This window comes from Burkholderia sp. MSMB1498, from assembly GCF_001526245.1.
Classification (GTDB): domain Bacteria; phylum Pseudomonadota; class Gammaproteobacteria; order Burkholderiales; family Burkholderiaceae; genus Burkholderia; species Burkholderia savannae.
In genome coordinates, this window is sequence record NZ_LOYJ01000066.1 from 115,343 (window position 1) to 170,687 (window position 55,345).

General features: G+C 68.0%; 55 protein-coding genes, 4 tRNA genes and 1 pseudogene (2 of these 60 cut by a window edge). 38 read left to right on the plus strand and 22 right to left on the minus strand.

The genetic code is table 11. The annotated features are described in order from the left end of the window. Positions 1–48, plus strand: partial view of a cell division protein ZapE gene (zapE, locus tag WS91_RS12735; protein ID WP_038743349.1) — the 3' end only. The gene continues 1,050 nt to the left of window position 1, outside the view; only the last 48 of its 1,098 coding nucleotides appear in the window; its start codon lies beyond the left edge, outside the window; it ends in the stop codon at positions 46–48. A 195-nt stretch (positions 49–243) separates the two neighbouring features. Beyond that, positions 244–651 carry a transposase gene (locus WS91_RS12740; RefSeq protein ID WP_038743244.1) on the plus strand — a complete coding sequence of 136 codons (408 nt, stop codon included), beginning with the start codon at positions 244–246 and terminating at the stop codon, positions 649–651. A gap of 148 nt (positions 652–799) precedes the next feature. Here the strand turns inward: WS91_RS12740 and WS91_RS12745 are convergent, their stop codons facing one another. From WS91_RS12745 to WS91_RS12760, 4 genes are all read right to left on the minus strand, one after another. Further along, positions 800–1,261: a DUF2147 domain-containing protein gene (locus tag WS91_RS12745; RefSeq protein ID WP_038743347.1), complete on the minus strand. Its 462-nt coding sequence runs from the start codon at positions 1,259–1,261 to the stop codon at positions 800–802. 223 nt (positions 1,262–1,484) lie between these two features. Beyond that, the gene (locus tag WS91_RS12750; RefSeq protein ID WP_186448587.1) at positions 1,485–3,140 is read right to left on the minus strand and encodes a ShlB/FhaC/HecB family hemolysin secretion/activation protein; all 1,656 of its coding nucleotides are present in this window, start codon (positions 3,138–3,140) and stop codon (positions 1,485–1,487) included. A 174-nt stretch (positions 3,141–3,314) separates the two neighbouring features. Further along, on the minus strand, positions 3,315–4,580 hold the full coding sequence (locus WS91_RS12755; protein WP_038743240.1) for a collagen-like triple helix repeat-containing protein: 1,266 nt from the start codon (positions 4,578–4,580) through the stop codon (positions 3,315–3,317). 73 nt (positions 4,581–4,653) lie between these two features. Beyond that, positions 4,654–6,279 carry a collagen-like triple helix repeat-containing protein gene (locus tag WS91_RS12760; protein ID WP_059670422.1) on the minus strand — a complete coding sequence of 542 codons (1,626 nt, stop codon included), beginning with the start codon at positions 6,277–6,279 and terminating at the stop codon, positions 4,654–4,656. Between WS91_RS12760 and WS91_RS36805 the strand changes: the two genes are divergently transcribed. The 15 genes from WS91_RS36805 to WS91_RS12830 all read left to right on the plus strand — a co-directional run bounded on the left by WS91_RS36805 (position 6,256) and on the right by WS91_RS12830 (position 20,673). Further along, a complete protein-coding gene (locus WS91_RS36805; protein WP_161788621.1) occupies positions 6,256–6,447 on the plus strand; it encodes a hypothetical protein in 192 nt (63 codons plus the stop codon). The two genes, WS91_RS12760 and WS91_RS36805, sit on opposite strands and share 24 nt — an antisense overlap. A 468-nt stretch (positions 6,448–6,915) precedes the next feature. After that, a complete protein-coding gene (locus tag WS91_RS12765) occupies positions 6,916–7,113 on the plus strand; it encodes a Flp family type IVb pilin (protein WP_161788620.1) in 198 nt (65 codons plus the stop codon). Between the two features lie 81 nt (positions 7,114–7,194). Then, a complete protein-coding gene (locus WS91_RS12770; RefSeq protein ID WP_059575131.1) occupies positions 7,195–7,695 on the plus strand; it encodes an A24 family peptidase in 501 nt (166 codons plus the stop codon). Next, positions 7,692–8,159: a TadE/TadG family type IV pilus assembly protein gene (locus WS91_RS12775; protein ID WP_038743235.1), complete on the plus strand. Its 468-nt coding sequence runs from the start codon at positions 7,692–7,694 to the stop codon at positions 8,157–8,159. Before WS91_RS12770 ends, WS91_RS12775 begins: the two co-directional genes overlap by 4 nt. 88 nt (positions 8,160–8,247) lie before the next feature. Next, complete coding sequence (cpaB, locus tag WS91_RS12780; RefSeq protein ID WP_059575129.1) at positions 8,248–9,159, plus strand: Flp pilus assembly protein CpaB; 912 nt, start codon at positions 8,248–8,250, stop codon at positions 9,157–9,159. 63 nt (positions 9,160–9,222) lie between these two features. Then, the gene (locus tag WS91_RS12785; protein ID WP_038743231.1) at positions 9,223–10,548 is read left to right on the plus strand and encodes a type II and III secretion system protein family protein; all 1,326 of its coding nucleotides are present in this window, start codon (positions 9,223–9,225) and stop codon (positions 10,546–10,548) included. Positions 10,549–10,608: 60 nt separating this feature from the next. After that, positions 10,609–11,847, plus strand: coding sequence for a fimbrial protein (locus WS91_RS12790; protein WP_059575127.1), 1,239 nt, complete (start codon positions 10,609–10,611; stop codon positions 11,845–11,847). Positions 11,848–11,850: 3 nt separating this feature from the next. Then, on the plus strand, positions 11,851–13,191 hold the full coding sequence (locus WS91_RS12795) for a CpaF family protein (protein ID WP_038743227.1): 1,341 nt from the start codon (positions 11,851–11,853) through the stop codon (positions 13,189–13,191). Beyond that, positions 13,184–14,173 carry a type II secretion system F family protein gene (locus tag WS91_RS12800; protein ID WP_038743225.1) on the plus strand — a complete coding sequence of 330 codons (990 nt, stop codon included), beginning with the start codon at positions 13,184–13,186 and terminating at the stop codon, positions 14,171–14,173. The genes WS91_RS12795 and WS91_RS12800 overlap by 8 nt, the downstream gene beginning before the upstream one ends. A 5-nt stretch (positions 14,174–14,178) precedes the next feature. Next, positions 14,179–15,201: a type II secretion system F family protein gene (locus WS91_RS12805; protein ID WP_038743223.1), complete on the plus strand. Its 1,023-nt coding sequence runs from the start codon at positions 14,179–14,181 to the stop codon at positions 15,199–15,201. Between the two features lie 36 nt (positions 15,202–15,237). Then, the gene (locus WS91_RS12810) at positions 15,238–16,230 is read left to right on the plus strand and encodes a tetratricopeptide repeat protein (RefSeq protein WP_038743221.1); all 993 of its coding nucleotides are present in this window, start codon (positions 15,238–15,240) and stop codon (positions 16,228–16,230) included. A gap of 21 nt (positions 16,231–16,251) precedes the next feature. Beyond that, on the plus strand, positions 16,252–16,644 hold the full coding sequence (locus WS91_RS12815) for a DUF3613 domain-containing protein (protein WP_059575125.1): 393 nt from the start codon (positions 16,252–16,254) through the stop codon (positions 16,642–16,644). Between the two features lie 7 nt (positions 16,645–16,651). Continuing rightward, entirely contained in the window at positions 16,652–18,460 is a 1,809-nt protein-coding gene (locus WS91_RS12820) for a TadG family pilus assembly protein (RefSeq protein WP_059670368.1), read from the plus strand. 16 nt (positions 18,461–18,476) lie between these two features. After that, the gene (locus WS91_RS12825; protein WP_059575121.1) at positions 18,477–19,868 is read left to right on the plus strand and encodes a sigma 54-interacting transcriptional regulator; all 1,392 of its coding nucleotides are present in this window, start codon (positions 18,477–18,479) and stop codon (positions 19,866–19,868) included. Between the two features lie 88 nt (positions 19,869–19,956). Continuing rightward, entirely contained in the window at positions 19,957–20,673 is a 717-nt protein-coding gene (locus WS91_RS12830; RefSeq protein WP_059575119.1) for a DUF2968 domain-containing protein, read from the plus strand. Between the two features lie 158 nt (positions 20,674–20,831). Here WS91_RS12830 and hfq read toward each other — a convergent pair whose 3' ends face one another. Continuing rightward, a complete protein-coding gene (hfq, locus tag WS91_RS12835) occupies positions 20,832–21,500 on the minus strand; it encodes an RNA chaperone Hfq (protein ID WP_038743212.1) in 669 nt (222 codons plus the stop codon). A 305-nt stretch (positions 21,501–21,805) separates the two neighbouring features. Here hfq and WS91_RS12840 point away from each other — a divergent pair, with 305 nt between their 5' ends. Further along, positions 21,806–22,075, plus strand: coding sequence for a PXPV repeat protein (locus WS91_RS12840; RefSeq protein WP_059575158.1), 270 nt, complete (start codon positions 21,806–21,808; stop codon positions 22,073–22,075). Between the two features lie 130 nt (positions 22,076–22,205). On the opposite strand, the gene WS91_RS12845 is transcribed toward WS91_RS12840, so the two are convergent. From WS91_RS12845 to WS91_RS12860, 4 genes are all read right to left on the minus strand, one after another. Then, complete coding sequence (locus tag WS91_RS12845; RefSeq protein ID WP_038743210.1) at positions 22,206–23,189, minus strand: DUF1571 domain-containing protein; 984 nt, start codon at positions 23,187–23,189, stop codon at positions 22,206–22,208. Between the two features lie 56 nt (positions 23,190–23,245). Continuing rightward, complete coding sequence (locus tag WS91_RS12850; protein WP_059575117.1) at positions 23,246–25,024, minus strand: AMP-binding protein; 1,779 nt, start codon at positions 25,022–25,024, stop codon at positions 23,246–23,248. A gap of 182 nt (positions 25,025–25,206) precedes the next feature. After that, entirely contained in the window at positions 25,207–26,184 is a 978-nt protein-coding gene (locus WS91_RS12855) for a TetR/AcrR family transcriptional regulator (RefSeq protein WP_059670369.1), read from the minus strand. A 217-nt stretch (positions 26,185–26,401) separates the two neighbouring features. Continuing rightward, entirely contained in the window at positions 26,402–27,628 is a 1,227-nt protein-coding gene (locus tag WS91_RS12860; RefSeq protein WP_038743205.1) for an MFS transporter, read from the minus strand. A gap of 340 nt (positions 27,629–27,968) precedes the next feature. Here WS91_RS12860 and WS91_RS12865 point away from each other — a divergent pair, with 340 nt between their 5' ends. The 3 genes from WS91_RS12865 (at position 27,969) to WS91_RS12875 (ending at position 31,058) form a co-directional block, all read left to right on the plus strand. Next, complete coding sequence (locus WS91_RS12865; protein ID WP_038743203.1) at positions 27,969–28,541, plus strand: GNAT family N-acetyltransferase; 573 nt, start codon at positions 27,969–27,971, stop codon at positions 28,539–28,541. A gap of 131 nt (positions 28,542–28,672) precedes the next feature. Continuing rightward, complete coding sequence (locus WS91_RS12870; protein ID WP_059575113.1) at positions 28,673–29,299, plus strand: ParB-like protein; 627 nt, start codon at positions 28,673–28,675, stop codon at positions 29,297–29,299. Between the two features lie 46 nt (positions 29,300–29,345). Further along, entirely contained in the window at positions 29,346–31,058 is a 1,713-nt protein-coding gene (locus tag WS91_RS12875) for a SulP family inorganic anion transporter (protein ID WP_059670370.1), read from the plus strand. Positions 31,059–31,290: 232 nt separating this feature from the next. On the opposite strand, the pseudogene WS91_RS12885 reads toward WS91_RS12875, so the two are convergent. From WS91_RS12885 to WS91_RS12895, 3 genes and pseudogenes are all read right to left on the minus strand, one after another. Beyond that, positions 31,291–32,335 (minus strand): annotated as a pseudogene (locus WS91_RS12885) (PA domain protein); the annotation flags it as partial. 540 nt (positions 32,336–32,875) lie between these two features. Continuing rightward, positions 32,876–32,962: transfer RNA gene (locus WS91_RS12890), tRNA-Leu, on the minus strand. A 157-nt stretch (positions 32,963–33,119) separates the two neighbouring features. After that, positions 33,120–33,204, minus strand: a tRNA-Leu gene (locus tag WS91_RS12895). 226 nt (positions 33,205–33,430) lie between these two features. On the opposite strand from WS91_RS12895, the gene rnr reads away from it, so the two are divergent. The 6 genes from rnr to WS91_RS12925 all read left to right on the plus strand — a co-directional run bounded on the left by rnr (position 33,431) and on the right by WS91_RS12925 (position 41,046). Continuing rightward, positions 33,431–35,866 (plus strand): ribonuclease R, encoded by a 2,436-nt coding sequence (rnr, locus tag WS91_RS12900; protein ID WP_059575156.1) that lies wholly within the window; start codon positions 33,431–33,433, stop codon positions 35,864–35,866. A 135-nt stretch (positions 35,867–36,001) separates the two neighbouring features. After that, positions 36,002–36,745 carry a 23S rRNA (guanosine(2251)-2'-O)-methyltransferase RlmB gene (gene rlmB, locus WS91_RS12905; protein WP_038743197.1) on the plus strand — a complete coding sequence of 248 codons (744 nt, stop codon included), beginning with the start codon at positions 36,002–36,004 and terminating at the stop codon, positions 36,743–36,745. A gap of 349 nt (positions 36,746–37,094) precedes the next feature. Next, the gene (locus WS91_RS12910; RefSeq protein WP_059670372.1) at positions 37,095–37,997 is read left to right on the plus strand and encodes an N-acetylmuramoyl-L-alanine amidase; all 903 of its coding nucleotides are present in this window, start codon (positions 37,095–37,097) and stop codon (positions 37,995–37,997) included. A gap of 213 nt (positions 37,998–38,210) precedes the next feature. After that, positions 38,211–38,906 carry a ribose-5-phosphate isomerase RpiA gene (gene rpiA, locus WS91_RS12915; protein ID WP_059670423.1) on the plus strand — a complete coding sequence of 232 codons (696 nt, stop codon included), beginning with the start codon at positions 38,211–38,213 and terminating at the stop codon, positions 38,904–38,906. Between the two features lie 340 nt (positions 38,907–39,246). After that, on the plus strand, positions 39,247–39,960 hold the full coding sequence (locus tag WS91_RS12920; protein ID WP_038743194.1) for a FadR/GntR family transcriptional regulator: 714 nt from the start codon (positions 39,247–39,249) through the stop codon (positions 39,958–39,960). Positions 39,961–40,062: 102 nt separating this feature from the next. Next, positions 40,063–41,046 carry a Gfo/Idh/MocA family protein gene (locus tag WS91_RS12925; protein WP_059670373.1) on the plus strand — a complete coding sequence of 328 codons (984 nt, stop codon included), beginning with the start codon at positions 40,063–40,065 and terminating at the stop codon, positions 41,044–41,046. A 67-nt stretch (positions 41,047–41,113) separates the two neighbouring features. On the opposite strand, the gene WS91_RS12930 is transcribed toward WS91_RS12925, so the two are convergent. From WS91_RS12930 to WS91_RS12955, 6 genes are all read right to left on the minus strand, one after another. Next, entirely contained in the window at positions 41,114–41,773 is a 660-nt protein-coding gene (locus tag WS91_RS12930) for an amino acid ABC transporter permease (protein WP_038743190.1), read from the minus strand. Positions 41,774–41,903: 130 nt separating this feature from the next. Beyond that, the gene (locus WS91_RS12935) at positions 41,904–42,698 is read right to left on the minus strand and encodes a cystine ABC transporter substrate-binding protein (RefSeq protein ID WP_038743188.1); all 795 of its coding nucleotides are present in this window, start codon (positions 42,696–42,698) and stop codon (positions 41,904–41,906) included. A gap of 109 nt (positions 42,699–42,807) precedes the next feature. Beyond that, the gene (locus WS91_RS12940) at positions 42,808–43,845 is read right to left on the minus strand and encodes a quinone-dependent dihydroorotate dehydrogenase (RefSeq protein ID WP_059670374.1); all 1,038 of its coding nucleotides are present in this window, start codon (positions 43,843–43,845) and stop codon (positions 42,808–42,810) included. A gap of 102 nt (positions 43,846–43,947) precedes the next feature. Next, the gene (locus WS91_RS12945; protein WP_059670375.1) at positions 43,948–44,778 is read right to left on the minus strand and encodes an arginyltransferase; all 831 of its coding nucleotides are present in this window, start codon (positions 44,776–44,778) and stop codon (positions 43,948–43,950) included. A 33-nt stretch (positions 44,779–44,811) separates the two neighbouring features. Beyond that, positions 44,812–45,579: a leucyl/phenylalanyl-tRNA--protein transferase gene (aat, locus tag WS91_RS12950; protein ID WP_059670376.1), complete on the minus strand. Its 768-nt coding sequence runs from the start codon at positions 45,577–45,579 to the stop codon at positions 44,812–44,814. A gap of 8 nt (positions 45,580–45,587) precedes the next feature. Beyond that, positions 45,588–46,133 (minus strand): NUDIX hydrolase, encoded by a 546-nt coding sequence (locus WS91_RS12955; RefSeq protein ID WP_038743180.1) that lies wholly within the window; start codon positions 46,131–46,133, stop codon positions 45,588–45,590. Here WS91_RS12955 and WS91_RS36810 point away from each other — a divergent pair. Next, a complete protein-coding gene (locus WS91_RS36810; RefSeq protein ID WP_186448592.1) occupies positions 46,050–46,391 on the plus strand; it encodes a hypothetical protein in 342 nt (113 codons plus the stop codon). The two genes, WS91_RS12955 and WS91_RS36810, sit on opposite strands and share 84 nt — an antisense overlap. A gap of 85 nt (positions 46,392–46,476) precedes the next feature. Here the strand turns inward: WS91_RS36810 and WS91_RS12965 are convergent. Further along, positions 46,477–46,553, minus strand: a tRNA-Met gene (locus WS91_RS12965). A 244-nt stretch (positions 46,554–46,797) separates the two neighbouring features. Between WS91_RS12965 and WS91_RS12970 the strand changes: the two genes are divergently transcribed. From WS91_RS12970 to WS91_RS12980, 3 genes are read left to right on the plus strand one after another with little or no spacing between them, the layout of a single operon-like run. Beyond that, the gene (locus WS91_RS12970) at positions 46,798–47,295 is read left to right on the plus strand and encodes a heme-degrading domain-containing protein (RefSeq protein WP_038743176.1); all 498 of its coding nucleotides are present in this window, start codon (positions 46,798–46,800) and stop codon (positions 47,293–47,295) included. 10 nt (positions 47,296–47,305) lie between these two features. After that, positions 47,306–47,638, plus strand: a complete 333-nt coding sequence (locus WS91_RS12975) for a DMT family transporter (protein ID WP_063889416.1) — start codon at positions 47,306–47,308, stop codon at positions 47,636–47,638. 28 nt (positions 47,639–47,666) lie between these two features. After that, a complete protein-coding gene (locus WS91_RS12980; protein ID WP_038743172.1) occupies positions 47,667–48,809 on the plus strand; it encodes an enoyl-CoA hydratase/isomerase family protein in 1,143 nt (380 codons plus the stop codon). 462 nt (positions 48,810–49,271) lie between these two features. On the opposite strand, the gene WS91_RS12985 is transcribed toward WS91_RS12980, so the two are convergent. Continuing rightward, on the minus strand, positions 49,272–49,700 hold the full coding sequence (locus tag WS91_RS12985; RefSeq protein WP_059645209.1) for a hypothetical protein: 429 nt from the start codon (positions 49,698–49,700) through the stop codon (positions 49,272–49,274). 318 nt (positions 49,701–50,018) lie between these two features. On the opposite strand from WS91_RS12985, the gene ssuD reads away from it, so the two are divergent. The 7 genes from ssuD (at position 50,019) to WS91_RS36815 (ending at position 54,737) form a co-directional block, all read left to right on the plus strand. Continuing rightward, the gene (gene ssuD, locus WS91_RS12990; protein WP_059645141.1) at positions 50,019–51,176 is read left to right on the plus strand and encodes an FMNH2-dependent alkanesulfonate monooxygenase; all 1,158 of its coding nucleotides are present in this window, start codon (positions 50,019–50,021) and stop codon (positions 51,174–51,176) included. Positions 51,177–51,193: 17 nt separating this feature from the next. Then, positions 51,194–52,012 carry an aliphatic sulfonate ABC transporter permease SsuC gene (gene ssuC, locus WS91_RS12995; RefSeq protein ID WP_038743168.1) on the plus strand — a complete coding sequence of 273 codons (819 nt, stop codon included), beginning with the start codon at positions 51,194–51,196 and terminating at the stop codon, positions 52,010–52,012. After that, positions 52,009–52,995 carry an ATP-binding cassette domain-containing protein gene (locus WS91_RS13000; RefSeq protein WP_038743167.1) on the plus strand — a complete coding sequence of 329 codons (987 nt, stop codon included), beginning with the start codon at positions 52,009–52,011 and terminating at the stop codon, positions 52,993–52,995. Before ssuC ends, WS91_RS13000 begins: the two co-directional genes overlap by 4 nt. Positions 52,996–53,080: 85 nt before the next feature. Beyond that, complete coding sequence (locus WS91_RS13005; protein WP_006026606.1) at positions 53,081–53,296, plus strand: TOBE domain-containing protein; 216 nt, start codon at positions 53,081–53,083, stop codon at positions 53,294–53,296. Between the two features lie 132 nt (positions 53,297–53,428). Then, positions 53,429–53,626: a hypothetical protein gene (locus WS91_RS13010; RefSeq protein WP_038743165.1), complete on the plus strand. Its 198-nt coding sequence runs from the start codon at positions 53,429–53,431 to the stop codon at positions 53,624–53,626. Positions 53,627–53,702: 76 nt separating this feature from the next. Next, entirely contained in the window at positions 53,703–53,957 is a 255-nt protein-coding gene (locus tag WS91_RS13015; RefSeq protein ID WP_038743163.1) for a hypothetical protein, read from the plus strand. Between the two features lie 432 nt (positions 53,958–54,389). Further along, a complete protein-coding gene (locus tag WS91_RS36815) occupies positions 54,390–54,737 on the plus strand; it encodes a hypothetical protein (RefSeq protein ID WP_145986773.1) in 348 nt (115 codons plus the stop codon). A gap of 5 nt (positions 54,738–54,742) precedes the next feature. Here WS91_RS36815 and WS91_RS13020 read toward each other — a convergent pair. After that, positions 54,743–54,818: transfer RNA gene (locus tag WS91_RS13020), tRNA-His, on the minus strand. A gap of 69 nt (positions 54,819–54,887) precedes the next feature. Beyond that, positions 54,888–55,345: the 3' end of a tRNA dihydrouridine(20/20a) synthase DusA gene (gene dusA, locus WS91_RS13025; protein WP_059670377.1), read on the minus strand. It continues 562 nt past the right edge of the window; the window shows 458 of its 1,020 coding nt (coding positions 563–1,020); its start codon lies off the right edge, out of view — the gene reads right to left on this strand; the stop codon is at positions 54,888–54,890.

The window sequence follows — 55,345 nt, forward strand, 5'->3', positions numbered from 1 at the left end:
GAGTATCTCGAGGCGCCGCGCCGCCTGATCGATACGTCGCTCACCTGATCCGAACCGCCGGGGCGGCGGGCGCGCATCGCGCCTCGCGCGCCCCGAATGACCCGACCCGAATTCGAAAAGCGCGTCAGACGGTTAACTTCGGTTAATTCGGTATTAACTATTCTTAAATCGGCGCGCGCCGTGTTTCCAACGCCGGCTCGTCTCGATATCGTTGCGCCATGTTCTTCATGAACGGAGAAACACATGACGCCGTATCGCGATATAACCGATGAGGAGTGGCAGCGCGTCGCTCCCTTGCTGCCCGAGCTGCGCCCGCGCAAGGAGATGCGCGGCAGACCGCTCGCGGATACGCGCGCGGTGCTCAACGGCGTGCTGTGGGTGATCTACAGCGGCGCGAACTGGTCGGCGATGCCGCGCCGTTTTCCCGCATATCAGACGTGTCATCGCCGCTTCAAGGCGTGGCACGAATCGGGTGCGTTGAAGCGCGTGCTCGTCGAATTGTTCGGCGCGGAGAGCGAGGATCTGTGCGAGCTGATGACGATGCGCATGCGCACGCATGCGCGCTCGAAAGCGGCTCACGCGCGCAGCGTCGCAGCGTCGACGACATCGACCGCGCCGCGTCTCGATTGCACGCTCGAGCACGTCGTCTGACGCGACGCGGGCAGCATGCCGCGCGCATGAAAAAACCGGCCTGGCGCAAACGCACAGGCCGGTTTTGTTTTCGTCGCTCGGCGCTCGCTCGCGAGACCCGGCGCGCGAGCGGCAATGTCGGCGCGACGAGGCCGACGTGCGAGGCGCGTTACTGCGCGCGCATCCAGGTCTGCGAGCGGCCGAGCAGCGACACGCCGATGTAGCCGCGCACGACGAGCTTCTGGCCGCCTTCCTCGAGCGTCATCTTGCACTTGTAGACCTTGCCGTTTTCCGGGTCGAGGATGTTGCCGCCGTCCCAGCCTTCGCCTTCCTTCTTCATCGCCTTGATGATCGTCATGCCCTTGATCAGCTGATCCTTGCGCTCGTCGGAGCACGCGGTGCAGCGGCGATCCGGCGTGTCGTTCTCGCCGAGGCCCTTGACGACCTTGCCCGACAGCTCGCCGCTCGCGTCTTCGCTGATCTGCACGAGCGCCTTCGGCTTGCCCGTGTGGTCGTCGATCGTCTGCCACGTGCCGATGGGGCTGTTCGCTTGAGCGAATGCGCTCGCGGCGCATGCGAGCAGCGCGCCTGCCACGGTGAACGAGCGCAGTGAACGAGTCATTTGAAACATGTCTTCCTCCTTGGATCGCACGATGTCGTTTTCGTCGGCTCGCGGGCCGTTTGCGTCGAACGGCGTTGCATGCGAGCTGTGCGCAGAATACGTGAATCTGCGCATCGCGTTTGATACAAGTGCTTCTAATCGAAGCACCGATGCGAAATGAAAAACTGAAAACGCGCGCGGCCCGCCGGATCTCGACGGGCCGCGTGAGCGCAGCGGGAAGGGCGCGAGCGCGTCAGTAGAGCTGATACGAGAACGATGCGTTCACGCGCGGGCTGCGCGACGCGCTTTCGATCGGCGCATCGCCGACGGGTTTCGCGATCGACACGTCAAGATTGTAGAAGCGGCTGTCGGTCAATCGCACGCCGAGCGCGACCGACGACAGGCGGTGCGGCACCGGCGTGCCCGAATGCAGATACACGCGCGCCATGTCGTACGCGACGTATGGCGTGATGCTCTTCAGGTACGTGAAGCCCGGCGCGAATGCGCGATTGAGCTCGAGCGACGCGCCCCATCCCGAATCGCCCGACGTCTCGCCCGGTTGATAGCCGAGCGCGAAGCGCTGCGCGCCGAACGAGATCTGCTCGGTGGTCGGCAGCGAATCCGGGCTGTACTGGCCGGTGAGCTGCACGGTCGAGCCGATCTTGAACGGCCACTCGTTCGTCTGCACGAAGGTCGCGCCGGTGCGCACGAACGTCGTCGACGCGGGATTCGTCGCGACGACGCCCGGGATGTTCGTGATGCCCGATTTCGACGCGCCGAGAATGTCGAACGCCTTCGCGACATTGAAGCTCAGCTTCTGCACTTGTTTCGGCTGCACGCTCGTGTAGTCGAGCTGCATTTGCAGCACGCGCACCTGCGAGCGCGTGCCGATCATCGCGCCGGTGATCTGGTTCTGGTAGCGATCCTCGCTGTGCGACGCATAGCCCGACACCGTGCCGAGCAGACTGCGCTGATTGCTCAGCATCAGCGGATACGATGCGGACAGGCCGAGCTTGTCGTTGATCACGGTGCGCTGGACGTTCGGCAGCACGGTCTGGTCGACGGACGGATTGCCGCGGTAGTGGCTCGCGTCGAGGCGCGTGACGAGGCCGTTGCTGCCGATCGGCACGGCGCCGCTAAACGACACGTACGTCTGGTTGTTCGGCCCCTTCGGGAACAGCGCGGAGATGCTCATCTGCTCGCCGAGCGACGTGAGGCCGTTCTCGGTCATCGTGAAGAGCCCCTGCAGACCAGGGTTGTTCGTATTGAGCCCCGCGCTCACGTTGAACGGCTTGCGATCGACATTCAGCTCGAGCGTCGTCGCGCCGTCGGTGTTCTGCGGCGGCGGCACGTTCGCCTTGACGGCCACGCCGGGCAGCAGGCCGAACGTGTTCACGTAGCGCTCGAACGTCGCGCGGCGCAGCGGCCGATCATCCATGATGTGCGCGGCGATCGCGCGCACCTTCGGTTCCATCGCGCCGGGCCGGCCGGTGATCTTCACGTTCGCGACGTAGCCTTCGACCACCGTCACGCGCACGGCGCCGCCTTCGAACGTCTGCGCGGGGATGAACGCGAACGAGAGGGCGTAGCCGCGCTCCTGATACAGCTTCGTCACGCCGTTCGCCGTCTCGATCAACTGGCCGATCGTGATGTCCTTGCCGACGAGCGGCGTGAAGCGCTGCGAGATCTCTTCGAACGGAATCGACTTGACGCCTTCGACCTGGAACGAGGTCGGCGTCAGATGCCGCGCGAGCAGCGCCTGCACCTGGACTTCCTGCGGCGCGACCTGCACGGTCACGCTCGGCCGCTGAGGAGTGTTGATCTGTGGCAGCGCTTCGAGCGGGTTGCCGCCCGAGCGGCTCTGCGCATGCGCGGCACCGGCGGCCGCGACGAGCGCGAGCAAGAGCATCCAAGATTCGTGTCTGGATTTCATTGTGATTCCTCGTGGGCCTCTTTGTGCTTGTGATCTTCTAATGTCGATGCGCGGCGTTTGGCGCGCCGCGCATCGTGGTCTTCCGTTGTTCTAATCCGACTGCCACCACGCCGCGCGCTCCTTGCCGGAAGGAGCGCGCGGTACTTCGCATCACTTACCAAAGCTGCCCAGCGTGCCGAGCGCGCCCGTCACGGGAGCGAGGAGCCCCGTCGTCGAGCCGCTCGCCGTCGACGACGACGTGGCGCCGGACAACGTGCCCGTGACAGTATTCAGCAAACTGGTAACGGGCGCGAGCGGGTTTGTACTAGCACCCGTGCCGCCGCTCGCGAGGCTCGTGATCGGCGCAAGCGGGTTGCTCGCGCCGCCCGACGTCGTGCCGCCGCCGAGCGCGCCGGTCGGCAGCGCGCCGCCGCCGAGGCTCGACAGCAGGCCGTTCAGCGGGCTGCCGAGCGTCGAGCCCGAGCTCGAACCCGAGCCGCTCGCGACCGTCGCCGTCGAGCCGCCGACGAGGCTCGTGATGAGACCGGGGATCGGCGCCGCGCCGTTCGGTGCGGCCGGATTGACGAGGCCGCCCGCGTTCGTCACGGTGTTGCCGAGCGTCGACACGAGCTGGCCGACGTCGCCGACCACCGGCTGCGACGACGTGCCCGCGATCTGAGTGCCGGCCGAGCTGATCGCGCCGCCGACCTGCTGCAGCAGGCCCGACACCGGCTGGCCGACGCCCGTCGTCGTGCCCACCGTCTGCGTGACCTGGCCCGCCGTGATGACGAGCGGCGTGACCGCCGAGCTGATCGGTTGCGTGATCTGCTGGACCGGGCCCGTCGACAGCGCGTTGCCGAGCATCGTGCCGGCCGCGTTCACGCCGTTCGCCGCCGTCGCGAGCGCACCCGCGACGGGCGTCGTGACGGGCGAGAGCGGCGCGAGCGGGCCGGTGCCGAGCGCCTGCACCGTCTGGCTTGCGCCTTGCACGGTATTGCTCGCGGCGCTCACGACGTTGCCGAGGCCCGCGACCGTCGTGCCGACCGGATTCTGCGTCGAGCCGATCTGGCCGAGGCCGTTGCTGATCGCGTCGGCGGCGGCGTTGACGATGCCGCCCGTGCTGCTCACCGTCGCGCCGACGCCTTGCGTGACGCCGCTGCCGAGGCCCGGCACGCTCGTCGAGCCGACCGTGTTGCCGATATCGGTCGCGGTCTTGCCGAGCGTGTTGACGACGCCGGACGTGCCGGTCGTGGTCGTCGTCGGGTTGTTCGGGTTGGTCGGCGTCGTGTTGTTGCCGCTGCCGCCGTTGTTCGCGGACGGCGGCGCGGTGACGTCGCTGCCGCCGCACGCGGCGAGCACGCACGCGGCCGCGAGCGCGGTGAGCGGAACGCGCCAGGCCGCGACCGCGAACGACGGGACGAAACGTTTCTGGTTCATGATGTTCTCCTCGCTGTCTCTTCTCTGATGCTGGACGGGCGCCCGCCCTGTTGGGCGGACGGGCGCCTGCCTGTTACTTCTTGATGCCGCCGAGCAGGCCGCCGACGAGCGACGTAACGGGCGACAGCAGGTTGGTCGTGCCGCTCGCGCCGGTGCTCGTGCCCGTCAGCGGCGCGGTGAGGCTCGCGACCGGATTCGTCGCGGTCGACGTCGAGCTCGTCGCCGGTGCCGCCGTTGCCGCGCCGCTCAGCGCGCCCGTCGCGGTCGACACGAGGTTCGTGATCGGGGCAAGCGGGCTCGTCGACGTCGTCGCGCCGCCCGTTGCGCCCGTGAGCGCGCCGGTGACGGTCGACACGAGGCCCGTGACGGGGGCGAGCGGGTTGCTCGAGCCCGTCGTGCCGCCGGTTGCGCCCGTGAGTGCGCCGGTGACGGTCGACACGAGGCCCGTGACGGGGGCGAGCGGGTTGCTCGAGCCCGTCGTGCCGCCGGTTGCGCCCGTGAGCGCGCCCGTGACGGTCGACACGACGTTCGTGAGCGGCGCGAGCGGGGTGCCCGAAGTTGCGCCGCTCACGCCGCTCAGCGTGCCCGTCAGGCCGCCGACCGCGGCCGTGATCGGCGCGAGCGGATTCGTCGAACCGGTGCCGCCCGTCAGCAGGCCGCCGACCGACGTGATCGTGTTGCCGGTGGCCGACACGGTCTGGCCGAGGCCCGTCGTGACCGGGTTGTTGCCCGTCTTCGAGATCAGCGCGCCGGCCTGGTTCAGGCCGCCGCCGATCGTGCCGAGCAGCGTGTTGACGGGCGCGCCGAGGCCCGTCACGTTGCCGACCGTTTGCGTCGCGCCCGTGACCATCGACGTGATCGGCGTGATCGCGGAGCTGACCGTCTGCGTCAGTTGCTGGACGGGGCCCGTCGACAGCGCGGTGGTGAGCGTCGTGCCGCCCGCGGTGATCGCGTTGCCGAGCGTGCTGACGGCGCCGCCGAGCGGCGACGTGAGGGGCGACAGCGGCGCGAGCGGGCCCGTGCCGAGGCTCGTGACGAGATTGCCCGTCTGCGTGACGGCACCGCCCAACTGGCTGACCACGCCGCCCGTGCTCGCGACGGTCGTGCCGATCGGATTGGTCGACGAGCCGAGCTGGCCGATGCCGCTCGTCACGCCCGAGCCGAGCGCGCCGACCGCGCCGCCGAGGCTCTGGACGACGCCGCCGAGCGCCTGCGTCGTCTGCGGGTTCACGCCGGGCAGCGCCTGGCTGCCGACGACGGTGCCGAGGCCCGACACGGTCGAGCCGGCGCCGCTGATGATGCCGCCCGCGTTGCCGGCGACCGTGCCGAGCGCGTTGACGCTCGACGAAGTCGACGTGCCGCCCGAGGTCGAACCGCTGCCCGACGTGGAGCCGCCGCCGGAGGTCGAGCCGCCGCCGCCCGACAGGCCGCCCGTCGAGCCGGCGCCGCCGCTGCCGCCGGAACCCGAGCCGCTCGAGCCGCTCGTGCCGCCCGAACCCGAACCCGAACCCGAACCCGAACCCGAACCGTCGCCCGTCGTGGAAATCGCGTTGCCGCCGCCGGAGCCGGAGCCCGAGCCGTCGAGGCCCTTGCTGATCGTGCCGGAACCGCCGCAAGCGGAAAGGGAGAGCATGGCTGCCACGGTGGCCGCGATCAAAGTCGTCCGGAGCGTGCCATGAGAAATGGTCTGAATATTCATCATCGTCCTCGCATTGGTGTGTTGTCTGTTCATTGGTGTGCTGCCCCTGCGGACGACTTCTCTGCAACTGGCGTGCCATTTCGCTGGACGGTCTTTTCGGTGCGTGAGGAGATGGCCAGCAAACCCTTGTCGGTAAAGGATTTGAGGCGAACGGGAGGTTTCGGGTGATGAAGGGGAAGGCGCGTGCGGCGGGCGTGTTTTTATGTGTTCGTAACGTAACGCCGCGCGCTTTGCGTTACGCGTGCGGCGTAACGTGCGACAAATGCAGGGCACGATTCATCGATATTTGAATCGTCTGATTTACTAATGGATTAGATATGTAGATCTAACCTATCGTAAGTCCTTATGGGTAAGGGCTACCGATAGGCCGTAAAAATAAGCGTGCGCGCTGTCATAATGTCTGATCAAAATTGACAAAGATGTGGAACGAAAAAAAGTTCGGATATATGATGCGCCCGTGCGTAATTTGTACGACATAGTACATCAGGGAATACGAGGAGGGAGCCGCCGACATGAATGTTAACTTGTATCAAATTGTTAGAAACTCTTGAAAAAAGAGTTATAACCAAACCGCCCGAGCCGGCATTAAAGTCGGACTGGCGGGGCAAGGTCGGCCGATAGCGAAAAGCAAGGCCAGTGAAGACTCAAGGCACGAGGATCAACATGAAACAACTGATGAAGCGCTTCCTTAATGAGGACGCAGGGGTAACCGCGATCGAATACGGGTTGATCGCGGGTCTCATCGCGGTGGCCATCGCGACGACCGTCGGCACGCTCGGTACCGATCTGAGCGCGCTGTTCAGCACGATCGCCAGCAAATTGCCAGCGGCTTGACTTTCACATCCAATTGCGCGTTATCACGAATTGCGGATTGCTTCGGCAATCCGCAAACGTTGCTGGGCGGCCGGGGTTGAAATGATTCACCTCTTCAGTATTGGATTCTTTTTCGCCTGGACTGCGGCCGTTGCAATTTCCGATTGTCGCGATCGCCGTATTTCCAACGAATTGGTGCTTGTCGGTCTTGCCGTCGTTATCATTTTTACAGTCTGCCGACAAAACCCATTCAATACGACGTTGACAGGCGCATTGATCGGCGGGGTAGTCGGCCTGGTTTCGCTTTTTCCGTTTTTCGCGCTGCGCGTGATGGGTGCCGCGGACGTCAAGGTATTCGCGGTGCTCGGCGCGTGGTGCGGCCTGTCGGCGCTGCCGTGGCTGTGGATCGTCGCGAGCGTCGCGGCGGGCATTCACGCGCTCGGCCTCATGTTCCTGAGCCGCACGCCGTTCGGCTCGCTCGGCCGCAGCGGCGCGCCCGCGTTCGCGCTCGGTGCGCACCGCTCCGCGCCTTATGCGGCGTTTCTCGTCGCGCCCGCCGCCGCGTGGCTCGTCTACCTGATTCACACCGGAGGCACGCGATGAAGCGCGCGCTCGGGCGGTTCGCGTCGTTACGGCGCCAGCGCGGCGCGACCGCGGTCGAATTCGCGATCCTGTTTCCCGTCTTCTTCATGATCCTCTACGGAATCATCACGTACGGGATGATCTTCGCCGCGCAGCAGAGCCTGACGCTCGCCGCGACGGAGGGCGCGCGCGCGGCGCTCAACTACCAGGTCGCGCAAACGCCCGCGGCGGCGCTCGGCCTGCGCGCCGCGGCCGCGTGCACGGCCGCGAACAACCTGACGGGCTGGCTGTCGGGCGCGACGTGCTCGACCTCGCAGAATTTCACGTGCTCGTACGACTCGACGATGTACTGCATCCAGGTGACGGTCACGTATCCGTACGCGGCCAATCCGCTCGTGCCGACGGTCGCGCTCTTCAACGCGGTGCTGCCGACGGCGCTGACGAGCCAAGCGACGGTGCAGATCAACCCGACGAACATTATATGAACGCGATCGACTAGGCCGGGCCGCCGCGCCGCGCCGCGCGCCGGCGGCCTTCTCCAACGACTTCTCTTGCGCTGCACTGATAACAACCATGGCCAATCACTTGACCAAGATCGTCGCGGGGCTGCTGATCGGGATCGCGATCCTGCTCGGCATTTACGCGTGGCTGCTCGGGCGCAAGCCCGCGCCCGCCGCGCCGGTTGCCGCGCCCGCCGTTGCCACGGCGATGGTGCCCGTCGTCGTCGCGAAGCGCGCGCTGCCGGCCGGGCAGCCGATTCCCGCCGATGCGCTGAAGGTGCAGCAGACGCCGACGCCGATCGCGGGCGCATTCCCGAATCCGATGCTCGTCACGGGCCGCATCCCCGCGAGCGACATCGTCGCGCAGGCGCCCGTGCTCGAGAGCGAGCTGATGTCGGGGCTCGCCGACCAGATCGCGCCGGGCGAGCGCGCGATCGCGATCAAGGTCGACGACACGAACGCGGTCGGCAATCGGCTGCGGCCCGGCAACTTCGTCGACGTGTTCGTGAATCTGAAGCGCGAAGCCGGCTTCGGCTCGAACGGCTCCGAGATCACGCGATCGCAGGCGCGGCTGCTGCTGTCGCGGGTGCGCGTGCTGTCGTTCGGCGATGCGACGACCGATCGCGACGGCTCGCCGGGCCCGACGGGCGCGGGCGCGCGCACCGCGGTGCTCGCCGTGCCGACCGCGCAGGTCGACGCGCTCACGCTCGCCGAAGCGAGCGGCCGGCTCGTGCTCGCGCTGCGCAGCCCGCGCGACGAGGACGTCGCCGCGCAGACGGTCGCGATGCGCGCATCGAGCGCGGGTGGGCCTTCGAATCAGGCGGCGGGCGGGCTCGTGCTGGGCGAGCTGTCGGGCAGCGGCGGCGTGCCGGCGCAGACGCCGCGCGCGGCGCCCGCGCGGGTGGCCACGGCGGCGGCCGCGCCGCGCGCGGGCGGCAGCATCGAAGTGATTCGGGGTGGGCGGGCCGAGACGGTCGCCTATTGATCGACGAGTGGATTCGAACAGTGACGGCAGGGAGAGGGCCGGCTCGCGCCGGTCTCCGACACGATGAAAAATAAACTGATTGCATGGGCGATGGCGTTCGGCGTGTTGCTGTCGTTCGCCGCGCGGGCGGCGCAGATGGGGACGATCGAGCTCGCGACGGGCGCGCAGCGGCAGATTGCCGTCGGGCGCGGCGTGCAGCGGGTCGCGGTGGGCGATCCGAACGTCGCGGACGTGCTCGTCGTCAAGGGCGGGCGCGGCGGCGTGCTGCTCGTCGCGAAGGCGGCCGGCTCGACGAGCCTGATGGTGTGGGAGCGCGGCCGCGACGAGCCGGCCGTGTACACGGTCGACGTCGTGAGCGGCGCCGCGCGCGAGCTCCTCGATTCCGGCTCGCCGAGCGTGAAGGCGTACAACGGCACGGCGGTCGTGTCCGGCTCGGCCGCGACGCTCGACGCGCATGCGCGCGCGCTCGCGCTCGGCAAGGGGATGGCCGGCAAGGACGGCGGCGTCGTCGACGCGTCGACGGTCGGCGGCAAGAGCGTGGTGCAGGTCGACGTGCGCGTCGTCGAGTTCAGCCGCTCGGTGCTCAAGCAGGCGGGCCTGAACCTCTTCAAGCAGAACAACGGCTTCACGTTCGGCTCGTTCGCGCCGTCCGGCCTCGCGTCGGTGACGGGCGGCGGGACGTCGTCGATGTCGGTGTCGGCGAACATCCCGATCGCCTCCGCGTTCAATCTCATCGTCGGCTCGGCGACGCGCGGCCTCTTCGCCGACCTGTCGATCCTCGAGGCGAACAACCTCGCGCGCGTGCTCGCGCAGCCGACGCTCGTCGCGCTGTCCGGGCAGAGCGCGAGCTTTCTCGCGGGCGGCGAGATTCCGGTGCCGGTGCCGCAGGGGCTCGGCACGACGTCGATCGACTGGAAGCCTTACGGCGTCGGCCTCACGCTGACGCCGACCGTGCTGAGCCCGCGCCGGATCGCGCTCAAGGTCGCGCCGGAGTCGAGCCAGCTCGACTTCGTGCATTCGATCACGCTCAACGGAATCACGGTGCCCGCGCTCACGACGCGCCGCGCGGACACGACGGTCGAGCTCGGCGACGGCGAGAGCTTCGTGATCGGCGGGCTGATCGATCGCGAAACGACGTCGAACGTCAACAAGGTGCCGTTCCTCGGCGACCTGCCGATCATCGGCACGTTCTTCAAGAATTTGAGCTATCAGCAGAACGACAAGGAACTCGTGATCATCGTGACGCCGCATCTCGTCGCGCCGATCGCGAAGAACGCGTCGCTGCCCGCGACGCCCGGCGAGCTGTCCGAGCAGCGCGACGGTCCCGTGTGGCGGTCGTATCTCGGCGGCGTGCTGTCGCCGGACGCGGGGCCGGGATTCTCGAAATGAGTGCGCGACGTCACGACAGCGCGAGCGCCGCCACGCGGCGCGCAACCGGGATGCTTCATCATGAACGCGAGAACACTATCTTTGGCTGAGCCCGCCGTCACCGACTACTTCGTCTGTGCGTCGCTCGAGGGCGAGCATGTGCGCTGGCTCGCGCAGACGCTCGTTTCGGCGGGCGCGGTGGAGGCCGCGCCGCTCGAGCCGGCGGCGCTCGCTCAGCGGATCGCCGGGCTCAATCCGGTGCTCGTCTTCGTCGATTTCTCGGGCGGCCACGCGCAGGCGGCGAGCGCCGTGGCGGCGGCCGTGCGCCTGTCGCATCCGGGGCTGCCGATCGTCGCGCTCGGCTCGCTCGGCGAGCCGGAAAGCGCGCTCGCCGCGCTGCGCGCGGGCGTGCGCGACTTCATCGATTTTTCCGCGCCCGCCGAGGATGCGCTTCGGATCACGCGCGGGCTGCTCGACCACGTCGGCGACCAGCCGAGCCGCCACGGCCGGCTGATCGCGCTCCTCGGCGCGCGCGCCGGGATGGGCGCGAGCACGCTCGCCGCGAACCTGTCGGTGCTGTTGCAGCGGCGCTCGGCCGCGCAAGGGCGGCAGACGGCGCTCATCGATCTCGGGCTGCCGGCGGGCGACGGCGCGCTGTTCCTCAACACGCGCTGCGAATTCGATTTCGTCGAGGCGGTGCGCAACCTGCGCCGCTTCGACCGGACCTTCGTCAACACGGCGCTCGCGCGCCACGCGAGCGGCGTCGCGCTGACGTCGCTGCCGCCGAACCTCGCCGGGCTGCGCGACGTGTCGTACGCGTCGTGCGTCGGGCTCCTGAACCGCCTACGTGCGTTCTTCGACTACCAGATCGTCGACTTGGGCGGCTTCTCGAACCGCGATTTCGTCGTGCAGACCGCGAACGCGGCCGACGAATCGTGGCTCGTGTGCGACCAGGGCGTCGCTTCCATCGTGTCGGCCGTCGAGCTGCTCGAGTCGCTGCGCGACGCGGGCGTCGATACCGACAGTGTGCGTCTCGTCGTCAACCAATACGATCCGGCGCTCGGCCTCGCGCCCGCGCAGATCGCCGAGCGCCTCGGCCTCGCGCTCGCCGCGACGTTGCCGTCGCGGCGCGTGCCGGTCGGGCATGCGGCCAATCAGGGCAAGCTGATTGTCGACGTTGCCGAGCGCGATCCGTACGTGCGCGCGCTCGAGCCGCTCGTCGAGTGCGCGACGGGCGGCTCGGGGGCCGCCGCATCGCGTCCGGCGAGCGGTCTTTCCGCGCTCAGGCGCTTCATTCAACCCACCTCCAAGCGGTCGTAAGAGATGGCACACGACATTCAATTTGCCGACGGGGCGACGCCGTTCTCGCAAACGCAGCAGTTCCACGACATCAAGAACGCCGCGCACGAACATCTGCTGACGCGCATCGAGGAGCTGGGCGCGGAGTTCGGGCGCTGGTCGCGGCAGGCGATCAACCAGTTCGTCGATCTCGAGATCGACAGCTTCGTGAGGCTGCGCCGCATTCCGCTCAACGAAAACGAAGTGCGCGCGGTCGCGCAGGCGCTGACGAAGGAGCTCGCGGGCTTCGGCCCGATCGAGGACCTGCTCGCCGATCCGCACGTCGAGGACATCCTGATCAACGGCTACAGCGACGTGTACGTGTCGAAGCACGGGATACTGGCGAAGCTGCCCGTGCGCTTCACCGACAACGCGCACCTGCTGCGGATCGTGCGGCGCATCCTCGCGCCGATCGGCCGGCGGCTCGACGAGTCGAATCCGATGGTCGACGCGCGGCTGCCCGACGGCGGGCGCGTGAACGTCGTGATCGAGCCGCTGTCGATCGACGGCCCCGTCGTGTCGATCCGCAAGTTCCGCAAGGACCCGCTGAAGCCCGCCGATCTGCTCGCGAACGGCACGTTCAACGACGAAATCGGCACGCTGCTCGAGGCCGCGGTCGCGGCGCGCTGCAACATCCTCGTGTCGGGCGGCACGAGCTCGGGCAAGACCTCGCTCCTGAACGCGCTCGCGTTCCACATCCCCGAGGCCGAGCGCGTCGTGACGATCGAGGACACGGCCGAGCTGTCGCTCAACCACCCGCACGTCGTGCGGCTCGAGAGCCGGCCGGGCGGTTTCGACGGCACGGGCGTCGTGACGATCCGCGACCTGCTGCGCAACACGCTGCGAATGCGGCCCGACCGGATCATCGTCGGCGAAGTGCGCGGCGGCGAGGTGCTCGAGATGATGCAGGCGATGAACACGGGCCACGACGGCTCGATGGGCACGATCCACGCGAGCTCGCCGCGCGAATGCCTGTACCGCCTCGAGATGCTCGCCGGCTTCGCGGGCTTTCAGGGCACCGAATCGAGCCTGCGCCGGCAGATCGCGAACGCGGTCGACTTCATCGTGCAGATCGGGCGGCTGTCGAACGGGCGGCGGCGCATCCTGTCGGTGACCGAAGTGACGGGGCTGTCCGACAACATCATCGCGACGCAGGAGCTCTATCGCTACGAGCCGCGCGTGAACGCGGACGGCGACGAGACCGACGCGTGGGAGTCGCTCGGCATCCATCCGCATTCGCCGAAGCTCGCGCGCTTCAGGCAGGCGCTCGCGGGCGGCGGCTTCGGCGGCGAGCCGTTCGGCCGCGGCGGGGGCTTCAATGTCTAGCGCGGCGCTTTGGGCGCTCGCGCTCGCGCTGCTGTGCGCGGCCGGGGCGCTCGCGCTGTGGCGGCGCGGCGAGGCGACCAAGGAGCGCGCGCACGCGGCGCGCTACATCGACAGCCGGCTCGAGCCCGGCGCGCGCCCGGGCGCGCCGCCGAAGGCGCCGCTCGCGGGCGAGCCCAAGCGCGCGGCCGCGGCGGGCGACGCGCCGGGCGCGAAGCCCGCCGAGGGCCTCACGCGGTGGCGCGAGCGCGTGGCGCACGCATGGCTCAACGTGTCGAACCGCGCGGGCGTGCCCGAGATCCGCACGCCGCTCGTCGCACTCGTCGCGGCGACGGGCGTCGCGGCGCTGTGGATGGGCCTGCGCGCCGGCTGGCTCGCGGCCGTCGCGGTGCTCGTGGCCGGCGCGACGCTCGTGCTGTTCTGGCTCGTGTCGCGGATACAGAAGCGGCGCATGCAGATCGTCCGGCAACTGCCGTCGTTCCTCGACGGCATCGTGCGGCTCGTCACGCTCGGCAACAGCGTGCCCGCCGCGTTCCAGGCGACGCTGCAGACGACCGAGGCGCCGCTGCGCGGCTGCCTCGACCACGTGTCGCGGATGCTGCGCTCGGGCGTCGAGATCGATCGCGCGATGGTCCACATCGCGGCGCTCTACCGGATCAAGGAATTCGAGCTCGTCGGCTCGGTGCTGCGGCTGTCGGTCAAGTACGGCGGCCGCGCGGACGTGATGCTCGACCGGATGGCCGTTTTCATGCGCGACCTCGAGCAGGCGGAGCGGGAGCTGATCGCGATGTCGGCGGAGACGCGGCTGTCCGCGTGGGTGCTCGGCCTGCTGCCGATCGGCCTCGGCAGCTTCGTGATCGCGACCAACCCGAAATATTTCAGCACGATGTGGCTCGATCCGTCAGGCCGGCAGCTCGTGTATCTCGCGTTCATGTTGCAGATCGCCGGCGGCTACTGGCTGTACCGGCTGGCCCGATTGAGGTGACGACGATGGACCCCAGCCGTCTCGGCGCAATCGCGCTCGTTCTCGGCGCGCTCGGCGTGCTGCTGCTTGCCGTGCTCGCGATCATGCGGATCGTGCTCGCGCAGCGCTCCGATCGCGCGCTCGCCGACGCGCTCGGCCAGCGCGCGGCCGCGCTGGAGGCGGCCGTCGCGCGCACGACGGCGCGCGCCGCGCCAGCCGGCGGCGCGGCGCGCGCGAGCGCAGCGGAAGAGCCGGCGCCGGTCGCGCGCCGTGCGCGCTTCGCGACGCTGCTCGACCGCGCGGGCACGTTCGGCATGCGGATGCTCGACACGCGGCTCGGCAAGCAGATCGTCGCCGACGAGGACCGGATGCTGCTCGAGCAGTGCGGCTATGTCGACGCGCACACGCGCGGCATCTTCCTCAGCGCGCGGATCGCGTGCGCCATCGCGCTGCCGGCCGCCGCGGCGATCGTCGGCGGCGAGACGGTCCGCACGCATCTGAGCGCGTGGGTCGCGATGTCCGTCATCGCCGGCTTCATGCTGCCGAAGATCCATGTGCGCCGCCGTGCGGCGGCGCGCCGCCAGTCCGTCGTCGACGAGATGCCGCTCCTCGTCGACATGCTGCGGCTGCTGCAGGGCGTCGGGCTGTCGCTCGACCAGAGCATCCAGGTCGTCACGAACGATTTCAGGGGGATGCTGCCGGTGCTGTCGTCGGAGCTCGCGATCGCCCAGCGGCAGTTCGCCGCGGGCCGGGCGCGCGAGCAGTCGCTGCAGCGCCTCGCGACGAGCTTCGACAACGAGGACCTGCGCGCGATCGTGCGCCTGTTGATTCAGGTCGACAAGCACGGCGGCGCGGTGCAGGAACCGCTCAAGCAGTTCGGCGACCGGCTGCGCGAAGTGCGGCGCGCGATGCTGCGCGAGCGGATCGGCCGGCTCACCGTGAAGATGACGGGCGTGATGATTCTCACGCTGCTGCCCGCGCTCTTCATCGTGACGGCGGGGCCGGGGATGCTCGCCGTGACGCATGCGCTCACGGCCGCGCGCCGTTGACCACATCGGCCGGCGCGCAATGAAGGAAGGCACGACATGAGACGAAACAGCTTTTCAAAGATGATGACGACGGCGGCGCTTGCGACGCTCGCGCTGTCGCTCGCCGCGTGCGGGGTGTTCAAGGAGTCGGGCTACGGCATCGGCGCGCAGGCCGAGCGAGCGGCGCTGATGCAGGCCGCGGCCGACAAGAACGCGACGCCCGACACGCCCGGCATGTATCTCGGCCTCATCGGCCGGATGCAGTCGCAGGGGCTCTATTTCGCGTCGCTCGCGCACATCGATGCGTACGAGAAGCAGTACGGCGTGTCGCCGGACACGATCCTGCTGCGCGCCGACGCGCTGCGCGCGACCGACCAGCCGGCCGCGAGCGCGGTCGCGTACAAGCAGCTGCTCGGCACGCCGCTCGCCGCGCGCGGCTATCGCGGGCTCGGCCTGCTGGCCGGCGCGTCGGGCGACTTCGACGCCGCGTCGCAAGCGCTCGCGCAGGCGGCGGCGCTCGCGCCGACCGATTCGCCGACGCTGTCCGATCTCGCATACGCGCGGATGCGCGGCGGCGACGTCGCGCTCGCGCGCGTGCCGCTGATGAAGGCGGCGGAGCTCGACCAGAACAATCCGAAGATCCTGAGCAACCTCGCGCTCTTCCTGCTCGCGACCGGGCAGACGCGCGACGCGCTCGGCCTGATGAATCAGCTGAAGCTCGCGCCTGCGGTACGAACGGAAATCCGCAACGACGCGGCGAAGATCGCGGCTGCGTCGCGTGCGCGGCAACGCGCGCTCGCGCGCCCGGGCGCGCCGAATGCGGCGGGCCAGACAGGGGCGGCGGGGGCGGCGGGAGCCGCCGGTGCGGCGGGGACCGGTGCCGGCGCTGGCGCGATCGGCATCGTCGGCGCAACGGGTGCGATGGGTGCGGCAGGTGCGGCGGGCGGCAAGGGGGAGGCGACCGTCGCGGGAGCGCCCGCGCCCGTCGCGTCCGCTTCCGCGTCGGCCTTCGAGCCGACGGTGCCGCTCTTGCAGCGATTCTCGCAATGACAGACGTGACACGGAGCCGATATGACGACGCATGACCAAACCAAGACCGCCGCGGCCCGCTCCGGACGCGCCCGCGCGCTGCGCGCGGCGACGCTCGCGGCCGCGCTCGCGGCCGCGACGGGCGCGGCATGCGCGCAAGCGCCTCAATCGCCTCAATCGCCGCAAGCCGCGACGCCGCCCGCATCGGAGATTGGCCACGCGACGCAGACGTGGTTCGAATTGCAGGCGAGCAACCGCGACGCGGCGCCGTCGCAGCCGATGATCGGCGAGGCGGCGTCGCTTGCGTACGCACGCTATATCGAGTCGTTCAAGACGAAGATCCCGGCGTTCTACGGATCGGCGGCGGGCATGGGCGGCGGTGGCGGTGGCGGCGGGGCGGACTCCCTTCTCGCGCCGGCGTCGCATTCTCAGTGAGGGCCGCATGCCGTTAGCTCGCCGTTTCGCCGAACGCCGATCGTTCGCTCGCGGGCGTCGGTCGATCGCGCGCGAACGCGGCGCGTTCGCCGTCGTCGCGGCGGTCTGGATGCTCGTCGCGATCGCGGCGCTCGGTGCGATCGACATCGGCAACGCGTTCTTCGTGCGCCGCGACTTGCAGCGGGTTGCCGACATGGCCGCGCTCGCCGCCGCGCAGAAGATGGACAACCTGTGCGCGCGGCCGAACGCCGCCGCCGCGGCGAACGCGAGCTCGAACGGCTTCGATCCGGCGAAGAGCGGTAACACGCTCGCGGTCGCGTGCGGGCGCTGGGACACGCAGAGCAACGCGGGGCCGAGCTACTTCAATACGGCGTCGACGCCGCTGAACGCGGTGCAGGTGACGGCGACGCAGAGCGTGCCGTACTTCTTCCTCGGCCCGTCGCGCACGGTGAGCGCGATATCCACCGCGAAGGCGACCAACATCGACCAGTTCACCGTCGGCACGACGCTCGCGAGCCTGCAAGGCGGCCTCGTGAACAACGTGCTGAACGCGTTGCTCGGCGCGAATCTGGGCTTGAGCGTGCTGTCGTATCAGGCGCTCGCGTCGACGCAGATCAAGGTGGGCGACCTGATGGCGGCCGCGAACGTGCTGACCGTCAACGAGCTGCTGTCGACGCAGGTGACGGCGGGGCAGTTCGCGCAGCTGATGCTGACCGCGCTGTCGCGCACGCAGGTCGTGAACGCGAACCTGCAGGCGAGCGTCGCCGCGTTGCAGGCGATCGTCGCGGCGAATCTCGGCGGCGGGAAATTCAGCATCGGCAGCCAGTCTGGCGGGCCCGGCGTGTTCGCGCTCGGCCTGTCCGACACGCAGGCGGCGGCCGACGCGAAGATCAACGTGTTCGACGCGCTGATGGTTTCGGCGGAAGTCGCGGCGGCGGGCCAGCCGGCGGTGAACGTCGCGACGGGGCTGCAGCTCGCGGGGCAGGGCGCGACGCTGATGTTGCAGGTCATCGAGCCGCCGACGATCGCGATCGGCGAGGCGGGAACGGACCCGAAGACGGGCGCGTGGCGCACGCAGGCGAACAATGCGCAGATTCGGCTGTATCTGAACGTGGGTCTAGGCACGGCGGGTTTGTTGCCGACCGGCGTGCTGTTTCCGGTTGCGGCGCTCGTGAGCCTCGTTGAAGGCCTCATTCAGGTCAATTTGAATCTGCCGCTCACGTTGCAGGTCGCGACGGGCTCGGCATGGCTTCAGTCGACGAACTGCGCGGCGACTGCCGCGTCGAGCAGCGCGACGATCACCGTGCAGCCGGGCCTTGCGAACCTGTGCATCGGCGACGTGCCGACGAATCTTCCCGCGCAGCAGACGTTCGCCTGCAACGTGCCCGCGACGCTCGCGACGCTCGGCGTGCTGAACGCGCCGCTGCTGCAGATCAAATCGGCGCTCGCGTTGCCCGTGGTGGTGCCGCAGTCCAATGCGGCGACGCTCACGTTCAACGGCGTGACGGGCGACGCCGACGACTATCAGACGACGAATTCGAACGCGGTGGGCTCGGTGCTCTCGAACGCGCTGTCGGGCGCCGCGCAGTCGCTGACGGGGCCGAACGGCCTGACGCTCTACGTGTTCGGCCAACCGGTTGCGGTCGGCAGCATGCTCAATCCCGTGGTGTCGCTGCTGCTGAGCCAGCTCGGCCCCATGCTGAATTCGCTCGACCAAGTCGTCGTCCCGCTCCTGAACCTGCTGGGCGTTCAGGTCGGGGCGGCGACGGTCCACAACCTGGCGCTGACCTGCGGCACCGCGCAAACGGTTTATTGAAGAAGTCACGATAACGATGAGAAACACGAACGCAATCGAAGGACTCGACCTGTACGTCTGGGAGGGCAAGGCCGACATTGTCGACCGGGTCGCGCGCTGCATGTCGAGCTTCGAAGTCGAGGTGATCCGCGCCGACAACGAGGTCGTCTCGCCCGAGCGGACCGCGATGCGCCCGTCGCTCGCGATCATCAGCGTCACGATGATCGAGGCCGGAGCGGCGTTCCTGCGCAGCTGGCAGGCGGACATCGGCATGCCGGTGGTCTGGGTCGGCGCCGCGCGCGATCACGATACGTCGCTGTACCCGCCCGAGTATTCGCATATCCTGCCGCTCGATTTCACGTGCGCGGAGCTGCGCGGCATGATCTCGAAGCTCGCGGTGCAACTGCGCGCGCACGCGGCGAAGACGCTCGAGCCGAGCACGCTCGTCGCGCATTCGGAGTGCATGCAGGCACTGCTGCAGGAAGTCGACACGTTCGCCGATTGCGACACGAACGTGCTGCTGCACGGCGAGACGGGCGTCGGCAAGGAGCGGATCGCGCAGTTGCTGCACGAGAAGCACTCGCGCTACTGCATGGGCGAGTTCGTGCCCGTGAACTGCGGCGCGATTCCGGACGGCCTGTTCGAATCGCTGTTCTTCGGGCACGCCAAGGGCTCGTTTACGGGCGCGGTGGGCACGCACAAGGGCTACTTCGAGCAGGCGGCGGGCGGCACGCTCTTTCTCGACGAAGTCGGCGATCTGCCGCTCTACCAGCAGGTCAAGCTGCTGCGCGTGCTCGAGGACGGCGCGGTGCTGCGCATCGGCGCGACGGCGCCCGTCAAGGTGGATTTCCGGCTCGTCGCGGCGAGCAACAAGAAGCTGCCGCAGCTCGTCAAGGACGGCTTGTTCCGGGCGGACCTATACTACCGGCTCGCGGTGATCGAGCTCAGCATTCCGTCGCTCGAGGAGCGCGGCCCCGTCGACAAGATCGCGCTGTTCAAGTCGTTCGTCGCGTCGATCGTCGGCGAGGAGCGCCTCGCCGCACTGCCGGAGCTGCCATATTGGCTCGCCGAAGCGGTCGCCGATTCGTATTTTCCGGGCAACGTGCGCGAGCTGCGCAACCTGGCCGAGCGCGTCGGCGTGACGGTGAGGCAGACGGGCGGCTGGGACACGGCGCGGCTGCAGCGGCTCGTCGCGCAGGCGCGCAGCGCCGCGCAGCCGGTGCCGGCCGAGAGCGCGCCCGACGTGTTCGTCGATCGCAGCAAGTGGGACATGGCCGAGCGCAGCCGCGTGATCGCCGCGCTTGACGCGAACGGTTGGCGTCGGCAGGATACCGCGCAGCATCTCGGGATCAGCCGCAAGGTGCTGTGGGAAAAGATGCGCAAATATCAGATTTTCGACGAGGAGCCCGAAGCCAGGGAAAGCGAATGAAGCAGGGCTGCGACGCAGCCGACCAACATGCATTCGAATAACGACAACACATCGAAGCAGGAAAAACATAATGAGCCACATACGGGGAATGGGGCGCGTCTTCGTCGCGATCGCGGCGGCGGGCGGCCTCAGCGGCGCGCATGCGCAGGCATTGGGTAGCGCCGACGGGGCGTTGCAGGCATCGCCGGCGTTGACCGCGTCCGCCGTGCCGGTGCCGGCGGCGGCCGTCTCGGCGAGCGCCGTCGTCAATCTGTCGGCGCCCGGCGCAACGGCGGCCGCGAGCGCCGACGCGAACGGGGCGAGCACGATCGACGAGCTGCAACGGCAAATCCAGGCGCGCGAACTGACCGAGATGCGCACGACGTACAACGGCAGCTACGGCGCGAGCCTGCTGCTCAACGTCGACGAAGGCACGTACTTCGTCGCGCTGTTTCAGCAAAAAGCGTTCTGGCGCGTGATCAAGACGGCGAGCGACGCGCGTGCGGAGGCGGTCTACCGCGATTTCGCGAAGCAGTCGGAGACTCTCGCGGTCAACGAGCTGCAGGCCGCGAAGCTCGAGTCGCAGAAGGCGCAGGCCGACCGGCAGATCGCCGCCGCGCAGGAGCGGGCGAACCGGTTGCAGGCCGATCTGAACATCGCGCGCGAGCAGCGGGCGGCCGTCGCGAGCCGGCAGAAGGACAAGCTTGACGAGACGGTTGCGCTGCGCGATCAGCGCAACGAGCGGCAAGATCAATTGCGCAAGCTGCAACAGCAAGTGCGCTCGCTGCAACGGCAGGCCGACGCTGGATTGCCGAAGGCGCGTTGATCGCAAATGGAGCGGGGCGGAGCCGGACGGCTTCGCTTCGCGCAAGCGCCGGCTTTCGCGGCGGCGCGAACTCGCGACGCTCGATGTGAAGCGACGCTTGACGAAAAAAGGGCAAGCCGCGATGAACGGCTTGCCCTTTTTGTTTGGACGGAGTCGGCTTATTGACCGTCCGTCGGCCCGAGCGAGCGGCGGCGGCGCGTGACGATCACGGGGCCGTTGCCGTTGCGCTCCTGTGCGCCGGACGGCGTCGACACGCCATCTTGCGGCTCGCGCGGCGCGCCGTACGATTCGCGGGGTTCGCGCGGCTCGCGGGAGCCGTAGCCGTCGCGGGGTTCACGGGAGCCGTAGCCGCCGTCGCTGCGTTCGCGTGCGCCGTAGCCGCCGTCGCCGCGCTCACGCGCACCGTAACCGCCGTCGCCACGGGAATCGCGGGAGCCGTAGCCGCCGCCGTCGCCGCGGGATTCGCGTGCGCCGTAACCGCCGCCTTCGCCGCGCGGCTCGCGGGAGCCGCCGTGCGAGCCGTACGGACCGTGGCCGCCGCCTTCGCGCCCGCCGGGGCGACCGCCGCCATGGCCGCCGCCCGGACGCGGGCCGCGCGGGCCGCCCGGACGGGAGCCGCCCGTATCGAGCTGAATCGTCGAAATGGCGCGTTTATAGATGCCTTGCAGGCCGACGGGCGTGCGCAGCATCACCAGATACTGGTCGAACGACTCGATGCATCCCGTCAGGCGAATGCCGTTGACGAGATAAATTTCGACGCGCTTGCGTTCCTTGCGCGCGGCATTGATGAAGTCGTTTTGCGGATGGGATTCTGCAGGATTGGCCATTAAAAAGCGGCAGGTGCCGGCGTCAATTAAGAGTTATGCGTTTCGCCGCATGCGAACTTACACAGCGTTTGGCGGGATTTTACCCTGTTCGAACCCGATGCGCGCGCGAGCGTTTGTGTCTAACCGTTACCCACTATAGACGGTCCGGGCGATTTGCGCGATCCGTCCGATCGGCCAGTGCGTGTTTGCGCGCACTTCCGTTACGTCGCGTTACAGCTCTCGCAAGGCCGTTTCACCTGGCGGCGGACGGGGCGGCTACAGTCCATGCATGAAGCCGGCAGAGCCGGCGAAACGAGGTGACGAACATGAAAAAGTTACTGACGAGCATGATGCTGGGCGTCGCGGCGCTCGCCGTATCGGGTGCCGCGACGGCGGGCGGCGTCGATCTGTCGATCGGAGTCGGCGTGCCGGTCGCGCCCGTGTACGTGGCGCCGCAGCCCGTCTACGTCGCGCCGCAGCCCGCCGTCGTCGGATATCCGGCGTACGGGTGGCGCGGCGACGATGACGAAGACTACTGGAAGCACGAGCGCAAGCACTGGCGCAAGTGGCACCGCCATCACGACGATGACGATTGACCCTGCGGGCGGCCCGGCCGGGCAGGCCGGCCGCCGTGCCGACGCAGCGAAACGCCGCGCGGGCCGCCAAGGCCGCGCGGCGTTTTTCATGGGCGCCCGTCTTGGCGATTCGTGACGAAACGATGACGGCTCAGAACTTGTACTCGGGATTCTTCGGATCGAACGCCGTTTCGTCGAACGACTTCGGCGTGATCCTCTCGAACACGACCTTCTCGAACACGCGCCCGTCGTTGTCGTACGACTCGACGGTGCGGAAATACGGCTGCCGCAGATCGAGCCCGAGCGTTTCCTTCTTCGCGTAGAACTGCGGCCGGCCGCCGGGCGTCTCGTAGGTGAGCGCGACGACGCGCACGCCCTTGATCGTTTTCGCCTCGACGTGCGTCGGCTTCAGCACGCCCGCTTCGCGGTACTTCTTCGCCTCGCTCAAATACAGGTTCGCGACGAACTCGGTGCCGAGATCGCGCACCTGGTGGTTCGACTGCGCGCGCGAGAGGGCGCCGTCGAGCGCCGTCCACATCGGCACCTTGCCGAGCAGGCCGCCCAGGTGGCCGTACATCTCGTCGGCGCGCTTCGTCGAGTCGTAGATCACTTCCTGGCCCGAGTGCGCGCTGTCCGGCAGCCACTTCGCGTACACGCGCAGCGGCCCGCGCGTCACCTTGACGAGCATGTGATCGGGCGTATCGGACCATTTGCCGCTGAGGCGCTCCTGGCGCAGCATCGTGAATTCGTACGACGAGTAGCCGATCGGGCCCGCGGCGACGTACTCGGGCACCGTCTGCGGATCGAGCGACTTGAAGAGCGCGGTGAGCATTGCGTCGTCGAGCTTTTCGAGCGCGCCTTCGCGCGCGGCCGTGCGCAGCCAGCGCGCCTGCTGGTCGACGGGGAGCTTCGCGACCTTCGCGAGCTCGGGCGCAAGCGCGGCGTCGGGCGCGCCGGATTCGACGGCGGCGTGCGCGTCGGCGCCTGCGCTTGACTGCGCGTGCGCGGCGCCGCCGGCGAACCCGAGCGCGAGCGTAAGCGCGAGTGCGCTCGCGGCCGAAGCGGCGACGAGCCGGCGCCGCGCGAATCGCGTTCGCTGCGACGAAGATGGGTGCTGCGGTGACGCGTGTGACATGCATTCCTCCCAGAACGCGTTCGAAAATTCGTGTGGTCGTGCCTCGGTTGGCCGAATCAATGCCGCGCCGACGGATTCGCCGGCGCTTTCGCGAGCTTCGCGAGTTCCTCGTCGCGCAGCGCGCGGCGCAGGATCTTGCCGACATTGGTCTGCGGCAGCGCGTCGCGGAATTCGACCGCCTTCGGCATTTTGTAGCCCGTCAGGTTCTTGCGGCAGTGCGCGAGCACGTCCTCGACCGTCAGCGACGCGTCGCGCGGCACGACGAACACCTTGATGCGCTCGCCGTGCACGGGATCGGGAATGCCGATCGCCGCCGCCTCGCGGATGCCCGGATGCGACACGAGCACGTCCTCGATCTCGTTCGGATAGACGTTGAAGCCCGACACGAGAATCATGTCCTTCTTGCGATCGATGAGGCGGATGAAGCCGCGTTCGTCCATCACGCCGATGTCGCCCGTCGCGAGCCAGCCGTCGGCGTCGATCACCTTCGCGGTTTCGTCGGGGCGCTGCCAGTAGCCGCGCATCACCTGCGGGCCGTGCACGCATAGCTCGCCCGATTCGCCGACGTTCGCCCACGCGCCGTCCTCCTTGCGAAAGCGCACGATCGTCGACGGCGCGGGCAGCCCGATCGAGCCGCTGAACGCGCGCTTCTCGTTCACGTCGTACGGGTTCATCGTGACGATCGGCGAGCACTCGGTGAGCCCGTAGCCTTCGACGATCGGGCAGCCCGTCACCTGCTCGAAGCGCTCGGCGACCGCGCGCTGCATCGCCATTCCGCCCGCCATCGCGAGCTTGAGCTTCGAGAAGTCGCGCTTGCGGAATTCCTCGTTGTCGAGGAACGCGTTGTAGAGCGTGTTGATGCCGGTGATGCCCGTGAAGGTTTCGTGGCGCAGGATCTTCATCATCATCTTCGTGTCGCGCGGATTCGCGATCAGGATGTTGCGACCGCCGAGGCCGAGGAAGATGAACGCGTTCACCGTCAGCGAATAGATGTGATAGAGCGGCAGTGGCGTGAGCACCGTTTCGACGTCGCCCGTCAGTTGATCCTCGATCCACGCCTTCGCCTGCAGCAGGTTCGCGATCAGGTTGCCGTGCGTGAGCATCGCGCCTTTCGCCACGCCCGTGGTGCCGCCCGTGTACTGCAGGAACGCGAGGTCGTCGCGCTTGAGCGCGACGGGCGCCGGCGCCTTGCGCGCGCCGGCGGCGAGCGCCGCGCGCAGGCGCACGGCCTGCGGCAGCCGGTACGGCGGCACGAGCTTCTTCACGTGCTTGAGCACGAAGTTGATCAGCCGGCCTTTCGGATTGAGGCCGTCGGCGAGCAGATCGCCGAGCGCGGTCACGACGACGTGCTTGATCTGCGTTTCGGGCAGCGCGTCCTCGAGCGTCTTCGCGAAATTCTCGAACACGACGATCGTCTGCGCGCCGCAGTCCTTCAGCTGATGCGCGAGCTCGCGCACCGTGTAGAGCGGGTTGACGTTCACGACGATCGCGCCCGCCTTCAGCGCGCCGAACAGCGTGACCGGATACTGGAACGTGTTCGGCAGCATGATCGCGACGCGGTCGCCGGGTTTCACGCCGAGGCTCTGCAGGTACGACGCGAACGCGACCGCCTTGTGCGCGAGCGCCGCGTAGGTGAGCCGCGCACCCGCGCTGATGAACGCGACGCGCTCAGCGTAGCGCGTCGTGCATTCGTCGAAGTACTGGGCAAGCGATTCGTACTGCGTGACGTCGATGTCGTGCGGCACGCCTTTCGGGTACGACGCATGCCAGATGCCGTCGGTGTTCGGTGCTTGCGTGTGGGCGTGGGCGGGCGCGGGCGCAACGGGGGCGGTCATCGCTTGTCTCCTGAATCGCTGAATCGTTATGATGGGCCGACGCGCGGGCGTCGAAGGCGCGATGCGCGGTGCGCCGCGCAGCCGGGGTGGGCGATCGGGCGGGGCGTCGGATCGCGACGCGCCCGGCGCCGCCGCGCTCGGCCGCGTGCCACGCGGCCGATGCTCGCAGCGTTGGACCTCGATCAGGTCGCGTGGGTTTCGTGCGCGGCCGCGACCATGGGCTCGGCCGCGATCGGTTCAATGCACGGTGCGGCGGCAGCCGCAGCGGCGGTCGGCATCGGCGCGGCGGGTGTCGCAGCGGCCGACGTCGGCGGCGCGGGGTTCGGCGCGGGCGCCGAAACGGCGGCCGGCGCGATCTCCGGTGCGGCGGCGGGCGCGGACGGCGCGATGGCGGCAACGGCGGCGCCTGCCGCCGCCGCCGCCGCCGGCTCGGCCGGATGCGTCGCGTCGGCCGACGCCGCAGCGCCGTCGAGCACCGACGCGAAGATCGTGAGCTGCGCCGTGTCGGGCATCGGCGCCTTCAGCGCGGCGACGATCAGCGACGACAGCCGCGCGATCATTTGCACGTCGTTCATCGAGCGGCCTTGCGTGAATTCGTCGATGAGGCTTTCGGTCTCCGCGCCCGCGAGCGCGCCGGACAGCGCGCCGATCGCGTAGTGCAGCCGCCAGCCGAGCTCCGCGCGCGGCAGGTTCGGCAGCGCGCGCTGGAACGCGTCGAAGAAGCGGCCGGCGACGCTCGCGTAGTGCGCGGTCAGGAAATTGCGCACGAACGCCGACGGATCGGTGTACGCGCGGCCGATGAGTCTGAGGAATGCGCGGCCGCCGCGTTGCGGATCGCGCGACGCCTGCAGCGCCGGAATGAACATCGCGCCCAGCACGTGCTCGCACGTGACGTGCGGGCCGAGTTGCGCGTCGAACCGATCGAGGATGCGCAGGCGCTCCTCGTTCAGCTGATCGAGGCGCCGCGACAACATCGCGTGGATGAGCGCTTCCTTGCTACCGAAGTGATAGTTGACCGCGGCAAGATTCACCGCTGCGCGCGATGTGATTTGCCGCATCGACATCGCTTCGAAGCCATGCTCGATGAAAAGATCTTCGGCCGCATCGAGGATGCGCGCCTTCGTCCCGCCGGATTGCCGGCTGGCCTGTCGAACTGCCATGTTCCGCCTCCCTTGCCGGTTTCCCGGTACGCGAACAAGCGATTCAAATCTGTAATTGAAACAGCTGTTTTCATTAAGATAAAAAGCGGTGCGGGGCGGCGGCAAGCGTTCTTTATGGACAAATTCCTCTAGAGCGTTCAGTGCAATGCAGCATGAATCACGCGCCGCGCGCAGTACGGCGCGCGCTTGCGCAATGGTGCGCCGCCGCGTGCGGGCGCTATCCCGTCGTCGGGCTCATCGCGGCCGCCTGCGTCATGTCGATCCCGCGTCGCTCGCGGCTGAACACAATTAAAACGCAGATGACGACGGCGACGATGCCCGCGACCGTCGCGAGCGCCATGCTGTAGTCGTTGCCGTGATTGACCGCGAGTTGCGCCTGCATCGTCGCGTTGCCCGACGCGAGCAGATTGCCGAGCTGATACACGAAGCCGGGGAAGGTCGCGCGAATCTCGTCGGGCGAAATCTCGTTCAGATGCACGGGGATCACGCCCCATGCGCCCTGCACCGAGATCTGCATCAGGAACGCACCGGCGGCGAGCGCGAGCACGCCGGTCGAGAACGCCCAAAGCGGCAGCACGGGCAGCGAGATCATCGTTGCGATGAAGATCGCGCGGCGGCGGCCGATGCGCTCCGACAGCCAGCCGAACGTGAGCCCGCCGACGATCGCGCCGATGTTCAGCACGATCGTGATCCCCGACACCGTGTGCGGATCGAAGTGATGCTGTTCGCGCAGGAATGTCGGATAGAGATCCTGCGTGCCGTGCGAGAAGAAGTTGAACGCGGTCATCAGCACGACTGCGTAAATCGACAGCTTCCAGTTCTGCTTGAGCGTCTCGACGAGGCTCGGGCGCGCGCGCTTTTCCATCTGCTTCCACGCGGGCGACTCGGGCACTTTCGCGCGCACGTACAGCACGAGCAGCGCGGGCAGCACGCCGATCATGAACATGCCGCGCCAGCCGATGTACTGGTAGAAGAGGCCGAAGACGATCGACGCGAGCAGATAGCCGCTCGGGTAGCCCGCCTGCAGCAGGCCCGACACGGCGCCGCGCGCGCGCGTCGGGATCGTTTCCATCGTCAGCGCGGAGCCGACGCCCCATTCGCCGCCCATGGCGACGCCGAACAGCGTGCGCAGCACGAGCAGCGCGGCCAGGCTCGGCGCGAAGCCGGACGCGAGCTCGAGCAGCGAATAGCATGCGATGTTGATCATCAGCGTCGGCCGGCGGCCGAAATGATCGGCGAGGCGGCCGAAGATCAGCGCGCCGATCGGGCGCGCGGCGAGCGTCAGCGTGATCGCGAACGCGACGGCGGGAATCTTCGTGTTGAATTCGGCGGCGATGTCCTTCAGCACGAAAACCATCAGGAAGAAATCGAATGCGTCGAGCGTCCAGCCGAGGTAGGCGGCGATCGTGACGTTGCGTTGTTCCCGGGTCCAGCTCATGGTCATGGCGGCGGTCTCCTCGAGGGAAAGCGCCGTCGTGGCCCGCACCGTCCGGCTGGCGCTGCGCGCAGGCGGTAATGCGAGTGTACGCCGCTCATCGCGCGCGTGAGGGCTCTGAACGATCCGATCCGGATTTATCCCTATGAAATACCTTGGTGCCCAGGACGTAACCGATGTGTGCGCCGCATTCGTCACGTCGAGCTCATCGCGTCGCGCCGCATCGCGTCGAGCGAACGGCGCGGGATCGCCCGGCTGCGCGTGCGAACCGGCGCGATTCGCCGCGGTTTTCGCGATGCGGCGGGCGATGCTAAGGTAGCGCCGTCCTCTTTCTTTCATGTGCTTACAGATGGATTCGGATTCGCAAGCTCTCCCGGCGCTGCCGGTTCTCGAAACCGATCGCTTGTGGCTGCGCCCGCGCATGCTCGCCGACCTCGACGCATGCATCGCGATGGATCGCGATCCGGACGTGACGCGCCACATCGCCGGTCCGTGGAGCGATCCGCTCGAGCATCGCCGTTTCGTCGAGCATCGGATCACGCGCGCGTATCCGCCCGGCCTCGGCTATTGGTCGATCTTCGAGAAGGCGCGGCCCGAGCGCTTCGTCGGCTGGACGCTGCTGATTCCCGATTTCGCCGAAGGCGGCCGCGACGTCGAGATCGGCTGGCGCCTCGTGCGCGAAGCATGGGGGCGCGGGATCGCGAGCGAAGCCGCGCGGCGCGTCGTGCGGCATGCGTTCGAGACGGTCAGGCTGCCGCGCATCGTCGCGGACATCGCCGCGCAGAACGACGCGTCGCTGCACGTCGCGCGCAAGCTCGGGATGCGGCGCGTCGGCATCGTGCAGGACGGCATCCCGTACGTCCGTCACCGGCTCGAGCGCGCGGACCTCGCGACTCTTTCGACTGTCGCGGCCCGCCGCTGACGCCCGGGTGCCGCCGCGCGCGCCGCGCTCCGTGCGGCAGTACGCATTGCGCAAGCCTCGGGGGCAATGCGGTATTAACGCGAGCGCCGATCCCATGTATCGTTGCCGACATCCTATTCGGGAGTCCCACCATGACGATCGGCCACGACGTGCATCTCATCCCCGCCAAGCTCGACGCGCTGCGCCCGACGCAGATCACGGTCGGGTATCGCGAAGTGAAGGCGAAGCGCAAGCACTGGAAATCGCTCGGCAAGAAGGCGCGCAAGGCCGCGATCGATTCGCACTGGTTTCCGGCCGTGTTGGGGCCGGGCGGCGAGTACTTCATCACCGATCATCATCATCTCGGGCTCGCGCTCATCGAAGAGGGCGTGACCGAGGTGAGGGCGATGCTGCTGAAGGATCTGTCATGGCTCGACGAAACGATCTTCTGGCGGATGATGGAGCACAACCAGTGGGTGCATCCGTTCGGCACGAACGGCGTGCGCCATGACTACGCCCGCTTGCCGAAGTCGCTCGTCGGCCTGAAGGACGATCCTTACCGCAGCCTGGCGGGCGAACTGCGCACGGCGGGCGGCTACGCGAAGGACGCGACGCCGTTCAGCGAATTCCTGTGGGCCGATTTCCTGCGCCCGAAAATCGCGCTGACGCAGATCCGCAAGGATTTCGCGACGGCGCTCGAAGCGGCGCTCGGCCACGCGCACACGCAGGAGGCGCGCTATCTGCCGGGATGGTCCGGCGTGATCGCGGCGCCGCGCTGAGCGCCGCGTCCTCATTCGATCGACGGACAACGAACACGGAGCGCGCATGGACTCTCGTACGAAGCGTATCGACGCGCCGCCTCAGCAGGCCGAGCATTTCGCCGCGCTCGACGCGCCGCCCGCGCCGCGCGGCCGCCGCACGGCGCTCGACGCACTCGCCGGGCTGTCGATCGCGGGCCTGCTGATTCCCGAGGCGGTCGCGTACGCGGGGCTCGCGAACCTGCCGCCGCAGGCGGGGCTCATCGCGCTGCTGGCCGGGCTCGTCGTCTATGCGATCGCGGGCAGCAGCCGTTTCGCGATCGTGTCGGCGACATCGTCGTCGGCCGTCGTGCTCGCCGCGACCGTGATTTCCGAGGCCGGGCCGAACGTCGCCGCGCAACTTCTGTTAGCGGCCGCGCTCGTCGCGACGACGGGCATCCTGTTCATCCTCGCGGGCGCGGCGCGCCTCGGCGGCATGTCGGATTTCATCGCGCGCCCGGTGCTGCGCGGCTTCACGTTCGGCCTCGCGCTCACGATCGTGATCAAGCAGTTGCCGAAGATCCTCGACGTGCCGATCCACCACAGCGATACGCTGCGCTTCGCGTTCGACCTGCTGCTCGGGATTCCGAACGGCAACGTGCACAGCGCGGCGCTCGGCGCGACGGCGCTCGCGATCCTGTTCGCGCTCGGGCGGCGCTCGCGCGTGCCGGCGACGCTCGTCGTCATCGTGCTCGGCATCGCGGCCGGCTATTGGATCGACTGGCATCGCTACGGGATCGCGGTCGTCGGCACGATCGACCTGCAGAATCTCGCGTTCGGGATGCCGGTGCTCGGCCGCTCCGCATGGATGCAGACGGCCGAGTTCGGCTTCGCGCTGATGCTGATCCTGTACGCGGAGTCGTACGGGTCGATTCGCAACTTCGCGCTCAAGCATGGCGACGCGATTTCGCCGAACCGCGATCTCGTCGCGCTCGGCTGCGCGAATCTCGTCTCCGGGCTGCTGCACGGAATGCCCGTGGGCGCCGGCTATTCGGCGACGTCGGCGAACGAGGCGGCGGGCGCGCAGACGCGCATGGCGGGCCTCTTCGCGGCGGCCGTGATCGCGCTGATCGTCTGGCTGCTGCTGCCGCAGCTCGCGCGCATCCCGGAGCCCGTGCTCGCCGCGATCGTGATCTTCGCGGTCAGCCATTCTCTGCATCCCGAAGTGTTCCGGCCGTACTGGGCATGGCGTCGCGACCGGATCGTCGTGATCGCCGCGCTGTCGGCCGTGATCGTGCTCGGCGTGCTGCACGGCCTGCTCGCCGCGATCGGCGTGAGCTTGCTGCTGACGCTGCGGCAACTGTCCGAGCCGAACGTGAGCGTGCTTGGACGGCTGCGCGAGAGCCACGATTTCGTCGACGTGTCGATGCACGAGGATGCGAAGCCGATCCCGGGCGTGGTGATCGTGCGGCCGGAGGCGCAGCTCTTCTTCGCGAACGCGGAGCGCGTGCTGAACATGGTGCGGCATCTCGCGCGCGATGCGCAGCCGCCCGTGCACACGGTGATACTGAGCCTCGAGGAATCGCCCGACATCGACGGCACGACGATCGAAGCGCTGAAGACGTTCGCCGCCGAATGCGACGCGCGCGGCTGGCGCCTCGTGTTCGTGCGCCTGAAGCCGAACGTGCTGCGCGTGCTTCAGCGCGCGGCCGACGGAGCGCTGCGGGCGGGCGCGCTGTCCGAGCTGAGCGTCGACGAGAGCCTGCAACTGCTGGCGGCGGGCGAGCCTCAGCATGCGTGATGCGTCGGCGGCGTCCGCCGCCGCGCGTGCATGGCGCCGATGCGCGCGGCGCGATCGTCGCGCCGGCCGATCGTGTCGCTCCGTGCCGCTTCGTGTCGCCCCGCTTCGTTTGTGCATCGCGCCGGCGGCCGCTCGGTTCGTCCGTTCGCATGCCTCGCGCTTACGGCGCCCGTCGGCGCCCGTCGGCGCCCGTCGGCGCCCGTCGGCGCCCGTCGGCGCGCGAGCGCAAGCGTCACAGTGTGGCCGCGCGCATGCCCGGCCGCACCGCGCGCAATTCGGAGAACGGCACGCGTGACAGATCGAGCAGCGTTTGCGTCGTCGCCGCGATTTCGCGGCGCAGGCGCACATAGTCGATCTTCTCCGCGGTCGTCACGCCGTCCGTAGTTGAGGAGATACGTCGGGCCCGTGATGACGTTGATCGTCGGCACGCGCCCGCGGCCCCAGAAATACTGGCCCTCGCCGGGCCAGGCGGCGTCGTCGGCGCTGCCGCCTCCGTTCGGATTGAGCGGCGGCATCACGAACGCGGGCGCGGCGTTCGCGCGGCGCACCAGCGCGTCGGCCGCGTCGACGAGCGCGGGCACGGGCGGCATGAAGAGCGCCGCCGGCTCCGCGCGGCCGGTCGGCGCGAGCGCGCCGCGCGCATTCGGCAGCCATTCCTGCGCGCCCAGATGCTCGATCGTGACGACGCACGCGATTTGCGCGACGAGCCCGTCGTGCGCGTGGCGAGCGAGGAAATCCTCGATGCCGAGCCCGCCCGCGAAGTGCCCGCTCGACAGCATGATCATGATCGTGCGCGGCAGCGCCGCGCGGGGCAGGCGGTACAGGTACTGCGCGATCGCGACGATCGCGTTCGGGCCGTTGTCCTCGATTCCGTTCGTGCCGTCGGTGTGGCTGTTGACGACGGTCAGCTCGTCAGTCGCGCCGGGGATGATGCCGATCAGGTTGCGCGTTTGCACGCGCTCGACGCTCGCGTCGAGCGGCAGCCTGAGCGTGGCGCCGCGCTTCGCGAGCGCGACGAGCTTTGCGCCCGTCGCGCGATCGACGAACAGGCCGGGCGCACGTCGCGGCCGGCCGTCGTACGGTGCATAGAGCCTGGTCGCCTCGGCGGCGGACGTGTCGGCGATCATCACGACGCCGGCCGCGCCCGCCGCCTGCAGCGCGTCGAGCATCGCGGTGAGTGCGCCGAGCATGAAGCTCGTGCGCACGTACGGCGCCGACGGCGGGAACGCGTTGTCCGGATCGAACACGCGCAGCGCGCGCTCGCGGAAGAACGCGCCCGGCTTGCCGGCTCGCGCCGGGTCTCGGATTCGTGTGCTGAAAGTGCGTCGGGCGCGTGATCGTTATACGAATGGGGACGGCGAAGATCAAATGTGATGCACCGGTAAAGCGACATGGCGCGCGCTCCGCGGCGGGCGCAGGCGCGTTCGGACGCGGATCGGCGCACGCTTGCGAATTGCGCCGACCGTCTTGCGCGGCGCTCGGCAACGCGAGCATGCGTTCGTGCCATTGCGAGCGCCGCGCGCATCGGATGTGCGGTGTGGGTGACGTGAAAGCGTTTCGTTGGTTGTCCCGAGCGAGGTCGCGTGACGGGCCGGCTCGGCCGGGTTCAAAGCGGAGCGAAGAGCGGACGAAGAGGACGCAAGGACGGAGCGACACGGACGCGCGGCGATGAAGCGGCGACGATCGCGATGGCGTCGCATGCGCGATGCATGCCGCCGATATCACACGAGACGCGATCGAACGGCGCGGCGTGTGCGAGAAACAAAAAACCCCGTACGCGATGCGTTACGGGGTTCGTTGTTTTGCTCGATAAGAGATGGTGCCCAGGAGAGGACTCGAACCTCCACGGTGTTGCCACCGCTAGGACCTGAACCTAGTGCGTCTACCAATTCCGCCACCTGGGCACTGCTGCATCGAGCAAGACCGCTATTTTAGACGTCTTATGAATTCTGTCAACAGAAATTTAGGGAGAGACCAAAAATTCATTGAAGACAGTTTTCACGAGACATAGGCAGCCTCACACAAAAAGAAAAAGCCAGCGCAAGCTGGCTTTTTCGAATCTGGTGCCCAAGAGAGGACTCGAACCTCCACGGAGTTACCCGCTAGTACCTGAAACTAGTGCGTCTACCAATTCCGCCACCTGGGCAGGTGCGTGTGCTGCAAAGACCGCAATTATAGACGGTCGAATGAGCCTGTCAACACTTTTTCATCGTGCGCGCAGGGCGCGGCGCATCCCGCGCAACACGCGGCGTGCGGTCCGTTCGGTGCGGCGGCGGGTGTTAGAATGGGGCGGCATGAGCGGCGCGCCCGTTCGGCTCCGCTTGCCGCGGTCGCGCAAGCCAAACGCAACGAGAAAAATCATCGACAAGCCCTTGAGCAAGTATCCGTATCCCATTCCGAGCCGCGAAGAGATTCTCGGCGTGCTGCGCACGAGCGACGCGCCGCTTGCGGCGAACGACATCGCTGAAGCGCTGTCGATCAAGCGTCAGGAGCGCGAAGGATTTTTCCGTCGCGTCGCCGCGATGGAGCGCGACGGTCAGATCCGTCTCGACAAGCGCGGACATTATCAGTTGACGCATCCGTCCAACTTCGTCGCGGGCCGCGTGCAGGGCCATCGCGACGGCTACGGCTTCGTGATCCGCGACGACGGCCAGGACGACCTGTTCCTGCCGAACGCCGAGATGCAGAAGGTCATGCACAACGACCGCGTGCTCGCGCGGATCGTCGGCTATGATCGGCGCGGGCGGCCGGAAGGGCATGTCGTCGAGGTGACAGAGCGTGCGAACAAGCGCGTGATCGGGCGTCTGCTGAACGAGAACGGCGCGCTCATCGTCGCGCCCGAGGACAAGCGGATCAGCCACGACATCCTCGTCACGCAGAACGTGAAGAAGGCGAAGGTCGGGCAGGTCGTCGTGGTCGAGCTCACCGATTTTCCGAGCCGCCATTCGCAGCCGCTCGGCCGCGTCGTCGAGGTGCTCGGCGACATCGACGATCCCGGCATGGAGATCGAGATCGCGGTGCGCAAGTACGGCGTGCCGCACGAATTCGGCGCGCACGCGCTCGGCGAAGCCGCGGCGCTGCCGGACAAGGTGCGGCCCGCGGATTTGCGCTATCGCGTCGATCTGCGCGACGTGCCGCTCGTCACGATCGACGGTGAGGACGCGCGCGACTTCGACGACGCCGTATACTGCGAGCCCGTCGCGGTCGGCCGTGGCGAAGGTTTCCGGCTCATCGTCGCGATCGCCGACGTGTCGTACTACGTGCAGCCGGGCAGCCCGCTCGACGGCGACGCGGTCGAGCGCAGCACGTCGGTCTACTTCCCGCGCCGCGTGATTCCGATGCTGCCGGAGAAGCTGTCGAACGGGCTGTGCTCGCTGAATCCGCAGGTCGACCGCTGCGTGCTCGCGTGCGACATGATCATCAACGCGCGCGGCGACATCAAGGCGTATCAGTTCTATCCGGCCGTGATCCACTCGGCCGCGCGTCTCACGTATACCGAAGTGGCCGCGGTGCTCGCGAACACGAAGGGGCCGGAGGCCGCGCGCCGCGCCGAGCTGATGCCGCACCTGCAGAACCTGTACGGCGTCTACAAGGCGCTCTTCGCCGCGCGGCAAAAGCGCGGCGCGATCGATTTCGACACGACCGAGACGTACATCGTCTGCAACGCGCAAGGCAAGATCGAGCAGATCCTGCCGCGCCAGCGCAACGACGCGCATCGCCTGATCGAGGAATGCATGCTTGCCGCGAACGTCTGCGCGGCCGATTTCCTCAAGCGCAACAAGCATCCGGGCCTCTACCGCGTGCATGCGGGCCCGACGCCCGAGAAGCTCGAGAACCTGCGCGCGTTCCTGCGCGACATGGGGCTCACGCTGGGCGGCGGCGACACGCCGCACGCGAGCGACTATGCGGCGCTGATGGCGCACATCCGCGATCGGCCCGATGCGCAGATGCTGCAGCCGATGCTGCTACGCTCGATGCAGCAGGCGGTCTACAGCCCCGACAACATCGGCCACTTCGGCCTCGCGTACGACGCGTACGCGCACTTCACGAGCCCGATCCGCCGCTATCCCGATCTGCTCACGCACCGCGCGATCTACGCGATCCTGTCCGGCAAGAAGTACACACCGAAGTCGCCCGAAGGCGTCGAGCTCAACACCGCGCTGTCGCCGCGGGCCCGCGCGATGCAGCGCGAGGACGACGAGGCGCGCGGCCGCGCGCGGTCGAACACGGCGATCTGGGAAGAGCTCGGGCTTCATTGCTCGTCGAACGAGCGGCGCGCGGACGAGGCGTCGCGCGACGTCGAAGCGTGGCTCAAGTGCTATTTCATGCGCGACAAGCTCGGCGAGGAGTACGGCGGGATGGTGAACGGCGTCACGTCGTTCGGCATCTTCGTGCAGCTCGACGCGCTCTTCATCGAAGGCCTCGTGCACGTGACCGAGCTCGGCGCCGACTACTTCCAGTACGACGAAGTGAAGAACGAGCTGCGCGGCGAGCGCACGGGCATCCGCTATCGGCTGTCCGATCGCGTGCGCGTGCAGGTGAGCCGCGTGGACCTCGACGCGCGCAAGATCGATTTCCGGCTCGTGCGCGAAACGCCCGTCAAGGCGCCGCGGCCGGCGGCTTCGGCGGCGGCTGCCGAAGCCGCCGGGCCGCGCGTGCGTTCGCTGCCGCCCGCGGAAGGGCCCGCGCGGCGCAAGAAGGCCGCGAGCGCGCCGAGCGCGGCGGTGAATGAGGCGCGGGCGGCGCGCAAGAAGGGCGCCGCGTCCAAGCCGGCCGCGAAGAAGGCGCGTTCGCGCAAGAAGTACTGATCGAGCGCGCCGCCCGCGAGAGGCGGCGCCGACTGATCGAGACGCCGCGCACCCGGAAGGGCGCGCGGCGCTTTCCATTTTCAATGCGGCCGTGCAATGCGCGGCCGCGCGTTTTGATCGAAGGTTGTTCCAGCCATGTCACGTCTGAAGGTTCTCTACGGTTTTCATGCGGTGACCGCGCGCATGCGGCACGATGCGTCGACGGTCGCGGAGGTGTTCTACGATGCGACGCGCCGCGACCGCCGGATGCAGGACTTCCTGCAGACCGCGAAGGAAGCGGGCGTGCGTCTCATCGCCGCCGACGAGACGCGGCTCTGGGGGCTCGCGCACACCGAGCGCCACCAGGGGGTCGTCGCGCGCGTCGAGGATCTGCCGCTCGCGCAGAACCTCGCCGAGCTGCTCGACGGGATCGCGGGGCCGGCGCTTCTGCTCGTGCTCGACGGCGTGACCGATCCGCACAACCTGGGCGCATGCCTGCGCGTCGCCGACGCGGCAGGCGCGCACGCGATCATCGCGCCGCGCGACCGCGCGGCCGGACTCAACGCGACCGCCGCGAAGGTCGCGAGCGGCGCGGCCGATACGGTGCCGTACATCACGGTGACGAACCTCGCGCGGGCGCTGCGCGAGCTGAAGGACGCGGGGGTGTGGGTGATCGGCACGTCGGACGATGCGACGGCGAGCCTCTACGACACGAAGCTCGACGGCCCGGTGGCGCTCGTGGTGGGCGCGGAAGGCGAGGGGATGCGGCGCTTGACGCGCGACACGTGCGACGAAGTGATGTTCATTCCGATGGCGGGGAGCGTCGAGAGCCTGAACGTGTCGGTCGCGAGCGGCGTGTGCCTGTACGAAGCCGTGCGGCAGCGAGGCGCGAAGAAATAAGCAAAGCGCGCGGCGCGTGCGCGCGCCGCCGACTATGAGCGATGCGCGCCGCTTCGTGCGTGACGCGCGACGGCGAACGCCGGCGGCATGCGAGGCGGCGCGCTCGCGCGTATCGCCGCCGCAAGCGCGAGTCCGGTCGCGGAGCGCGAGCGTCGGGCCGGGTCGATCGCGACGCCCGCACGCTTCCGTTTTCGTCGTGACGCGCAGCCGTCATATCGCCGCACCGCGCGCAGTTCCCGTAAAACAGGCGCAAAACGCGCAAGAATACGATCGACGAAGCGTCTAGAATGGGGCGCTCGTGTCGGGTCGAATCGTCCCGACGACCGCAGATTCATCGAGCGCCGTCATCATGAAAATCCCTTTGCGCCATGCGCTTCTCGCGAGCCTCAGCCTGCTCGCCGCCTGTACGGCGCCCACGCTCGTCAATCACGGCGACTACTACGCCGACACGAGCCTGCCCGCGCGCAGCGTCGATTCGCGCATTCGCTTCCTCGTCATGCACTACACCGAGATCGGCGAAGCGCAGTCACTGCACGTGCTCACGCAGGAAAACGTGAGCTCGCATTACGTCGTGTCCGACGCGCCGCGCACCGAGCGCGGCTTGCCCGTCGTCTATCAGCTCGTGCCGGAAAGCGAGCGCGCGTGGCACGCGGGCGTGAGCTCGTGGCAGGGCGCGACCGAGCTGAACGGCGTGTCGATCGGCATCGAGAACGTCAATCGCGGCCCGATCGATACGCCGCACGGCCGCATGTGGGCGCCGTATCCGCCCGCGCAGGTCGACGCGATCGTTCGGCTTGCGAAGGATATCGTCACCCGTTACCAGATTCCGCCGACGCGCGTCGTCGGCCACAGCGACATCGCGCCGCAGCGCAAGATCGATCCCGGCCCGCTGTTCCCGTGGCGCGCGCTTGCGAAAGCGGGCGTCGGTGCGTGGCCCGACGACGCGACCGTCGCCGCGCGCCTCGCGGGCCGGCCGCCGAAGTCGCTCGTCGACGTGCGCGAACTGCAACTGAAGCTCGCGCGCTACGGCTATGACGTCGCGACGGACGGCGTGCTCGACGATCGCGCGCGGCGCGTGATCGCCGCGTTCCAGATGCATTTCCGGCCAACCGACTACGCGGGCAATCCCGATGCGGAAACCGACGCGATCGCGCAGGCGCTGCTCGACAAGTACATGTCGTCGCAGCCGGCGCCCGAGCGCGACGTGGCGACGGACGGCGCAAGCGCGGCGAGCGGGGTGGCGGCGCAGTGAACGCGTTCGACGGGCGGCCACGCGAGCGCGCCGCCCGATTCGACGCGGCCGCGTGGGCGAGCGTCAACGCGGCCGAGCGATTGTCAATCTGAGAAACGGCGGGCGTCGGCGCCGCGCGTGGCTTCGCCGTCGCGATCGCATCAAAAAAGGCCGTCAAGCGGAGCGTCTCCGGTAAACTTGCGCTTTTCGCACTTCGATTGCTCGACGCTTCTCATGACACAAGACGAACTCAAACGCCTCGTCGGCGAGGCCGCCGCCCAATACGTGACCGACAACGTGCCGCAAGGCGCGGTGATCGGCGTCGGCACGGGCTCGACCGCCAACTGCTTCATCGACGCGCTCGCGGCCGTCAAGGATCGCTATCGCGGCGCGGTGTCGAGCTCGGTCGCGACGACGGAGCGCCTGAAGTCGCATGGCATCAAGGTGTTCGATCTGAACGAGATCGAGTCGCTGCAGGTGTACGTCGACGGCGCGGACGAGATCGACGGGAGCGGCGCGATGATCAAGGGCGGCGGCGGCGCGCTCACGCGCGAGAAGATCGTTGCTTCGGTCGCCGAAACGTTCGTTTGCATCGCCGATGCGAGCAAGCGCGTCGCGGTGCTCGGCCAGTTTCCGCTGCCCGTCGAGGTCGTGCCGATGGCGCGCACCGCGATCGGCCGCCGGCTCGCCGCGCTCGGCGGCGTGCCCGTGCTGCGCGTGAAGCAGGACGGCGCGCCGTACCTCACCGACAACGGCAACGAGATTCTCGACGTGAAGGGCCTGCGAATCGACGATCCGCGCGCGCTCGAAGCGACGATCAACGGCTGGCCCGGCGTCGTGACGGTCGGCCTGTTCGCCGAACGCGGCGCGGATCTGTGCCTGCTCGGCACCGCGCAAGGCGTCGAAACGCTCCGCTACGTGCGGCGTTAATTCAATCATTTGAAAATGAATTTGCTGTGCGAAAGCAATAAAGTCGGTTAAATCCAATCTCAATAAATTCAGATTGCCGACGCTTTCGGCAGGCCTTCGATCCGAGGTCCAGCGAGCTTGCAACAAGCTTGCTGGACCTATTTTTTTAGGGCTGTTTTTTTTCTGGATATAGTAAGAGGGATTACCCTGTCAGGTGTTTACCAGATAGCGGAATTGCGACGAACTCAGCAACGTATCGTTCATAAGAACAAAGGCTGATAGTCATGTCATTTCGATACAGAGGGCCGGCGAGACTGCGAGGGCATTGTGCCAACACAGGTGATGTTCGGGGAGAGGTCTCATGGAGCAGGGAAAGGACCGGTCACTGGTCAGTAAAGTGATGGATGGGCTTGTCACGGGAATCGTCGAGGACAAGTATGGGGGCGTGTTGCCGCCGCAGGACGTGTTGTCGAAGGAGTTCGACGTCAGTCGCACCGTGATGCGCGAAGCGCTCTCGATGTTGCTGGCGCGCGACATGCTGGACGTGCGCCCGAAGGTCGGCACGCGCGTTCGGCCGATGAGCCATTGGAGGATGATCGACGAAGATGTCGTGAACTGGCGTTTCCGGGCGAAGCCCGATCGGCAGTTCCTGCGCGACGTGATCGAGTTCCGGACGCTGATCGAGCCGCGCGCGACCGCTCAGGCGGCAAGCCGTGCGACGGCGGCCGAAATCGCAGGCATTCGGGAGGCATTCGAGCTGTTCAAATTGGCCGAGCCGGGGACGCCGGCATACGACGAGGCGGATGAGCTGCTGCATACGCGCATCGTGCATGCGAGCGGCAATCAGTTCTTCCAACAAATGGCGGCGATCATTCGCGGCGCGCTGCGCGTCGTGAACCCGCGAATGAGCCAGCGCGACGATATTCGCGCGCTCGCGCTCAAGTCGCACGGGCGGGTCGTCGAGGCGATCGAGCGGCGCGATGCGCGCGAGGCGGAAGCGGCCGCGCTCGAGCTGATCGACTACACGGCGGAGGAGATGCGCGACTTCGCGGTCGAGATGCCCGAGCGCAACTGAGCGCCGCGCCGTGTCGCACGCCGGAGGCCGGCCGTTTATCATGACGGCCGGCCGGGCTGCGAGTCCGACGCCGGATATCCTCAGCGACACGGAATTGATTCGATGACCGATTACCAACCGACGCCGATTCGTTTCGGCATCGTCGGCGCGGGCAGCATCGCGCGCCGGTTCGCACAGAGCATCGCGCACGTGCGCGATGCCGTGCTCTCGCACGTGTGGGCGCGCCGCGTCGACGCGGCCGCCGCGTTCTGCGACGCGCACGGCGGCGCGCCGTGCGCGAGCGTCGACGCGCTCTTCGCATCCGAGATCGACGCCGTCTACATCGCGACGCTGAACGACAGCCACGCGCATTACGCGCGCGCGGCGCTCGCGGCCGGCAAGGCAGTGCTCTGCGAAAAGCCCGCGACCGTCAACGCGCGCGAGCTCGATGCGGTGCTCTGCGACGCGCGCGCCGCGAAGCGCCTGTTCATGGAGGCGATGAAGCCGCCGTTCTATCCGCTGTACCGAAAGCTGCGCGCGCATCTCGAGCGCGATCCGATCGGCGACGTCGCGCTCGTGCGTGCGGGCTGCGCGTCATCGACGGTGCCGGCCGATCATCCCGTCTACCGTTTCGAGCAGGCGGGCGGCGCGCTGCTCGACATCGGCGTCTACGAAATGTTTCTCGCTGTCGACTGGCTGGGCGCGCCGCTCGACGTGCAGGCATTCGGTCGCGTCGGCGCGACGGGCGTCGACGTGTTCGCGAGCGTCAACGCGCGGCACGAGCGTGGCGTGTCGCAGCTTTTCTGCGGGCTCGACGTGATGGGGCGCGGCGACGCGCTCCTCGCGGCCGCGGGCGGCTACGTGACGATTCACGAAAACTGGTGGAACCCCGCGCGGGCGACGATCCGCTATGCGGACGGCCGCGTCGTCGAGCTCGACGAGCCGTTCGACGGCGGCGGCCTCAATTACGAGATCGCGCACTTCTGCGAGCTGCTGCGCGCGGGGGAGCTCGAAAGCCCGGTGATGACGCACGATCATTCGCGGCGGATGATCGCGATGACGGATGCGGCGCGCGCGGCGCTCGGCGTGCGCTATCCGATGGATTGACGGGCGACGTGGGCGCTGGACCTGCGCGCCGCCGCGCTTGTGGCGCGCGGCGGCGTCGCACGCGCGATCAATGCCGGCTCGGCAAAGCGAGCCGGCGTTCGTACCAGCGCTGCACCCATTCGAGAATCTGGCACAGCACCCAGTAGACGCCGGCCGCCGCGAGATAGAGCGGCAGCGGCTGATAGGTCGACGCGATGATTTCCTGCGCGCTGCGCAGCAGCTCGGTGACGGTGATCACCGACACGAGCGACGTGTCCTTGATCAGGCTGATGAGGCTGTTCGACAGGCTCGGCACCGCGATGCGCAGCGCCTGCGGGCCGATCACGTAGCGCAGCGTCTGCCGCCACGACAGCCCGAGGCTGTAGGCGGCGAGCCATTGCCCCTTGTCGATCCCGTTGATCGCGCCGCGCATGCTTTCGGACATGTAAGCGGCGACGTTCGCGGACAGCGCGATTACGCCGGCGGGCGTCGGATCGAGCGAGATGCCGAGGCTCGGCAGTCCGTAGTAGACGACGAAGATCTGTACGAGGAGCGGCGTGCCGCGCATCACGCTCACGTACGCGCGCGCGACGCCGGCCAGCACCGCGCTGCGGCCGATGCCCATTAGCGCGAGCGCGACGGCGCCGACGAGGCCGAGCACCATCGACAGCACGGCGAACTTGACGGTCAAAAGCGCGCCCTGGAGGAGGACCGGGAGCGATTGGGCGAGGAGGGAAGTGATCGGCATGTGAAGCGGTGACGAGGCTTACGCGAAAGCGCAATCATAAACCGGACGCGCAATGCAAAGGGCGGCACCGTTGCGGATGCCGCCCTCGTTTGCCGCCGGACGCGGGCGGCGCGACGACGAGCTTACGCGCTCACTTGACGGGCTTCGTCACGTCGATGCCGAACCACTTGTCCGAGATCTTCGTGAACGTGCCGTCGGATTCGAGTTGCGCCATTGCGTCCGCAATCGCCTTCGCGAACTTCGGGTTGCCCTTCTTGTACGGGATGCCGGACGGATTCGCCGAGCCGACGTTCGCGCCCGGGCGCAGCGGCAGCTGCGAGTTCTTCGTCAGGTACGCGAGCATCAGGCGGTCGTTGAGCGCCGCGTCGAGGCGGCCGGCCGCGAGATCGCGCAGATACTCGGGCGCGCCCGGATACGTCTTCACGTCGATGCCCGGCACCGACTTCGCCATGTCCATGTAATTCGTGCCGAGCGCGACGCCGAGCTTCTTGCCCTTCAGCTCTTCGAGCGACTTGAACTGGCGCGCGTCGTCCTTGCGCTGGATCAGTTGCGCGGACGAGTAGGTGTACGCCGGCGAGAAGTCGAGCGTTTCGCGGCGCTTGTCGGTGATGCCGACCTGGTTGACGATCACGTCGAACTTGCCCGCCTGCAGGCCCGCGATGATGCCGCTCCATTCGGTCGTGACGAATTCGGGCTTCACGCCGAGCTTCGCGGCGATCGCCTTGGCGATGTCCACGTCGAAGCCGACGAGCTCGCCTTGCGGGTTCTTCGAGTTGAACGGCGGGAACGTGCCTTCGAGGCCGATCCGCAGCGTGCCGCGTTGCTTGACTTCGTCGAGCAGATCCGCCGCGTGCGCGGTGGCGGCGACGAACGACGCGCCGATCAGGCCGGCGACCAGAAGCTTCTTCAGCGACGCAATTTTCATTGTGTTGTTTCCTTGCCTGGGAGGGGGTCTTCGATGAGGCCCTGATATCGATCGCGCAATGGTAGCGAAATAACAATCGATATCTAAATATCGTTTGTTTATTTCTATATCACCGCGCTTGCTCGCGAGCGATCGCCTTCACGCATTCGGCGACGAGCGCCGGGCCGCGATAGATGAAGCCCGTGTACACCTGCACGAGCGACGCGCCCGCCGCGAGTTTCGCACGCGCGTCCTCGCCGGAGAAGATGCCGCCCACGCCGATGATGGGCACGGCGTCGCCGAGCTCCGCGTGCAGCTTGCGGATCACCGCGTTCGACGCGTCGAACACCGGCCGCCCGGACAGCCCGCCCGCTTCGTCGGCGTGCGGCAGGCCCTTCACGGCGTCGCGCGACAGCGTCGTGTTGGTCGCGATCACGCCTTCGATCTGGTGGCGCAAGAGCGTCGCGGCGATCTCCTTCACCTGCTCGTCGTCGAGGTCCGGCGCGATCTTCAGCGCGAGCGGCACGAGCTTGCCGTGCAGGTCGGCGAGACGCCGCTGCTTGTCCTTCAGCGCGGCGAGCAGCGCGTCGAGCTCGCCCGCGCCCTGCAACTGGCGCAGGTTCTTCGTATTCGGCGACGAGATGTTGATCGTCACGTAGCTCGCGAACGGATAGACGCGCTCGAGGCAGTACAGGTAATCGTCGGCCGCGCGCTCGATCGGCGTGTCGGCGTTCTTGCCGATGTTCAGCCCGAGCACGCCGCGATAGCGCGCCGCCTGCACGTTCTTCACGAACTGGTCGACGCCGCTGTTGTTGAAGCCCATCCGGTTGATGATCGCTTGCGCCTCGGGCAGCCGGAACATCCGCGGGCGCGGATTGCCGGGCTGCGCGCGCGGCGTGACCGTGCCGACCTCGATGAAGCCGAAGCCGAGCGCGGCGAAGCCGTCGATCGCCGCGCCGTCCTTGTCGAGGCCGGCCGCGAGTCCGACCGGATTGCGGAACTCGAGCCCCATCACGGTGCGCGGCGCGTCGGGCACGTGCGAGGAGAGCGCGCACGCGAGGCCGGTGCGGCCCGCGGCGCCGAGCATGCGCAGGGTCAGATGATGGGCGTCCTCGGCGTCCATCTTGAAGAGAGACGCGCGGGCAAGCGGATAGAGGGAGCTGAACACGGAAGAGGCGGCGGCAGCCGAAAAATTGACAACCCGGTATTTTAGCCGAGAAGCGCCGGCGCGCCTTCGCAGGGCGGGCGGCGGCGCACGTGCGCCACGCCGTCAGCGCGTGCCCGAATGGCCGCCCGGCAGCGGCGCGCGCGCGAACGCGGCATCGACGGGCGGCAGGTCGACGAGCGTCGGATCGAGCACTTTCCAGCGGCCGTCGACGAGCCCTTCGAGCGGATGGAAGTTCGCCTTGTACGCCATCTTCGGGCTCTCGCGAATCCAGTAGCCGAGATAGACGTACGGCAGGCGCAGGCTCTTCGCCTGCTCGATCTGCCAGAGGATGTTGTAGGTGCCGTAGCTCGCGTGCGGCTCGTCGGGATCGAAGAACGTGTAGACGGACGACAGGCCGTCGCCGAGGATGTCGATCATGCTGACCATGCGCAGCGCGCTCGCTCCGTCCTGCGTCGGATCGAGATCGCGGAACTCGACGAGCCGCGAGTTGATCCGGCTCTGCAGCAGAAATTGCTCGTATTGATCGCGGCTGTCGCGATCCATGCCGCCGCCCGCGTGGCGCGCCGACTGATAGCGCATGTAGAGCGCGTAATGCTCTTCGTCGTAATGGAGCGGCGACACCGTCGCGACGAGCGCGCGATGACGCTTCCATGCGCGCCGCTGCGTGCGGCTCGCCTTGAACGCGTCGACGGGCACGCGCACCGGCACGCACGCGCGGCAGCCGTCGCAGTAGGGGCGGTACGTGAACACGCCGGAGCGGCGAAAGCCTGCCTTGACGAGCTCGGTGTAGATGTCCGAATTGATCAGATGACTGGGCGTCGCGACTTGCGAGCGCGCGATGCGCCCGTCCAGATAACTGCACGGGTAGGGGGCCGTCGCATAGAATTGCAACGCCGAAAGCGGTGAAAGCGGCAGCTCAGTGGGATGAGTCATGGGCAGCTCTCGATGTATTGATGTTTTGCCGCGCTAACGATCGAATGCATCCGCTGCCGTCGCCGAAGCGGCATGGCCGAGCAGCCCGGCGACGACGGTCTTGTCGAACCGCCATGGTATCGGCGCTTCGCCGACGGCGCGGCGCACGTGGGCGACGAACGCCTTGCGCGCGATTTCCCGGCCGCCGAGCGACGCCAGATGCGACGTGTTCTGCTGGCAGTCTATCATTTCTACCCTGTGCTCGCGCAGGTGCGCGACGAGCGCCGCGAGCGCGATTTTCGACGCGTCGCTCACGTCCGCGTACATCGATTCGCCGAAGAACATCCGGCCGAACGACACGCCGTAAAGGCCGCCCACGCGGCGGCCGTCGAGCCAGGTTTCGATGCTGTGCGCGTCGCCCGCGTGGTGCAGCGACGAATACGCGTCGACGATCTCCGCGGTGATCCACGTACCGCGCTGTCCGGGCCGAGGCGCCTGCGCGCACGCGCGCATCACGCCGGCGAAGTCGCTGTCGACGCGAATCTCCCAGCGCGGCTCGCGCAGCACGCGCTTGAGCGTCTTTCTGAACGTCGCGGAAATCTTGAATTCGGTGGGCGCGAGGATCATCCGCGGATCGGGGCTCCACCAGAGCACCGGCTGGCCGTCCGAATACCACGGGAAGATGCCGCGCCGGTACGCGTCGATGAGGCGCGACGGCAGCAGGTCGGCGCTCGCGGCGAGGAGGCCGGGCGCGCCGCTCGCCGCGCCGAGCGCGCGCTCGACGCTCGGAAACGGATCGTCGGGGCCGAGCCAGGGAACCATGCGCGCGCCTAGCCGTTGCGCAGCGAGCGGAAGATGTCGCCCGTGTGGACGCCGTAGTCGCCCGCCTCGCGGTCGGCGAAGAAGAACCGCAGCGTCTGGCTGACGGTCGGGAACGCGATGTCGTCCCACGGAATGTCCGCTTCGTCGAAGAGCCGCACTTCGAGGCTTTCCTCGCCCGCCTCGAAAGACGGATCGACGAGGCGCGCCAGATAGAAGAGATGCACCTGATGGACGTGCGGCACGTTCAGCAGCGTGAAGAGATTCTGCACCTCGACGCGCGCGCCCGCTTCCTCGAGCGTTTCGCGCGCCGCGGCCTCGGCCGTCGTCTCGCCCATCTCCATGAAGCCCGCGGGCAGCGTCCAGAAGCCGTAGCGCGGCTCGATCGCGCGCCGGCACAGCAGCACCTGCTCGCCCCACACGGGAATCGTGCCCACGACGTTGCGCGGGTTCTGATAGTGGATCGTGCCGCAATGGTCGCAGACAAAGCGCTCGCGATTGTCTCCCGGCGGGATGCGCGCAATGACTTCGTGACCGCAAACGGAACAGAATTTCATAGGAAGGGGATGGGAAATGGTGATGCGAGTGTATCACCGGGCGGGGGCATTCTCGAACGCTCGCCGTGGAGCGCCGTGCCGAACGGCGCGTGCGCGGCGGCGCGTTCGCGACAGGCTTTTCGCGCGATCGCGGTTGCCCGCGCTCGCGCGTTGCGCTTTCGTTCGGCGCGTGTCGCGCCGGCTGCGCGCGATGGCGTTCGGATGCAGATCGGCGACGCAATCGAGCAGGCGCCCGAAAAGCAAAAAGCCCACCGTTGAGGGCGGGCTTTCTGATCGGTTTCGACGTGGATTCGTCCGTTTTCGCATGACCGCGCGCTCGGCGCCGCTTGCGAAAAACCTGGCTTGGTTGCGGGGGTAGGATTTGAACCTACGACCTTCGGGTTATGAGCCCGACGAGCTGCCAGACTGCTCCACCCCGCGTCCGTCGAAAGATGAAATTATAAGGAGATACCCGGAGAAATGCAACACCTTCCTGACGATTTCCGTTCGCCGCCGCGCCCGAACGGCTCGGAAGCGGCGCTGCGCTAGAATCGGAGCGTTTCGCCGGACTGTTTCGCCGGACTGTTTCGCCGGCCGCACCGCACGGGCCGCGCAGCGCGCCGGCCGCCCGAGGCGGCGCGGCATTTCCTTCTCGCATTTTCGCTATCGTTCGCACACACGCGTCATGGACATCGCTCTCGATCTGCAGTCGATCGCCGTACAGGAAAAGACCCTCGTGTTCCCGCAGTTCGACGCCGCGCGCGCATGGGCGCTCGGCTCGCAGCTGCGCGAGCTCGCGCTCGCGCGCGGCCATGCCGTCGCGATCGACGTGCGCACGTTCGGGCAGCCGCTCTTCTTCGCGTTGCTCGACGGCGCGACGCCTGACAACGTCGATTGGGCGCGCCGCAAAGGCAATGTCGTCGCGCATTTCCGGCGCAGCTCGTATGCGGTCGGCCTGCGGATGCAGCAGGCCGGTGCGACGCTCGCCGACAAGCACGGGCTGTCCGCGTCCGAATACGCGTCGCACGGCGGCGCGTTTCCGCTCGCGGTGGCCGGGGCGGGCGTGATCGGCTCGGTGACGGTGTCGGGGCTGCCGCAGCGGGGCGATCACGAGCTCGTCGTCGAAGCGCTGTGCGCGCAGCTCGGCCACGCGTACGAAACGCTGGCGCTCGTGAGGAGCTGACGCGATGCAACTGCCCAGCTATGCATGGCTCGCGATCGCGATCGTCGCCGAGGTGATCGGCACGTCGGCGCTGCGCGCGGCCGAAGGTTTCACGCGGCTCTGGCCGACGCTCATCGTCGCCGCGGGTTACGGCACCGCGTTCTATTGCCTGTCGCTGACGCTCAAGAGCATGCCGGTGGGCGTCGTGTATGCGATCTGGTCGGGTGCGGGCATCGTGCTCATCACGCTCGTCGCCGTCGTGCTGTATCGGCAGGTGCCGGACTGGCCGGCGGTGGTCGGGCTCGCGCTCATCGTCTCGGGCGTGGTGGTGCTCAATCTCTTTTCGAAAATGCAGGCGCATTGACGGCCGCGCCCGCCCACTTCCCATCGTCATGAACGCTTCCCTTACCGATTCGCCCGAGGCTGACGTCCGCGCGCACGTCGCGAACCGCATCGGCTTTCTCGAACTGAACCGTCCGCAAGCGCTCAATGCGCTGTCGACCGGCATGATCCGCGCGCTGCACCGCGCGCTCGACGCGTGGCGCGACGATCCCGGCGTGCTCGCGGTCGTGATCCACAGCCCGCATCCGCGCGCGTTCTGCGCGGGCGGCGACGTGCGCTTCTTCCACGATGCGCACCGGCGCGGCGATCAGGCGTCGATCGACACGTTCTTCATCGAAGAGTATTCGCTGAACCACGCGATCTTCACCTATCCGAAGCCGTACATCGCGCTGATGCACGGCGTCGTGATGGGCGGCGGGATGGGCATCTCGCAGGCGGCGAAGCACACCGGCGGGCTGCGCGTCGTCACGGACTCGACGAAGATGGCGATGCCGGAGACGCGCATCGGGCTCTTTCCCGACGTCGGCATGAGCTGGTTTCTCGCGCGCACGCCGGGCGCGCTCGGCCGCTATCTCGCCGTCACGGGCGCGACGCTCGACGCGGCGAGCGCGCTGTATGCGCAGCTTGCCGACGCGTATCTGCCGGATGCGGCGCTGCCGGCGCTCATCGACGCGCTGCGCACCGAGCGCTTCGACGACGGCGCGGCGGTGACGGCGCGCGTCGCGGCCGAAGCGGCGCGGCACGCGCCGGCGCCCGCGCCCGACGCGTCGACGCTCGCGGCCGCGCGCGCGTCGATCGACAGGCATTTCGCGCGGGCCGACGTCGCCGCGATCGCCGCGTCCCTCGACGCCGAGCGCGACGCTTCGGTGCGCAGCGCGTGGCTCGACAAGGCGCGCGATGCGATGCGCGGCGGCGCGCTGTCGCCGCTGTCGATGGCGGTGTCGCTGGAAGTCGTCGAGCGCGCGCGCGGCGCGACGATGGCGGATTGCCTGCGGCGCGATCTCGACCTGACGCGTTCGACGTTCGCGCGCGGCGACGTGATCGAAGGCGTGCGCGCGGTGATCGTCGACAAGGATCACGCGCCGAAGTGGCGTTATCCGACGATCTCGGACGTGACGGCGGAGGTGGTCGCGAGGATGTTCGAGAGCCCGTGGCGCGCGGACGAGCATCCGCTCAGAGGTTTGCGCGACTGACGGCGGGGCGTTGCGCGGGTTGCGTGGTGCGCGGCGACGCATGCGAAGGCGAGGAAGCGAGGAGGCCGTCGGCCTCGACCGCCGACGAGCACGCTCCGCGGTTTCCGCGCGCTTCCGGGCGCGCCATGCACGGGGCCGCGCGCGCATAGCGCGGCGCGCCCGATGCTGCACGACGCGGCGCGGGTCATTCGATCGGCGCTCGACGAGCGCGTCACGATCGATCCGAACGATCGCCTCGTCGAAGACAATTCAACCGATTCGCCGAAGGCTCCCCGGCCGACGCGCCGAAAATTTTTTCGACCGCCGCGACGCGGAAACGTCGATCCGTCGGCGACCGCGGCCATCCGCCATCCATTCAGGTATCGGCGCGATCGTCCGTCGAACGATGGACGATCTTCGCGTCGCGCGCGGTCAGCGCGGCGCGCGACGGCGGTGGTGAACGCCGCGCCCGATCGGCGGCGCTCACGCGTCGTCGCCGTTGTCCGACATGAACGCTCGCATGAACACGAGCGCGCCCCAGCCCCAGACGGCGTTCGCGACGAAGCCGACGACGAGGGGCGGCAGCATGTTGCCGGCCGGCCAGAAGCCGCGCAGCGGATCGATCGCGAACACGCGCGCGGCGGTGAGCACGATGCCGCCGAACATGAGCGACGGCACCCATGGCGCCGCGCGCTCGGGCGACACGCGCAGCAGCCACGCCATCAGGATCGCCCAGCACGCGCTCATGATCGCGTTCGCGACGAATTCAGGAATGCCGAGCGGGACGAACGGCGCGGTCGAGAAGCCGGTCGCGTCGATGAGGCCGGCCGTATGCAATAGCGCGAGCGTCGCTTCACGGAAGAAGAGCGCGGCGAGAAAGCCGGACAGAAACGGCAGGATCACTTTCTGCATCGAGAGCGTCACGTAAAGGCGCGGCGCCGTGCGGCGCGCGCCGGGTTGTTAGGGACTTGGGCAACATTATAGGGGCCCGTGCGCCCATATTCGCTGCAGCAGCACGCTATGCACGAAAGCGGAAAACCTAAGCTCAAAAAAATCGTTCCTATACGAAACCGCGCTCCCTAGACTGGTTCCCCAGAGACGGCCGGGCCGCCCATCGCGCGAAAGCGCACGCAAGCCGAGCGGTTCGCCGCGGCATGCGTTCCCCAACTCATCCGCGAGTGCCGCGCCGCCGCCCACTTCTTCGCACGATCAGTCAGGCAGGAGCATCGCATGAATGTGTTTTGGTTCATCCCCACGCACGGCGACAGCCGCTATCTCGGCACGGCCGAGGGCGCACGCGCCGCGGATTACGATTACTTCCGGCAGGTCGCCGTCGCGGCCGACACGCTCGGCTATGACGGCGTGCTGCTGCCGACGGGCCGCTCGTGCGAGGATGCGTGGGTCGTCGCGTCGAGCCTCATTCCGGCGACGAAGCGCCTGAAATTCCTGGTCGCGATCCGGCCGGGGTTGTCGTCGCCCGGGCTGTCCGCGCGGATGGCGTCGACGTTCGACCGGCTCTCCGACGGGCGCCTGCTGATCAACGTCGTGACGGGCGGCGATTCGGCCGAGCTCGAAGGCGACGGCCTCTTCGCCGATCACGACACGCGCTACGCGATCACCGACGATTTCCTGCACATCTGGCGCAAGCTGCTCGCCGAATCGCACGAGAACGGCAGCGTCGATTTCGACGGCGAGCACCTGCAGGCGAAGGGCGGCAAGCTGCTGTATCCGCCCGTTCAGCATCCGCATCCGCCGCTGTGGTTCGGCGGCTCGTCGCCCGCCGCGCACGCGATCGCGGCCGACCACATCGATACCTATCTGACCTGGGGCGAGCCGCCCGCCGCGGTCGAGAAGAAGATCGCCGACATTCGCGCGCGTGCGGCCGAGCGCGGCCGCCAGATCAAGTTCGGAATCCGCCTGCACGTGATCGTGCGCGAGACCGAAGAGGAAGCGTGGCGCGACGCCGATCGCCTCATCAGCCGGCTCGACGACGACACGATCGTGCGCGCGCAGCAGGCGTTCTCGAAGATGGATTCCGAAGGTCAGCGCCGGATGGCCGCGCTGCACGGCGGCAAACGCGGTTCGCGCCAGGAGCTCGAGGTCTATCCGAATCTGTGGGCGGGCGTCGGGCTCGTGCGCGGCGGCGCGGGGACGGCGCTCGTCGGGAATCCCGAGCAAGTCGCCGCGCGGATGCGCGAATACGCGGCGCTCGGCATCGAGACGTTCATCCTGTCCGGCTATCCGCATCTCGAGGAATCGTACCGCTTCGCCGAGCTCGTGTTCCCGCTTGTCAAGGGCGGCGGCGGCGCGCGTCGCACGGGGCCGCTGTCGGGGCCGTTCGGCGAAGTCGTCGGCAATCAGTATCTGCCGAAGGCGAGCCAGAGCTGAGCGGGGAGGGCATCGACATGGCAACGACGCATTCAAGCCCGAGCTTCGCCGTGCGCCGCGCCGGGCAAGCCGCGCGCGCGATCGCGCCGTGGCTCGTGCCGCTCGCGCTCGTGCTCGCGTGGGAATTCGCCGCGCGCTCGGGCGCGCTGTCGAGTCGCGTGCTGCCCGAGCCGTTCGCCGTCGTGCGCGCCGCGTGGGCGCTCGTCGAATCGGGCGACATGTGGGCGAACGTGAAAGTCAGCACGTGGCGCGCGCTCGTCGGCTTCGTGATCGGCGGCGGCGTCGGGCTCGCGCTCGGCCTCGCGACCGGGCTCTCGAAGGCGGCCGAAGTCGCGCTCGACTCGACGATCCAGATGATCCGCAACATCCCCGCGCTCGCGATGATTCCGCTCGTGATCCTGTGGTTCGGCATCGACGAGAAGGCGAAGCTCTTCCTCGTCGCGCTCGGCGTGTTCTTCCCGGTCTACATCAACACGTATCACGGAATCCGCTCGGTCGACGCGGGCCTCGTCGAGATGGCGAGGAGCTACGGCGTGAAGGGCTTCGCGCTCTATCGCGACGTGATCCTGCCGGGCGCGCTGCCGTCGATTCTCGTCGGCGTGCGATTCGCGCTCGGGCTGATGTGGGTGATGCTGATCGTCGCCGAGACGATCTCCGCGCAATCGGGCATCGGCTACATGACGATGAATGCGCGCGAATTCTTGCAAACCGACGTGGTGGTGGTCGGCATCCTGCTGTACGCGGTGCTCGGCAAGCTTGCCGACGTGCTCGCGAAATGGCTCGAGCGCGCGACGCTGCGCTGGCACCCCGCGTATCAACCGGGAGCCCAGGCATGAACGGAACCACGCTGGCCGCCACGTATGGCCCGATCGCGGGCGCGGATCTCGAGGCCGAGCTCGCGCAGCCGCGCACCACGGACGGCGACGCGCAGGACGCCGCGGTGCTGGAGCGCGACGGCGGCGCGCACGTGCTGCCGTTCGCGTCGGGCGGCGAATTTCGCCGTGCGCCGCGCGACGGCGCCGCGGACGCATCGGTGCGCCTGCAACGCGTGAGCAAGCGCTACGGCGAGCGGACCGTGCTCGCCGACGTCGACCTGTCGATCGAGCGCGGCAGCTTCGTCGCGATCGTCGGCCGCAGCGGCTGCGGGAAATCGACGCTGCTGCGGCTCGTCGCGGAGCTCGAGACGCCGAGCGCCGGCACGCTCGTCAAGCATGGCGAAGGCGGCGGCGCGCTCGATACGCGAATCATGTATCAGGATGCGCGCCTGCTGCCGTGGAAGACCGTGCTGCAGAACGTGATGCTCGGTCTCGGGCGGCGCGCGAGGGACGATGCGCGCGCCGTGCTCGACGAAGTCGGGCTGCTCGCGCGCGCGAACGACTGGCCCGCGCAACTGTCGGGCGGCCAGCGGCAGCGCGTCGCGCTCGCGCGGGCGCTCGTTCACCGTCCGCAACTGCTGCTGCTCGACGAGCCGCTCGGCGCGCTCGATGCGCTCACGCGCATCGAGATGCATGCGCTGATCGAGCGCCTCTGGCGCGAACATCGATTTACCGCGCTGCTCGTCACGCATGACGTTCAGGAGGCGGTTGCGCTCGGCGACCGGATTCTGCTCATCGAGGCGGGCAGGGTCGCGTTCGATCAGCCGGTGCCGCTCGAGCGGCCGCGCGCACGCGCGTCGGCGACGTTCGCCGCACTCGAGGAGCGCGTGCTGCAACGCGTGCTGACGGGCGCGGACGCGGCCAATACGGCGCCGGCCGCCGCGCTTGCGGACGGCGTGCGCGGCCGCGCGGCCGCCGCGGGCGGATTGCGCTGGGCGGTATGACGGGCGCGCGGCGCTCGCGCCGCCGCCTGCGCGATCGAACCGGTCGCATCGATCAATCAGACGAACCATTCGGAGCGAATACTCGATGAGCATCACGGCAATCAACGTACGAAATCAATTCCGAGGCAAGGTGAAGGAGATCATCCGCGGGCCCGTCGTGTCCGAAGTCGACGTCGACACGCCGTTCGGCATCGTCACGTCGGTCATCACGACGCGCTCGATCGACGAACTCGAGCTGAAGGTGGGCACCGAGGTGGTGGCGCTCGTCAAGTCGACTGAAGTATCGATCGCCCGCCTCTGAGCGGGCGGCCGCCTCGGCTACGCCCGACCGGCGCGAGGCGGCTTCTCGCGCCGGCCCAGCGCCGCTTGCGTCGTTTTTCCCGGCATGTGCGAAAGTGCTAGGATGGAACGAAACCGACGGCGGAGGCGGGCCATGTTTCCTACCCTGAGTCCAGAAGCGATCGAAGCGCTGAAATGGATCGACCAGTTCGGCTCCGGCCGGCCGCTGCCGGCGGGTTTCCGGCTGGCGCTCGAAGAGCTTCTGAACGACGGCTTCGTCTATCAGAGCGGCCCGGACCGGGCCGACATCACCGACGACGGCAAGGCTTACCTGTCTGAAGCGTACGATTGACGGAGGCGGCGCGCGCCGCAGGACTTGCCCGCGACGACGCAGGCGCACGAACCGTCCGGGTTCGGGAGGCGGCGAAATGGAACCGAAAGGCAATGACATCGGCGACTTCGGCGAGTCCTACAAGGGCTACGAGATCGAAGTGAAGACCGAGCAGGTGTGGGCGGGCGAGAAGGCGCATTACCGGGTGCTGCAGGGCGGCACGGTGATGATCGACTGGCGGCTCGTGCATATCGACGGGCTGCTGCTCAGCGAGCGCAGGGTGATCGAGCAGACGCTCGCCGTCGCGCGATCGGCGGTCGACCGGGAGTTGCTGGGCGCGGGCGTCGTCTGACGGGATTCGGCTTGGGTCTTGATGGTCGTGTGACGGCCGTGCGGCGGTCGTGGCGGCGCGATCGGTCCGCGGATCGTGCGGGCGTGAGCGCGTGGCGTGATCCGATTCGGGCGGAGCGTCGGGGGCGGGACGCGCGTCGTTCGCGCCGTGGTGGCGGGATGCGGCGCGCCGCAGGCGGGAATCGGATCGATCCGCGCGATCGAACCGGTTTTCACGAGAGTGCTTAACTGGCGATACAAATATTCACAAAGAATCGGCATGCCGCCCGGCGCGCGTCGAATATACTGCAAGGGCATCTTCTCCTCGTGCCAAAGGATCTGATGCAAAAGAAGGCCCCGGCTGCGTAATGCGGTTGGGGCTTTCGCGTTTTGAGCGTCGGAGTCTTGCGCGTCGGATTTCCGGAGATTCGATCGATGAGAGGGCGGCGCGCGAATGATGCGCGACGAGTCGCCCGCGATGAAGGTGATTCGATGCTTCGCACGCGATGCGTGCATTGAGGCCGACGCGACATCCGGGCGACTTCGGAAGGTTCACGCCTTTGCGATCATGATCGAGGTTCGATTGCCGGCAAGCCGGCGACTATGGCGTCATGTTCTTGGCGAGAGGGCGGCAACGCACATTCGTCGGGATGCAGGCGAAAGAGGGAGTGCGCAAGGCGAAAGCGGCGAACACGGCTGCGTGAAGAAAGCGAATCCCCGGGAAAGCGAATCCGCGGCGTCGCTCCGACGTTATCTGGCCGCAGAAAGCAAAACAGGCGCCGAAGCGCCTGTTTTGCTTTGAAACTCTGGGGTGGCTGATGGGACTCGAACCCACGACGACAGGAATCACAATCCTGGACTCTACCAACTGAGCTACAGCCACCACTATTTTTCTCCGCTAATTCGCCGCAGCGGCGGCATCAACGAAGAAGCGAGATTATACAAACGCTGTTTAACTTTGCAAAGCCCTTTTTTCAAAAAATTCTTCCGGGCTTGCAAGGTGCGCGCGCGCTTCGTCGAAGATCGACAGATCGCCGCGTGCGAGGCGCTTGTTGTCCGACAGCACGCGGCGCCAGCCGCGCGCGCCCGCGACGCCGCGATACAGGCCGAGCGCATGCCGGACGATCGCGCCGAGATACGTGCCGCGCGCGAGCTCGGCCGCGCAGTATTCGACGAGCTTCGCCTCGATTGCTTCGCGCGTCGGCGCCGGCGCTGTCGCGCCATAGAAGCGTGCGTCGACATCGGCGAGCACGTACGGATTGTGATAAGCCTCGCGGCCGAGCATCACGCCGTCGACTTGCTGCAGATGCCGCTCGACTTCGTCGAACGTCGTGATGCCGCCGTTGATGACGATCTCGAGCTGAGGAAAGTCGCGCTTCAGTCGATACGCATAGTCGTACTTGAGCGGCG

Coding starts and splice junctions, on each gene's coding strand:
- WS91_RS12740 (WP_038743244.1), top strand. CDS start 244: ATGACGCCGTATCGCGATATAACCGATGAGGAGTGGCAGCGCGTCGCT.
- WS91_RS12745 (WP_038743347.1), bottom strand. CDS start 1,261: ATGTTTCAAATGACTCGTTCACTGCGCTCGTTCACCGTGGCAGGCGCG.
- WS91_RS12750 (WP_186448587.1), bottom strand. CDS start 3,140: ATGCTCTTGCTCGCGCTCGTCGCGGCCGCCGGTGCCGCGCATGCGCAG.
- WS91_RS12755 (WP_038743240.1), bottom strand. CDS start 4,580: ATGAACCAGAAACGTTTCGTCCCGTCGTTCGCGGTCGCGGCCTGGCGC.
- WS91_RS36805 (WP_161788621.1), top strand. CDS start 6,256: ATGAGAAATGGTCTGAATATTCATCATCGTCCTCGCATTGGTGTGTTG.
- WS91_RS12760 (WP_059670422.1), bottom strand. CDS start 6,279: ATGAATATTCAGACCATTTCTCATGGCACGCTCCGGACGACTTTGATC.
- WS91_RS12770 (WP_059575131.1), top strand. CDS start 7,195: ATGATTCACCTCTTCAGTATTGGATTCTTTTTCGCCTGGACTGCGGCC.
- WS91_RS12775 (WP_038743235.1), top strand. CDS start 7,692: ATGAAGCGCGCGCTCGGGCGGTTCGCGTCGTTACGGCGCCAGCGCGGC.
- cpaB (WP_059575129.1), top strand. CDS start 8,248: ATGGCCAATCACTTGACCAAGATCGTCGCGGGGCTGCTGATCGGGATC.
- WS91_RS12785 (WP_038743231.1), top strand. CDS start 9,223: ATGAAAAATAAACTGATTGCATGGGCGATGGCGTTCGGCGTGTTGCTG.
- WS91_RS12790 (WP_059575127.1), top strand. CDS start 10,609: ATGAACGCGAGAACACTATCTTTGGCTGAGCCCGCCGTCACCGACTAC.
- WS91_RS12795 (WP_038743227.1), top strand. CDS start 11,851: ATGGCACACGACATTCAATTTGCCGACGGGGCGACGCCGTTCTCGCAA.
- WS91_RS12800 (WP_038743225.1), top strand. CDS start 13,184: ATGTCTAGCGCGGCGCTTTGGGCGCTCGCGCTCGCGCTGCTGTGCGCG.
- WS91_RS12805 (WP_038743223.1), top strand. CDS start 14,179: ATGGACCCCAGCCGTCTCGGCGCAATCGCGCTCGTTCTCGGCGCGCTC.
- WS91_RS12810 (WP_038743221.1), top strand. CDS start 15,238: ATGAGACGAAACAGCTTTTCAAAGATGATGACGACGGCGGCGCTTGCG.
- WS91_RS12815 (WP_059575125.1), top strand. CDS start 16,252: ATGACGACGCATGACCAAACCAAGACCGCCGCGGCCCGCTCCGGACGC.
- WS91_RS12820 (WP_059670368.1), top strand. CDS start 16,652: ATGCCGTTAGCTCGCCGTTTCGCCGAACGCCGATCGTTCGCTCGCGGG.
- WS91_RS12825 (WP_059575121.1), top strand. CDS start 18,477: ATGAGAAACACGAACGCAATCGAAGGACTCGACCTGTACGTCTGGGAG.
- WS91_RS12830 (WP_059575119.1), top strand. CDS start 19,957: ATGGGGCGCGTCTTCGTCGCGATCGCGGCGGCGGGCGGCCTCAGCGGC.
- hfq (WP_038743212.1), bottom strand. CDS start 21,500: ATGGCCAATCCTGCAGAATCCCATCCGCAAAACGACTTCATCAATGCC.
- WS91_RS12840 (WP_059575158.1), top strand. CDS start 21,806: ATGAAAAAGTTACTGACGAGCATGATGCTGGGCGTCGCGGCGCTCGCC.
- WS91_RS12845 (WP_038743210.1), bottom strand. CDS start 23,189: ATGTCACACGCGTCACCGCAGCACCCATCTTCGTCGCAGCGAACGCGA.
- WS91_RS12850 (WP_059575117.1), bottom strand. CDS start 25,024: ATGACCGCCCCCGTTGCGCCCGCGCCCGCCCACGCCCACACGCAAGCA.
- WS91_RS12855 (WP_059670369.1), bottom strand. CDS start 26,184: ATGGCAGTTCGACAGGCCAGCCGGCAATCCGGCGGGACGAAGGCGCGC.
- WS91_RS12860 (WP_038743205.1), bottom strand. CDS start 27,628: ATGACCATGAGCTGGACCCGGGAACAACGCAACGTCACGATCGCCGCC.
- WS91_RS12865 (WP_038743203.1), top strand. CDS start 27,969: ATGGATTCGGATTCGCAAGCTCTCCCGGCGCTGCCGGTTCTCGAAACC.
- WS91_RS12870 (WP_059575113.1), top strand. CDS start 28,673: ATGACGATCGGCCACGACGTGCATCTCATCCCCGCCAAGCTCGACGCG.
- WS91_RS12875 (WP_059670370.1), top strand. CDS start 29,346: ATGGACTCTCGTACGAAGCGTATCGACGCGCCGCCTCAGCAGGCCGAG.
- rlmB (WP_038743197.1), top strand. CDS start 36,002: ATGTCACGTCTGAAGGTTCTCTACGGTTTTCATGCGGTGACCGCGCGC.
- WS91_RS12910 (WP_059670372.1), top strand. CDS start 37,095: ATGAAAATCCCTTTGCGCCATGCGCTTCTCGCGAGCCTCAGCCTGCTC.
- rpiA (WP_059670423.1), top strand. CDS start 38,211: ATGACACAAGACGAACTCAAACGCCTCGTCGGCGAGGCCGCCGCCCAA.
- WS91_RS12920 (WP_038743194.1), top strand. CDS start 39,247: ATGGAGCAGGGAAAGGACCGGTCACTGGTCAGTAAAGTGATGGATGGG.
- WS91_RS12925 (WP_059670373.1), top strand. CDS start 40,063: ATGACCGATTACCAACCGACGCCGATTCGTTTCGGCATCGTCGGCGCG.
- WS91_RS12930 (WP_038743190.1), bottom strand. CDS start 41,773: ATGCCGATCACTTCCCTCCTCGCCCAATCGCTCCCGGTCCTCCTCCAG.
- WS91_RS12935 (WP_038743188.1), bottom strand. CDS start 42,698: ATGAAAATTGCGTCGCTGAAGAAGCTTCTGGTCGCCGGCCTGATCGGC.
- WS91_RS12945 (WP_059670375.1), bottom strand. CDS start 44,778: ATGACTCATCCCACTGAGCTGCCGCTTTCACCGCTTTCGGCGTTGCAA.
- aat (WP_059670376.1), bottom strand. CDS start 45,579: ATGGTTCCCTGGCTCGGCCCCGACGATCCGTTTCCGAGCGTCGAGCGC.
- WS91_RS36810 (WP_186448592.1), top strand. CDS start 46,050: ATGGTCGCAGACAAAGCGCTCGCGATTGTCTCCCGGCGGGATGCGCGC.
- WS91_RS12955 (WP_038743180.1), bottom strand. CDS start 46,133: ATGAAATTCTGTTCCGTTTGCGGTCACGAAGTCATTGCGCGCATCCCG.
- WS91_RS12970 (WP_038743176.1), top strand. CDS start 46,798: ATGGACATCGCTCTCGATCTGCAGTCGATCGCCGTACAGGAAAAGACC.
- WS91_RS12980 (WP_038743172.1), top strand. CDS start 47,667: ATGAACGCTTCCCTTACCGATTCGCCCGAGGCTGACGTCCGCGCGCAC.
- WS91_RS12985 (WP_059645209.1), bottom strand. CDS start 49,700: ATGCAGAAAGTGATCCTGCCGTTTCTGTCCGGCTTTCTCGCCGCGCTC.
- ssuD (WP_059645141.1), top strand. CDS start 50,019: ATGAATGTGTTTTGGTTCATCCCCACGCACGGCGACAGCCGCTATCTC.
- ssuC (WP_038743168.1), top strand. CDS start 51,194: ATGGCAACGACGCATTCAAGCCCGAGCTTCGCCGTGCGCCGCGCCGGG.
- WS91_RS13000 (WP_038743167.1), top strand. CDS start 52,009: ATGAACGGAACCACGCTGGCCGCCACGTATGGCCCGATCGCGGGCGCG.
- WS91_RS13005 (WP_006026606.1), top strand. CDS start 53,081: ATGAGCATCACGGCAATCAACGTACGAAATCAATTCCGAGGCAAGGTG.
- WS91_RS13010 (WP_038743165.1), top strand. CDS start 53,429: ATGTTTCCTACCCTGAGTCCAGAAGCGATCGAAGCGCTGAAATGGATC.
- WS91_RS13015 (WP_038743163.1), top strand. CDS start 53,703: ATGGAACCGAAAGGCAATGACATCGGCGACTTCGGCGAGTCCTACAAG.
- WS91_RS36815 (WP_145986773.1), top strand. CDS start 54,390: ATGATGCGCGACGAGTCGCCCGCGATGAAGGTGATTCGATGCTTCGCA.